Origin of the sequence: Pseudoalteromonas sp. SG41-5 (assembly GCF_014164495.1) — a bacterium.
In the GTDB taxonomy this organism is placed as follows: domain Bacteria; phylum Pseudomonadota; class Gammaproteobacteria; order Enterobacterales; family Alteromonadaceae; genus Pseudoalteromonas; species Pseudoalteromonas rhizosphaerae.
Genome location: NZ_JACJFH010000029.1, coordinates 1 through 49,724, shown reverse-complemented (window position 1 = coordinate 49,724; position 49,724 = coordinate 1). Strand labels below are relative to the sequence as shown.

Annotated in this window: 48 protein-coding genes and 1 pseudogene; 37 read left to right on the top strand and 12 right to left on the bottom strand. The window is 40.4% G+C overall.

Annotation, left to right across the window (positions count from 1 at the left end; all coding sequences use genetic code 11):
* The 3 genes and pseudogenes from H5232_RS09815 to H5232_RS09805 form a co-directional block, all read left to right on the top strand.
* Positions 1–573, top strand: a pseudogene (locus H5232_RS09815) (hypothetical protein); the annotation flags it as partial.
* Positions 570–1,415, top strand: coding sequence for a hypothetical protein (locus tag H5232_RS24210; protein WP_259400124.1), 846 nt, complete (start codon positions 570–572; stop codon positions 1,413–1,415). The pseudogene H5232_RS09815 and the gene H5232_RS24210, both read left to right, overlap by 4 nt.
* 155 nt (positions 1,416–1,570) lie before the next feature.
* Positions 1,571–2,014 (top strand): hypothetical protein, encoded by a 444-nt coding sequence (locus H5232_RS09805; RefSeq protein ID WP_182718528.1) that lies wholly within the window; start codon positions 1,571–1,573, stop codon positions 2,012–2,014.
* A 72-nt stretch (positions 2,015–2,086) separates the two neighbouring features.
* Here the strand turns inward: H5232_RS09805 and H5232_RS09800 are convergent, their stop codons facing one another.
* On the bottom strand, positions 2,087–3,442 hold the full coding sequence (locus H5232_RS09800; RefSeq protein ID WP_182718529.1) for a tetratricopeptide repeat protein: 1,356 nt from the start codon (positions 3,440–3,442) through the stop codon (positions 2,087–2,089).
* On the bottom strand, positions 3,439–6,129 hold the full coding sequence (locus H5232_RS09795) for a hypothetical protein (RefSeq protein WP_182718530.1): 2,691 nt from the start codon (positions 6,127–6,129) through the stop codon (positions 3,439–3,441). Before H5232_RS09795 ends, H5232_RS09800 begins: the two co-directional genes overlap by 4 nt.
* Positions 6,130–6,271: 142 nt before the next feature.
* Between H5232_RS09795 and H5232_RS09790 the strand changes: the two genes are divergently transcribed.
* The 7 genes from H5232_RS09790 (at position 6,272) to H5232_RS09760 (ending at position 14,542) form a co-directional block, all read left to right on the top strand.
* Positions 6,272–7,486: an ankyrin repeat domain-containing protein gene (locus H5232_RS09790; protein WP_182718531.1), complete on the top strand. Its 1,215-nt coding sequence runs from the start codon at positions 6,272–6,274 to the stop codon at positions 7,484–7,486.
* A 551-nt stretch (positions 7,487–8,037) separates the two neighbouring features.
* Complete coding sequence (gene leuA, locus H5232_RS09785; RefSeq protein WP_145242424.1) at positions 8,038–9,591, top strand: 2-isopropylmalate synthase; 1,554 nt, start codon at positions 8,038–8,040, stop codon at positions 9,589–9,591.
* A complete protein-coding gene (leuB, locus tag H5232_RS09780; protein WP_149980410.1) occupies positions 9,588–10,664 on the top strand; it encodes a 3-isopropylmalate dehydrogenase in 1,077 nt (358 codons plus the stop codon). The genes leuA and leuB overlap by 4 nt, the downstream gene beginning before the upstream one ends.
* Before the next feature lie 75 nt (positions 10,665–10,739).
* On the top strand, positions 10,740–12,140 hold the full coding sequence (leuC, locus tag H5232_RS09775) for a 3-isopropylmalate dehydratase large subunit (RefSeq protein WP_145242429.1): 1,401 nt from the start codon (positions 10,740–10,742) through the stop codon (positions 12,138–12,140).
* A complete protein-coding gene (gene leuD / locus H5232_RS09770) occupies positions 12,140–12,739 on the top strand; it encodes a 3-isopropylmalate dehydratase small subunit (protein WP_182718532.1) in 600 nt (199 codons plus the stop codon). Before leuC ends, leuD begins: the two co-directional genes overlap by 1 nt.
* Positions 12,740–12,857: 118 nt before the next feature.
* Positions 12,858–13,823: a hypothetical protein gene (locus H5232_RS09765; RefSeq protein ID WP_182830829.1), complete on the top strand. Its 966-nt coding sequence runs from the start codon at positions 12,858–12,860 to the stop codon at positions 13,821–13,823.
* Positions 13,824–13,948: 125 nt separating this feature from the next.
* A complete protein-coding gene (locus tag H5232_RS09760; protein ID WP_182761243.1) occupies positions 13,949–14,542 on the top strand; it encodes a hypothetical protein in 594 nt (197 codons plus the stop codon).
* 3 nt (positions 14,543–14,545) lie between these two features.
* Here H5232_RS09760 and H5232_RS09755 read toward each other — a convergent pair whose 3' ends face one another.
* Positions 14,546–14,917 (bottom strand): hypothetical protein, encoded by a 372-nt coding sequence (locus tag H5232_RS09755; protein WP_182718534.1) that lies wholly within the window; start codon positions 14,915–14,917, stop codon positions 14,546–14,548.
* Between the two features lie 96 nt (positions 14,918–15,013).
* Between H5232_RS09755 and H5232_RS09750 the strand changes: the two genes are divergently transcribed.
* On the top strand, positions 15,014–15,460 hold the full coding sequence (locus H5232_RS09750; protein ID WP_145242439.1) for a TerB family tellurite resistance protein: 447 nt from the start codon (positions 15,014–15,016) through the stop codon (positions 15,458–15,460).
* Positions 15,461–15,465: 5 nt separating this feature from the next.
* Here H5232_RS09750 and H5232_RS09745 read toward each other — a convergent pair whose 3' ends face one another.
* The gene (locus tag H5232_RS09745) at positions 15,466–16,035 is read right to left on the bottom strand and encodes an NADPH-dependent FMN reductase (RefSeq protein WP_145242441.1); all 570 of its coding nucleotides are present in this window, start codon (positions 16,033–16,035) and stop codon (positions 15,466–15,468) included.
* A gap of 126 nt (positions 16,036–16,161) precedes the next feature.
* On the opposite strand from H5232_RS09745, the gene H5232_RS09740 reads away from it, so the two are divergent.
* Positions 16,162–17,058: a LysR family transcriptional regulator gene (locus H5232_RS09740; RefSeq protein ID WP_145242443.1), complete on the top strand. Its 897-nt coding sequence runs from the start codon at positions 16,162–16,164 to the stop codon at positions 17,056–17,058.
* A gap of 84 nt (positions 17,059–17,142) precedes the next feature.
* Here H5232_RS09740 and rsgA read toward each other — a convergent pair whose 3' ends face one another.
* Together rsgA and norR are read right to left on the bottom strand one after the other, a co-directional pair.
* Positions 17,143–18,192, bottom strand: coding sequence for a ribosome small subunit-dependent GTPase A (rsgA, locus tag H5232_RS09735; protein WP_145242444.1), 1,050 nt, complete (start codon positions 18,190–18,192; stop codon positions 17,143–17,145).
* Between the two features lie 234 nt (positions 18,193–18,426).
* A complete protein-coding gene (gene norR / locus H5232_RS09730; RefSeq protein ID WP_182739930.1) occupies positions 18,427–19,995 on the bottom strand; it encodes a nitric oxide reductase transcriptional regulator NorR in 1,569 nt (522 codons plus the stop codon).
* 166 nt (positions 19,996–20,161) lie between these two features.
* On the opposite strand from norR, the gene H5232_RS09725 reads away from it, so the two are divergent.
* Together H5232_RS09725 and hmpA are read left to right on the top strand one after the other, a co-directional pair.
* On the top strand, positions 20,162–21,394 hold the full coding sequence (locus H5232_RS09725; RefSeq protein ID WP_182830828.1) for an NnrS family protein: 1,233 nt from the start codon (positions 20,162–20,164) through the stop codon (positions 21,392–21,394).
* 10 nt (positions 21,395–21,404) lie between these two features.
* A complete protein-coding gene (gene hmpA, locus H5232_RS09720; protein ID WP_182718539.1) occupies positions 21,405–22,586 on the top strand; it encodes an NO-inducible flavohemoprotein in 1,182 nt (393 codons plus the stop codon).
* A 67-nt stretch (positions 22,587–22,653) separates the two neighbouring features.
* Here hmpA and H5232_RS09715 read toward each other — a convergent pair whose 3' ends face one another.
* The gene (locus tag H5232_RS09715) at positions 22,654–23,307 is read right to left on the bottom strand and encodes an endonuclease (RefSeq protein ID WP_145242452.1); all 654 of its coding nucleotides are present in this window, start codon (positions 23,305–23,307) and stop codon (positions 22,654–22,656) included.
* A 112-nt stretch (positions 23,308–23,419) separates the two neighbouring features.
* On the bottom strand, positions 23,420–24,136 hold the full coding sequence (locus tag H5232_RS09710; RefSeq protein WP_182718540.1) for a hypothetical protein: 717 nt from the start codon (positions 24,134–24,136) through the stop codon (positions 23,420–23,422).
* A 167-nt stretch (positions 24,137–24,303) separates the two neighbouring features.
* On the opposite strand from H5232_RS09710, the gene H5232_RS09705 reads away from it, so the two are divergent.
* Positions 24,304–24,684 (top strand): hypothetical protein, encoded by a 381-nt coding sequence (locus tag H5232_RS09705; RefSeq protein ID WP_145242456.1) that lies wholly within the window; start codon positions 24,304–24,306, stop codon positions 24,682–24,684.
* On the opposite strand, the gene H5232_RS09700 is transcribed toward H5232_RS09705, so the two are convergent.
* A complete protein-coding gene (locus H5232_RS09700) occupies positions 24,681–25,124 on the bottom strand; it encodes a PaaI family thioesterase (protein WP_182718541.1) in 444 nt (147 codons plus the stop codon). The two genes, H5232_RS09705 and H5232_RS09700, sit on opposite strands and share 4 nt — an antisense overlap.
* A 121-nt stretch (positions 25,125–25,245) precedes the next feature.
* Here H5232_RS09700 and H5232_RS09695 point away from each other — a divergent pair, with 121 nt between their 5' ends.
* The 6 genes from H5232_RS09695 (at position 25,246) to H5232_RS09670 (ending at position 31,332) form a co-directional block, all read left to right on the top strand.
* A complete protein-coding gene (locus H5232_RS09695; RefSeq protein ID WP_182739926.1) occupies positions 25,246–26,040 on the top strand; it encodes a hypothetical protein in 795 nt (264 codons plus the stop codon).
* Between the two features lie 74 nt (positions 26,041–26,114).
* The gene (gene lexA, locus H5232_RS09690; RefSeq protein ID WP_145237778.1) at positions 26,115–26,732 is read left to right on the top strand and encodes a transcriptional repressor LexA; all 618 of its coding nucleotides are present in this window, start codon (positions 26,115–26,117) and stop codon (positions 26,730–26,732) included.
* A gap of 421 nt (positions 26,733–27,153) precedes the next feature.
* Positions 27,154–28,296, top strand: a complete 1,143-nt coding sequence (gene coxB / locus H5232_RS09685) for a cytochrome c oxidase subunit II (protein WP_145237781.1) — start codon at positions 27,154–27,156, stop codon at positions 28,294–28,296.
* On the top strand, positions 28,296–29,894 hold the full coding sequence (ctaD, locus tag H5232_RS09680; RefSeq protein ID WP_145237784.1) for a cytochrome c oxidase subunit I: 1,599 nt from the start codon (positions 28,296–28,298) through the stop codon (positions 29,892–29,894). Before coxB ends, ctaD begins: the two co-directional genes overlap by 1 nt.
* A complete protein-coding gene (locus tag H5232_RS09675) occupies positions 29,894–30,421 on the top strand; it encodes a cytochrome c oxidase assembly protein (protein ID WP_182830827.1) in 528 nt (175 codons plus the stop codon). The genes ctaD and H5232_RS09675 overlap by 1 nt, the downstream gene beginning before the upstream one ends.
* Before the next feature lie 35 nt (positions 30,422–30,456).
* Entirely contained in the window at positions 30,457–31,332 is an 876-nt protein-coding gene (locus H5232_RS09670; RefSeq protein ID WP_182830826.1) for a cytochrome c oxidase subunit 3, read from the top strand.
* Here H5232_RS09670 and H5232_RS24620 read toward each other — a convergent pair.
* Positions 31,232–31,546 (bottom strand): DUF2909 domain-containing protein, encoded by a 315-nt coding sequence (locus H5232_RS24620; RefSeq protein WP_149980424.1) that lies wholly within the window; start codon positions 31,544–31,546, stop codon positions 31,232–31,234. The genes H5232_RS09670 and H5232_RS24620 overlap by 101 nt on opposite strands.
* A 12-nt stretch (positions 31,547–31,558) precedes the next feature.
* Between H5232_RS24620 and H5232_RS09660 the strand changes: the two genes are divergently transcribed.
* From H5232_RS09660 to H5232_RS09600, 13 genes are all read left to right on the top strand, one after another.
* Entirely contained in the window at positions 31,559–32,299 is a 741-nt protein-coding gene (locus tag H5232_RS09660; protein WP_145237798.1) for an SURF1 family protein, read from the top strand.
* On the top strand, positions 32,296–32,790 hold the full coding sequence (locus H5232_RS09655) for a transmembrane cytochrome oxidase associated protein (protein ID WP_182718545.1): 495 nt from the start codon (positions 32,296–32,298) through the stop codon (positions 32,788–32,790). The genes H5232_RS09660 and H5232_RS09655 overlap by 4 nt, the downstream gene beginning before the upstream one ends.
* A 17-nt stretch (positions 32,791–32,807) precedes the next feature.
* Positions 32,808–33,797 (top strand): heme A synthase, encoded by a 990-nt coding sequence (locus H5232_RS09650; protein ID WP_145237805.1) that lies wholly within the window; start codon positions 32,808–32,810, stop codon positions 33,795–33,797.
* Between the two features lie 8 nt (positions 33,798–33,805).
* Positions 33,806–34,714, top strand: coding sequence for a heme o synthase (gene cyoE, locus H5232_RS09645; RefSeq protein ID WP_182830825.1), 909 nt, complete (start codon positions 33,806–33,808; stop codon positions 34,712–34,714).
* Entirely contained in the window at positions 34,711–35,334 is a 624-nt protein-coding gene (locus tag H5232_RS09640) for an SCO family protein (protein ID WP_182830824.1), read from the top strand. The genes cyoE and H5232_RS09640 overlap by 4 nt, the downstream gene beginning before the upstream one ends.
* A 168-nt stretch (positions 35,335–35,502) precedes the next feature.
* Positions 35,503–35,775: a lipid asymmetry maintenance protein MlaB gene (locus tag H5232_RS09635; protein WP_149980677.1), complete on the top strand. Its 273-nt coding sequence runs from the start codon at positions 35,503–35,505 to the stop codon at positions 35,773–35,775.
* A 9-nt stretch (positions 35,776–35,784) separates the two neighbouring features.
* On the top strand, positions 35,785–36,147 hold the full coding sequence (locus tag H5232_RS09630; RefSeq protein ID WP_145237813.1) for a response regulator: 363 nt from the start codon (positions 35,785–35,787) through the stop codon (positions 36,145–36,147).
* 15 nt (positions 36,148–36,162) lie between these two features.
* Positions 36,163–38,250 carry a chemotaxis protein CheA gene (locus tag H5232_RS09625; protein WP_182718549.1) on the top strand — a complete coding sequence of 696 codons (2,088 nt, stop codon included), beginning with the start codon at positions 36,163–36,165 and terminating at the stop codon, positions 38,248–38,250.
* Entirely contained in the window at positions 38,247–38,732 is a 486-nt protein-coding gene (locus H5232_RS09620) for a chemotaxis protein CheW (protein ID WP_182830823.1), read from the top strand. Before H5232_RS09625 ends, H5232_RS09620 begins: the two co-directional genes overlap by 4 nt.
* A gap of 47 nt (positions 38,733–38,779) precedes the next feature.
* A complete protein-coding gene (locus tag H5232_RS09615) occupies positions 38,780–41,467 on the top strand; it encodes a methyl-accepting chemotaxis protein (protein ID WP_182718550.1) in 2,688 nt (895 codons plus the stop codon).
* Between the two features lie 121 nt (positions 41,468–41,588).
* Positions 41,589–42,410 (top strand): protein-glutamate O-methyltransferase CheR, encoded by an 822-nt coding sequence (locus H5232_RS09610; RefSeq protein WP_182718551.1) that lies wholly within the window; start codon positions 41,589–41,591, stop codon positions 42,408–42,410.
* Complete coding sequence (gene cheD, locus H5232_RS09605; protein ID WP_182718552.1) at positions 42,403–43,020, top strand: chemoreceptor glutamine deamidase CheD; 618 nt, start codon at positions 42,403–42,405, stop codon at positions 43,018–43,020. Before H5232_RS09610 ends, cheD begins: the two co-directional genes overlap by 8 nt.
* Before the next feature lie 10 nt (positions 43,021–43,030).
* Positions 43,031–44,062, top strand: coding sequence for a chemotaxis response regulator protein-glutamate methylesterase (locus tag H5232_RS09600; RefSeq protein WP_149980432.1), 1,032 nt, complete (start codon positions 43,031–43,033; stop codon positions 44,060–44,062).
* A 64-nt stretch (positions 44,063–44,126) separates the two neighbouring features.
* On the opposite strand, the gene H5232_RS09595 is transcribed toward H5232_RS09600, so the two are convergent.
* Positions 44,127–45,158: a polysaccharide deacetylase family protein gene (locus H5232_RS09595; RefSeq protein ID WP_182739921.1), complete on the bottom strand. Its 1,032-nt coding sequence runs from the start codon at positions 45,156–45,158 to the stop codon at positions 44,127–44,129.
* Between H5232_RS09595 and dinF the strand changes: the two genes are divergently transcribed.
* The 3 genes from dinF (at position 45,135) to H5232_RS09580 (ending at position 48,748) form a co-directional block, all read left to right on the top strand.
* A complete protein-coding gene (gene dinF / locus H5232_RS09590) occupies positions 45,135–46,469 on the top strand; it encodes an MATE family efflux transporter DinF (protein WP_182830822.1) in 1,335 nt (444 codons plus the stop codon). The genes H5232_RS09595 and dinF overlap by 24 nt on opposite strands.
* 116 nt (positions 46,470–46,585) lie before the next feature.
* Positions 46,586–47,200, top strand: a complete 615-nt coding sequence (locus tag H5232_RS09585) for a trimeric intracellular cation channel family protein (RefSeq protein WP_145237840.1) — start codon at positions 46,586–46,588, stop codon at positions 47,198–47,200.
* A gap of 33 nt (positions 47,201–47,233) precedes the next feature.
* Positions 47,234–48,748: a YifB family Mg chelatase-like AAA ATPase gene (locus tag H5232_RS09580; RefSeq protein WP_182718556.1), complete on the top strand. Its 1,515-nt coding sequence runs from the start codon at positions 47,234–47,236 to the stop codon at positions 48,746–48,748.
* A 13-nt stretch (positions 48,749–48,761) separates the two neighbouring features.
* Here H5232_RS09580 and H5232_RS09575 read toward each other — a convergent pair whose 3' ends face one another.
* Positions 48,762–49,469, bottom strand: a complete 708-nt coding sequence (locus tag H5232_RS09575) for a response regulator transcription factor (protein ID WP_149980436.1) — start codon at positions 49,467–49,469, stop codon at positions 48,762–48,764.
* Positions 49,470–49,724 lie beyond the last annotated feature (255 nt).

The window sequence follows — 49,724 nt, the reverse complement described above, 5'->3', positions numbered from 1 at the left end:
GACAGTGAAAATGTGATTTTTTACGCCAGTGGTAAACATTATAACTACCATGTACCGACTAAAACACTCACTGAGCGACCAATTATTTACTCTAATGGCTTGTTTTTATTGCCAGATGGTAAAACGTTTTTAGCCGATAAAAAAAATAAATACTGGTTATATGATTTTAATGGCGACGTGATAGAGAAGGTGGATTTAGGTTTTAATAACCATTTTACTATGCAGTATTTAAAAGTATCCCCTTTCGGCGATTATATTTCTTTTTTATCAGAGGGACTTGGATACCCTAAAAATTACTGGATTAATTTATCAGATCCTAGTAAGCGTATTATATTGGACTATGATAGATATACATATTTTTTCTCAGATAAAAAAAATAAAGTATTATATATTGAAACGATAAGGTCAACGGAGGAGGTGAAGCCGAATGGTCGATTCTATTTCGATGACTATATTGTAGAAACGGATTTACTTACTCAAAAAAAGAGAAAAATACCCTTAAAGGAATGTGGTATTTGGGGGATGGGGTCAATATATATTTATGGCGTGTTTAATATCAAGGATGAACAATGACTGAGCAATTTAATACAGGGCAATCTAGTTTTCCTAAAGCGTATTTACTTACCGGTTATGTTAATAAGGGGGAGCCAATTAGTAAGCTCACCCCGTTGTTTAATCGTGTAGTGGCGGCTGATAGCGATGGAGCCGCACCAATACTATTAAGCAGTGATGAAGGTGCGGTGTTAGAGGCTGTTGATGACAAGCAGTTAACAACACGAAACCCGTTTCATGCCCATAAAACCCGACCTATTATTGTGCCGCCGGTTGATGCGATAAGCTTGTTAGCGGCAAGCCAAGGTGATAAGTGGTTTGATACGTTTAAAACTCAACTAGAAAGCTATAAGGGTAAAACCAATACTCTTAGCTACAAAAAAATTGCAGTTGCAGATTTAAAGCGCCCTGATATTAATAGTAAAGATAAAACCTACAGCGATTGGTATAACGACCACATTATTAAGAGCAAGGTAACCCATATTTATGGTTATGTTATACCCAAAACACGGGCGCTGTTGCTCAGTGTAAACCGCTCTATTCCGTTAGCAGCTGACGATGGTAATGTTGAAATAGTAAAAGGCACTGAAACGCCAATTAAAGGTTTTTTTAATATAGCAGAGGCCAAACGAGAAGAAAGTAAAGTTTACACCGCTGTAATTAATAATAATGATCAAAAGCTGAGAACGCAAAAGTGGGACATGCAAAATAAATCAGTAATATCTGAGCTGAATAATCTATTAACGTTGAGCGATAGCGAATATCAAGCCAGATTAATGCAACAATGCTATGACGATGATAAAAAGCTTTACTATTGTCTTGACAGCCATTGTGCAAAAATAAATCGGAAAAACGATTGCTAGAACAGTTGAGAAGAGTGTGCGACTATCATTAATGGGTAAACCTAGTAGGAACAACAATGGTTTAATGTTATGCCGTAGTATAGTGGCTGGTTGTTGCTCTACTACAAAGTTTAAGTGAAAGTATAAACATATCTTAATTTACCAAGGAGGGAAAAATGCTTTTTTTGAAAAGATACACAACAGTCATTGTTGCCTTAAGTGCGCTACTATCGCAAAATTCGCTCGGGGCGGCTAGTATTAAAGCTTCGCCGCTGGTGCCAATCCAAGTTAACCAATTGAATAAAGTAATAATTACCAGCAGTGATTATGAATACGTTTACAAAGTTAATGCCAGTAACCCTAATTATGGCCAAGCGCAATTGATTTTTAGAAACAAACAACATGACTGGCAGCAGATTAGGTCAATATCTAGTGTTTTCGATGGTAATGCTTATGTAAATATAAAATTTACCGACATACCTAAAAGTGGTGATTTTGATTTATTACAAGATCTTAGAAATGGGGAAGATCCTACTTACATTTTAAAAGGTGTAGCCTATAAAGATCTTTACAATCCGTATTCGGATGTGCCCGTAATGCCGTCCATAATACTGGAGTGATGTTTTTAATTATCCTATTTAAGCGCTTATTATGAACGTTGACCCATGATAATGGACCAACGTTTTATTGTGTTATAAATTACCAGATCTAAAATTATTAATAGTTACATCATTAATAAGAGTTCGTTGGTATAAGCTACTTTTTGTTCCTTTACTTACAGAGTAATGCCCTAAAGTTGGTATATTAACAAATAATAGGATCACTGAGTTATCTTCTAAAACGGGAAGTTTACTTATATCAATTGAGTGGCTATAAATTCCTAAACGTTCATGGAGCGTATAAAAGTTTTGAGTTGATAAATCCAAATCTGCTATATCTATTTTTATATAATCAATATTTGGTTCTATATTTAGCTGACTTTGTTTTTTTTCAGTCGCGAGGTTTATATGCTGATAACCGTTATAATATTGCTCGGCCAGCTCTTTATTTTTGCTCACCCCAATACCATTCGCATACATATTAGCCAAATTAATTCTTGCGGAATTATGCCCTGTATAAGCTGCTTTTTCATACAGTTGGGCTGCAGTTTTTAAATCTTTATCTACCCCTTTCCCTAAGTGATATAAAACGGCTAAATTAAACTGAGATACTTGATCTTCTAAATAAGCAGATTTTTCATACCAGTGAGCGGCTGCTTTATTATCGTTATAGTGAGAGTGATATATCCACCCTAAACTGCGATATGCACGAATATCAGCTAACTCGGCTGCTTTTTTATACCAGTAAATCGCTTTGGTAATATCTTTATCCAACAATGAGCCAAATTGGTGCAACCAACCTAAAAAATAAGCCGCGTCTACAGACCCCGATTCAGCGAGTTTTTTGGCTAGGGCAATCGCGCTAGGGATGTTCTTTTCTCTATTTGAATTAATTGTATCTAACTGTAGCTCTACCAGTTTAAATGTAGGTTTTTTGGCTTCGTGGCTAATTAGTTTTCTTAGCCATTTTTCGGCTTCAATAAGGTTTTTTTTAACTTTTTGACCCCTACGATAGTATTCCATTGTTTTTTCTTGTGCGCTAATATCGCCGTGTTCAGCTGCATACTTTGTCCACATAAATATATCTTTAGGGTCGTTACTTTGTGCTAGTTTTTGTTGAGAAAATTTAAGAATGGCATTTTCTTCATCTATACCGCCATGTTCAACTGCTTGCTGATACCAAAATAAGGCGCGTTTTTGTTGGTTATCATTTTCATACATATTTGCTAATGCGATTTGGGCCGAAGGGTCATCTGCTATTGCTTTTAGAATAAGCGCTTCCTCTAGTTTAGCTTTTTCAGTTGTCAACTTTGGCTTGGCAAACAAGTCAAGTAATGGTTGTTTGATTTGCTGTGCTTCCATTTTAGGTGGGACTTGAGCTCGAGCTTCATGTTCGCACTCGCCTAAGCTAAAACAAATGACTAATATCGATACTATAATACGTTTCATTTGCTATCCTTTTGTAAATGGTTTTTACTCAAAGCATTAGTGTTGTGTTCTTTTTCTTGTTCTACACGTACACATTTCCCTTGTGGGGTGACCTTAACAAAAGTCATGTCACTTGTTGAATAGGTAATTTTTGTATTAATAGATAACGATAACCTCCCAGTATAAACACAGTTATTAGTGTAAATAGCTTTATCTTCTATATAATCAACATCTTGGTATATAATAGTTCCCTCACTGATTTCTCCATCTTGCCAGTTACCTTTAATAATACGCCTCGTGCTGTTAATACCTATATGTAACTTACCTACTCCATGAGCCACGCCATCTTTCCAGTGCCCTTCAAATATATTCGTTTTTCCGTAGCCATTAGGTTTGCCTTTGATCCACATACCATCATAGATAATGCCATGATGTGAAGTTAGTAATATCCCCTGACCATTGAATAGACCGTGGTCAAAGTGACCAATATAAAAACGTTGATATTTATTTATAAATGACCCTTGTCCATGGGGGATATTGTTTTCAAGCTCCCCAATATAGTCGCCCAACACCTCACCGTAGCCATCGTCTATGATAACTCTAGATTTTGTATAACCATCACGTATATTATGTAATTTATAACCACGAAAGTATTGGCATGGGTATTCCTCTGAATTCTCTTGACAGACTCCTTCGCCATGCTTTGTATCGTTGTCCCAATCGCCATCATAAAAGTCACCATTTGCTAAGGTTAACTTGCCTTTACCCCACCTCATGTGGGATAGCCATTGGCCACTGTATTGATCACCATTTGCGTAGTTCATTACTCCATATCCATTGTAACGGGAGTATTCAAATTCTCCGTTATAGCTGTCTCCATTTTTGTTTTTATATGTGCCTTGACCAAATAGCCAGCCAGCACTGAATAGTCCACTGTAGATATTACCATTTTCATTTAATGTTCCTTGACCATTATAATAATCGACTCGCCACATGCCTTCGTAGCGAATGTTGCCTTTAGTTTGTGTACCTTTACCATGGCGCTTATCGGCTTTCCATTGTCCTTCATAATGAGTTTCGCCATTGGTTTGTGTGCCTTGACCGTGGCGCAGGCCCAATTGCCATTGCCCTTTATAAACGTCGTTACTATAATAGGTCTTGGTTAGCACGCCTTGACCGTGAAATAAATCATTTTTGAAGTTACCTTTATAGATGTTTTTTTTAATGTAAGGTACCCAACTAAAAGTACCCGTACCGTTACGTATGCCGTTGTCGTCTAGCTCTCCCTCATAAGTAACTATTGCATTGTAGTAGTATTCACATGGAGTTGGTTTACGGTAGGTAAGGCAGAGGCCACGGCCATGTTTTTGTCCTTTGTTCCAGCTTCCATCAAAGCCGTTTCCGTCTTTATCAGTAAAACGTCCTTGACCGTGATGAAGGTAAGAAGAAAACTCTCCTTTATAGCGACTACCGTTTGTATAAATAACCTCGCCATTACCCTCAAATACACCCGCTTTCCAATTTCCTTTATAGTGAAGCGGTATCAGAGTATTGTTTTTTTCTTGATATTGCCAAAGGTGAGTGTAACGTTGATACATTTCCCCATAACCTTTTGCTTTTCCATCAACTTTTTCTCCAAAATAATAATTTTCATCGACTTTGCGGTCTCCGTAAATGTACCCTTTTGGTAAGTTTGAGAGTTTAGGTAAAAGGGAGGGCTTTTCTTGATTGTAGGCACTTGCTTTAAGTGGGCTTATTATTCTTAATTTGGTGGCGGAGGTTAAAATGTTTGTTGTTGTTTTTGTCGTTATATTATAAAAGGTTAACTGTTTATGCTCTTTGTCAGTGCCTATTAGTTGGCTATTAGCATGGTTAATATGCCACGGTGTAAAAAAGTTATTATCGAAGGTGCTGAGTATTTTTCCAGTTGTTATATTAAAGTAAAAAGACCTTTCTTTAGTGTGCAGTAGCCCATGTGTTTGTTCATTATTAAGATATAGTTCATTAAGTTTATCGTATCCATTTAGATATGGTTTGTTAAGTTTATCATACCCATCTAGATCAATTTTAAAGAGCCTTTTATCGTCCTTGTATTTACTCATATGAAACTTGTGAAAAGAGAGAGTTGAACCATCTTTTAAATAGACCGTATCACTATTTTCTTTTTTCTCTGTTACTGTTAGGTTGTTCAAGTCGACATATAAGTTTCGCGAGTGGTCGCCAAATTTAGACATGTAAACATTGAAGGTATTATCTTTCCAAATTATCAGTTGTGGTTGGCCTCTTACTGCTTCACCGATGATAAGGTGATCTCGAGTTAACAGATCATAAACAATGACTTCTTGGTACATAATTAGCGCTAAATAGCGGTTATTTGGTGAGCGAGAAAGGTATGTTATGTGCCCACCATTACCGCCAGGAGGGGTGTTGAATGAAAGTTCTTTCTCATCAAGCACCTGGCGAAGATCTGTTCCATCTATTTTGATGCTCCATATCGTTCTTTTTTCTTGCTGAGGTCCCTGCCACAAAAACTGGATACGCTCTTGATCAAATTGCGCAGCGTCGGTGATATCTTCTTTTAAAGCTATGGGTTGGGTTGCTTTAGATTCGTTTTTTTGTGTGTCAGGGTCAGGGTCAGTCTTTTCACAACCAAGCAAAGTGACAAAAATGAGGTATGTAATGATCTTAAAAGCAGTATGCTTTGGCATAAATAATCCTTTATAAAATGTTTCCGTGTCTTACATGACTATTGAAAATGCAAAAGTAATATCGTATTTTCGGTAAATATAATACACTATTCGGTTGTGTAAAAAAAAGGAACTTCTAATAAATTACGTTAAGGAATAACAGATGAAAAAAATATTTTTAAGTTTTGTATTACTGAGCCTTATCGCTTGGGCGAGCTATTTGTATTATAAAAAAAACAACAGTGGTTATTATGAGCGAGTTTTAGATGTAGAGATTATTCGAGGTGGTAAAAAAGTTACTCCTCGATTACAAGATTTTATGGATGATGAAAAAATAGCTAAAAGCTGCAGAACGCTTAGCCAAGGCATTGAACATAGTTATTTTTCTTTGATTAAATATGCGCTTGAAGGTGGGGTTGACCCTAATTGCAAAGAGAGTCGTGACAGCTTGCCTGTCTGTATGGAAACTCTTTTAAAAGATACCACTGACCTTACTTTAATGAACTACATGGCTAGTAATGGTTGTAACTACTCATATGAAAATGAAGTGGGTGAAAATGCTTTTCATATAATGTCTAGTTCTTTGAATTACAGAACATTGGCGTTATATATTGATAAGTTAGTAAGACTAGGCGTTGATATTAATCATCAGAATGTATTTGGCGACACACCCTTGATGTACTCTATCAATAATAGCGGGAACGCAAAACATACTGAGATATTTATAAAGTATGGTGCTGATTTAAATTATAAAAACATGGACCGCAGTACAGCATTAGGCATTGCTATTACAAATGATAATTCAAAAGTCATCGATCTTTTAAAATCTAAAGGCGCGCAGAGCTATATTAATGGTGAAGTTGTCAATAATGCCTTGCAATTAAAGATACAAAATAAGCGCGAGCAAGAGTTTTTAGAAAGGCAGAAAAAAAGGCAGGCTTCTTGGTCTAAATATATGGATTATTGGACAAATTTTATAAATGCTCACAACCTCGATTTAAGTTGTTCTTTTCGTTTAATGGGTGGGCCAAGGAATGGTCCTCAGGGGATAACGCTCAATGAACAAATGAATAATACGCTGAGTATGTCTACAGGAATGGATGCATTTGTTTTTGGAGGTTGCCCGGATTGGAAGTATTACCATTACCTCATTACTGGCAAGTCTGGGAGGATTTACTCTCAAGATAGTAATCTTATTTGGTATGAGCCAAATTCACCGATTGGTTCAGAAACATCTTCTTTTATAGTGTTACCATTTGATGATGAATTCCAAGGCTCCATCCAATGGTATGGCTCGCATAAAAAAGTAAATAACTTAAAAGTAGAAAAAGCGAGTTTAGAGCTTTTAAAAGAATATTCTCTTTATGTATATAAATAACACTTATTGAATGAGTGACAATTAGAGAGGCTGCTTTATGTCGGCTAGCCTTTTATTTCTAACATGACACTTCAAGTATCTGTGAGTAAAGCTGCAATTGATGCAATAAGTAAGTTGGCGTTGTTAATTGAGCATATCGGGATTGTATTATCGGCGAGTAGGTTGACATTAAAATAGAAAACTTATCTAAGCAGGATCGGCCATAAAGTAAAGTATATTATGGTTGCTTTAGGTTTGGTTTGAATTATATAACCTTAAAGTTGGTTTTATACGAAATTTATTTTCTTTTATTGTGGTTTTTCATTCCATTTAAAGGTGAGATTATGCTTGCATGCGCAGTTTTGAAGTGTTAAAAATAGGGCTCACTGAACACACACATTTAGTAAAGACGATGCAAAACACTCATTTAATTACATTAAAACTGAACCTCTTACTGCAAGCGCACGTGAGCGGGGATTAGTGTATTTGCATTAAGTAAACACAAAAAACCCCGCATATCGCGGGGTTTTTTTTATCTCGCATCCAGGGCAGCAGAGAATTAAGGGTAGATTATGCAAGAACAAGATAAAGTATGGATTTTCGACACCACTTTACGTGATGGTGAGCAAGCGCTTAAAGCGAGCCTGACTGAAGAAGATAAAATCCAGCTGGCGCATACTATTAGCCGCCTAAATGTGGATGTGATGGAAGTAGGTTTTCCGGTTTCGAGCCCTGCCGATTTTCGTTCAGTGCAACGTATAGCTACAGAAGTGAAAGGCCCTATTATTTGTGGTTTAGCACGCGCTGTTGCTAAAGATATTGAAGCCTGTGGCGAAGCACTTCGCACAGCACAACAAAGTCGAATTCATACTTTTATTGCTACCAGCCCTTTGCATTTAGAACACAAGCTACGTATGAGCTTAGATGATGCGACAGCCATGGCGGTTAAATCAATTAAGCTTGCCCGTAATTATACTGATGATGTGGAATTTTCATGCGAAGACGCAGGCCGTACACCGCATTGGGATTTATGCAAAATTGTTGAGCAGGCGATTAATGCTGGTGCATCAACCATCAACTTACCAGATACAGTTGGTTTTGTTACGCCAGACGAATACGCGGCGATGATCCGCCATTTAATGAATAACGTGCCAAATATTGATAAAGCGCGGTTAAGTGTACATTGTCATAATGATTTAGGTTTGGCTGTTGCCAATTCTGTTGCAGCGGTGCAAGCCGGTGCACGGCAAATCGAATGTACTATTAATGGTATTGGTGAGCGTGCGGGTAACTGTTCACTTGAAGAAGTGGCGATGATCATGAAGATGCGCCAAGACCACTTAAAAGTGTATACCGATATTCGCAGTGAAGAGATTTATCGCGCATCACGCCAAGTGGCGAAAATTTGTAATATGCCAGTGCAACCTAACAAAGCGATTGTTGGCGAGAATGCTTTTGCCCACAGTTCAGGTATTCATCAAGACGGTGTATTAAAAGCGCAAAATACCTATGAAATTATGTCACCAGAAAGCGTCGGCGTACCAAATAATCAATTAAATATGACCTCACGTTCGGGTCGTCATGTTATTGAGCACCGCCTTGAAGAATTAGGCTATCAAAAATCTGATTACGATATGGATAGCCTATATGAAAGCTTCTTAACCCTTGCCGATCAAAAAGGTACAGTGTACGACTACGATCTAGAAGCGATGATTTATTTTAACCAAATCAGTGATAAAGACGACAAATACCAATTAGAGTTTGTTAACTCAACGTCTAACTCGCAATCAGTAGCAAGCTCAACGATTGGGATGACGATTAATGGTGAGTCTAAACAAGAAGCGGCTACCGGCAATGGCCCTGTAGAGGCGTCATTCTTAGCGATTGAACGTTTAACGGGTATGGCTGTTGAAATGATTGAATTTAATCTAGAGGCGACCGGTGAAGGCGCCAGTTCATTAGGTGAAGTAAATATAATAGCTAAATACGATGGCCGCCCTTATCACGGCGCGGGCATTGCCGCGGATGTGGTTGAGGCGTCAGTACGCGCCATGATCCGCGTTTATAACTTAATTTATCGTGCACAAAAAGTGTCTGATTTAAAACAACAAAGGAAAGCAGGATGAGTCAATCAAATTATAGCGTTGCAGTATTAGCAGGCGACGGTATCGGCCCAGAAGTAATGGCAGCAGCAGAGCAGGTATTGGATGCTGTGAGCAGTAAATTTGGTTTTACTTTAACTCGTCATCATCATGCCATTGGCGGCGCTGCGATTGATCAATTTGGTAAAGCGTTACCCGATCAAACCCTTGCAGCGTGTGAAAGTGCCGATGCAATTTTGTTTGGTTCAGTGGGCGGTCCAAAGTGGGAGCATCTTCCTGCCAATGAGCAACCAGAGCGCGCATCACTTTTGCCACTACGTAAACACTTTGGTTTGTTTTGTAACTTACGCCCAGCGCAACTATTACCAGCACTGAGCGCTGCATCGCCATTACGTGCCGATATAAGCGAAAAAGGCTTTGATATCTTATGCGTGCGCGAGCTAACGGGCGGTATTTACTTTGGCGAAAAAGGCCGCAGTGGCGAAGGGGCTGAAGAAACCGCATTTGATACACAAACTTATTCACGCAAAGAAATTGAACGCATTGCACGTTTTGCCTTTGAAGCAGCAAAATTACGTAATAACCATGTAACGTCGGTTGATAAAGCCAACGTATTAGCATCAAGTGTATTATGGCGCGAAGTAGTAACCGAAGTAAGCAAAGACTTCCCAGAAGTAAGCCTTGATTATATTTACGTTGATAACGCGGCAATGCAACTGGTTAAACAACCTAGCCAGTTTGATGTGTTACTGTGTGATAACTTATTTGGTGACATATTGTCAGATGAATGCGCGATGATCACCGGATCTATGGGCTTATTGCCATCGGCAAGTTTAAATCAGTCAGGCTTTGGTATGTATGAACCTGCTGGTGGTTCGGCACCTGATATTGCTGGCAAAGGGGTTGCAAACCCAATCGCACAAATTTTAAGTGCCGCGTTAATGCTACGTTATTCACTAGGCCAAGATGAAGCGGCGCGCAGCATTGAAAAAGCAGTAGCCGAAGCGGTCGAAGCAGGCGTAGGTACACCGGATATTTACCCAAATGCAGGTTATACAACGCAAGACGTTGCCGCAGCAATTGTCGCTCGTATATAAAACAGCACGTATTTAAACAATTATTCACTCGCTGCACCGTCACGCGGCGAGTCAAACAAATTAGGGGATCAGCAAGTGGCCCAAACGTTATACGATAAAATCTGGCAAGCACATGTAGTTGCTAGTATTAATGAGCAAACCGATTTACTTTATATTGACCGTCATTTAGTACATGAAGTGACATCGCCGCAAGCTTTTGCTGGCCTGCGAGAGAAAAACCGTAAAGTGCGTTGTCCTGAAAAAACCATCGCAACGATGGATCATAATGTATCGACCAAAAGCCGCTCATTAGATGCCGCCAGTGAAGTATCAAAAAACCAATTGATGGCGCTTGATGCCAACTGCAAAGAGTTTGGTATTGTACTTTACGATTTAAACTCAATTAACCAAGGCATAGTGCATGTAATGGGGCCTGAGCAAGGTATTACTTTACCTGGCACTACCATTGTTTGTGGTGATAGCCATACCTCTACTCACGGTGCATTTGGTGCGCTGGCCCATGGTATTGGTACGTCTGAGGTTGAGCACGTACTCGCGACGCAAACACTACAACAGAAAAAAGCCAAGTCATTAAAAATTCAAATTAATGGTGTACTACGTCCAACGGTTACAGCCAAAGATTTGATCATGGCGGTGATTGGTAAGCTAGGTACCGCTGGTGGTACAGGTTATGTGGCAGAGTTTTGTGGTGAAGGTATTGCAGCACTGTCAATGGAAGCGCGTATGACATTGTGTAACATGAGTATTGAAATGGGCGCTAAAGCGGGTTTAATCGCTTCAGACCAAATCACTTATGATTACTTAAAAGGCCGCCCATTTGCTCCACAAGGCGATGATTTTGAAGCTGCAGTTGCCTACTGGGAAACCTTAAAAACTGACGAAGGTGCGCAGTTTGATTTAGAAGTTGAACTAGAAGCGAGTAGCATTCAGCCGCAAATTACTTGGGGCACTAGCCCTGAGCAAGTTATTGGTGTTGATGAATGCATTCCAGATCCAGATCAAGAGCCTGATTTAATTAAAGCTGATGCGATTCGCAGCGCGCTTAAATACATGGGTTTAACAGCCGGTGATAAGTTATCGTCAGCGAGCGTAGATACGGTATTTATTGGTTCATGTACCAATAGCCGAATTGAAGATTTACGCGCCGCCGCACAGATTGTTGAAGGTAAAAAAGTGGCTGCTGGTGTTGAGGCGTTAATTGTACCTGGCTCTGGCTTGGTGAAAAAACAGGCTGAAGATGAAGGCCTAGCTGATATTTTCAAAGCTGCTGGTTTTGAGTGGCGTGAACCGGGTTGCTCAATGTGCTTAGCCATGAACGATGACCGCTTAGGTGCAGGCAAGCGCTGTGCATCCACCTCAAACCGTAACTTTGAAGGTCGCCAAGGCCGTGGTGGTCGTACACACTTAGTAAGCCCTGCAATGGCCGCTGCGGCAGCTATTCATGGTCGCTTTGTTGATATTAGAGGAGAAGCCTAATGAGCATTTTTTTTAGTGGCTTAATGGCCCCACTTGATAAAAACAACGTCGATACCGACCAAATCATTCCAAAGCAGTTTTTAACCTCAACCAGCCGTGATGGTTTTGATGCGGCATTGTTTTATGATTGGCGCTATTTAGATAACGACGAGCCAAACCCTGAGTTTATTTTAAATCGGCCATGTTACCAAGGCGCGCAAATATTACTAACTCGCGATAACTTTGGCTGCGGCTCATCACGTGAACATGCACCATGGGCGCTTAAGCAATATGGTTTTGAAGTGATTTTAGCGGAAAGCTTTGCTGATATTTTCTTTAATAACTGTGGCAATAACCAGATGCTAGCTATTGCACTACCAGCGCAAACATTGGAAGACTTGTTTGTACTGAGCGAGCAACACGACGATATTCATATCGACATCGATCTTGAAAATCAGGTACTTATCAGTAACAAGTTTGCACCAATTTGCTTTGATATTCGCAAAGACGTAAAAGAGCGTTTATTAAGTGGCTTAGATTTTATCGGCGTCACCGAAACCCTCAACCCACAAATTGACGCCTTTGAGGCAAAGCTTAACGCTGAGCGCCCTTGGCAGTAAAGGTTTAAAAGTTATTAAACAATGAAACGCGGCTCAGGCCGCGTTTTTTATTGCTGCGGTTAGAAATAGTTGTTAACTTCGGAACATTATTGGCAATTAAACATTGAAAGAACTATTTATGCGAACGCTTTCTCCAAAATATATAGGCATTATTTTAGGTGTGCTTTACGGCATATCTATACGGGTATTTCTAGAGTTTAGTGATGCGTTTAACTTCGGCAGTTTAGTCACTATTTCTTTTATGTTTTTAGTCCCCATTGCGATTGGCTATATTCGTATTTATTTTGAATGCAAACTCAATAAATCAATGTCTTATAAGCAAATGGCAGTTAAGGCTTGGCAGCCTATTTTTGTATTTTTACTGGTCAGTATAGTCACTCTTTTAGAGGGGAGTATCTGTGTCGCTATGGCGCTACCTGCATTTATGTTATTTGCAAGTATAGGAGGAGTCTTAGCTGGATTTGTACATCGTAAATTAGAAAAAGAAAGTAAAAAAGTCGTCATGTCAGTGGCATTAATACCTTTGATTTTATCACCGCTAGAGGTGAATTTTTTAAAGCTATCGCAAACATACGAAGTTAAAAATTCAGTTGTTATCAATGCACCAATAGATGTTGTTTGGCGGCAATTGGCGAATGTAAGTTACATTGCAGAGGGGGAGTTCCCAATGTCATTTTCGCAATTGATTGGTATTCCTCGCCCTTTGCAGGCGGATATGGATGCACAAGGTATAGGTGCAGTGAGAACTAGTAAATGGCAAAATGGCGTTGTATTTAAAGAAGTTATAACAGATTGGCAGCCAAATAAACAAATGCTCTACCAGTTTGATATCGACCCTGATTTGATTCCAGACAACGCACTAGATAAACATGTAAAGCTAGGTGGAGAATATTTTTCTCCTCTTTATGGAGGCTATTATTTAGCAGAAACCGCTAATGGACAAACCGTTTTAACGTTAAAAACCACTGTTGAAGATAATACCAACTTTACTATTTACTCTCGATTATGGGGTGAGGTTATTTTTCAAGACTTTCATAATTCACTATTAAAGTTGATGAAAAGCCGAGCTGAAAAAGCCGTTTAAGCTATTTTATGGTTGGCTTGCAAACTTTTTTAGCTTACTCACCGCTGGACCACCATTCACCGCGATTACTTCCTTTGTATTTATTAACAGGCTAAGCTGCAACTTTATACTTTTAGGAACATGCTATGAAATTATTAACTGCGGCAACTTTATTGCTGGCATCTACGGCGGCGTTTGCTCGCCCTGCGCCTTTAGTATCTATCCCAACACATGATGATTTTTTTGATAATATTGCCGCCTATTGTGGTAAAGCTTTTGAGGGTAAAGTAACGGTTGATAATGCCACTGGTCCTAGCTCGTTTGCAGGCAAAAAACTAGTCATGCATGTTCGTAAATGTACTGATAGTGAGTTACAAATTCCGTTTCATGTAGGTGATGATGCATCACGTACGTGGATCATTACCAAAACCGGTAGTGGTTTGAGTTTAAAACACGATCATCGCCATCAAGATGGGACTGATGATGTATCGACTATGTACGGTGGTCATACGGTTGATGCTGGGTTTGCTAACGTGCAGTCGTTCCCTGCGGATCAGTATTCAAAAGAATTGTTTGTTAGCCAAGGTATTCCACAATCTATCGGTAATACATGGCAGATGTATATTTACCCTGAAAAGTTTACTTATCGTTTAATTCGCCAAGGCCGCGAGTTTCGCGTTGATTTTGATTTAATAAAACCAGTTACACCACCGCCAGCGCCTTGGGGTTATAAAGACTAAAGATTAGTCTTTGCTGGGCTTTGTCTCACATTGTAGTAATACCGTTAAAGGTGGCTGATAGGCGCGGGGTTTGGTTGGGAAACGATCATACTCTTGTACACCATCAGTCACTTTTAGCATAAACGGATTACCACGGCATAAACGGTCAGCATGGCGCAATAAAAATACACTTTGATTTTTAAAGTGCTGATAGTCGTCAGATTGAATTTCTAGATGATAGTTATTTGCGTCTAATTTTGTTTGGTAATAATGGACTTTTTCATCAAAGTCATAGAGTTTTTCGGTTTCACCTTTATCTGCTAATACCGCATTACTGCCTATTAATAGTGCCAGTGCACTGATAATTACTAGCCTATTTGCTGTTTTTCCTTTCATAAACCTTTAACTCCATTATTGTATTGAGCGCACTATTTAATTACAGTGATGCAACGAGTTATGCTGTAAGTCTAACACCCAAAAAGGGAAAATGTGATGTTCAAACAAATAAAACAACTATTTTCAGCTTTTGATGAGCAACCAGCTCAGCTGCAAGAGCATGATTTGAAAACGGCTGTAGCGGCATTATTGATTGAAGTCATGCGTGCTGATCGCGAGCAGCAAGACGATGAATTGAAAACGTTATCTCTGACTTTAAAAAAGTATTTTAATTTGAGTGATGAAGACGTTAGTGAGCTAATGCAAAGCGCAGGAAAAAGTTTGGATGACGCGATTGATTACTTTCAGTTTTCTAAACAAATTAATGATCAATGCAGCGCAGAGCAACGCATTGAAATTATAGAGCTGCTATGGCGCTTAGCGTATGCCGATGGTGAGTTAGATCCGCAAGAAGAGTATGTAATTCGCCGTGTTTCTAACTTGTTGTATGTCGCGCATGAGGATTTTATCGCTGCCAAGTTAGCAGCGACAAAGCTTTCTTAAGCGGTTTATTTATTTAATTTGCTGGCAACGCTGACGAGCTGCTGAGCAAGGCCTGCAATTCGTTCTGCTGTCACAGGGTCACTAATGCGGCCATTTTCATCAAGCAAAGTGTGAATTGCAGGTACGGCAAGTTGATCTGCCAATACCAAGCTGCCGATACCCGATAAAATATCGCGAACGTGATTTAGACCACGCAAGCCACCTAAGCCTCCCGGTGATGAGGCGTATAAAGCCGTTACCTTGTTACGAAATGCTGGAACTGCGCCTTGCTCAGTACGTGATGCCCAATCAATGGCATTTTTTAGTACCGCCGTAATTGAACCGTTATATTCAGGGCTCGCAAGTAAGATGCCATCTGCAGCGCGTAGTTTGTCTTTTAATAACTGAGCGCCTACTGGTGTGCCTTGCGCTTCAACGTCTTCGTCAAACATGGGTAAGTTTAGATCTGCCAGTTTAATTACTTCAACTTCTGCACCGCTTTCTAATGCAAAGCGGGCTGCTTCATTGATCAATTTTTGGTTAAAGCTGTCTTTACGTAAGCTGCCTGCTAAGGCAATAATTTTTGGTGCTGTCATGGTGGTCGCCTTCAATAACGTAGTTGGGTTTGCCTGTTAACTACTTTAGCAAATATTTACTTGCAGAAAAGCCAAATAAACGCAAAACTTATGTGCATATACGCACACTTAAGGTTAAGGGCAGGTATGGCGATTCAATTTGATGACTGGCAAGATGTAAAAGTAGCCTATGAAGTTGCGCGGTTAGGAACGTTAACAGCGGCGGCTGAAAAGCTCAACGTCCATCACAGTACGGTACTTAGGCGCATTAATAACCTAGAGCAAAGTTTAAATGCACGTTTATTTCATCGTCATGCCCGGGGTTATAAAGTAACTGAGATTGGCGCTAAACTCTTTACAGCAGCGCAGTCTATTAATAGTGAACTTGAACGCTTACACAATGATATTATTGCCGCAGATAGTACTTTGCGTGGTAGTTTATTGCTTACAACGGTCAGTGGTTTTATTGATGTACTGAGTGATGTGTGTGAACAATTTCAAAGTTTACATCCGCAAGTGCAGCTGGAAGTGATACTTGATCAAAACCGGTTACGTCTTGATCACGGCCAAGCACATATAGCGGTACGCGCAGGTCCTCGTCCTGATGAAGGTGATTATATCGCCCAGCATTTGGCGCATTTGTCGTCAGGATTTTATGCATCAAAGCGTTATATTGATAAGCATGGCGTGCCAAAAAGTATTAAGCAATTGCCGTTGCATAATTTTGTTTCGGGGGTGGCCGGCTATAATGGCAAAGTGCCTTATTTTGTTTGGGTTGATGAAAATATACCAACTTCACAAGTGAAATTACGCGTGTCTGAAACCTCAGAGGCAACCCGTGCAATTGTTAAAGGCTTGGGAATTGGCGGGATGCAGCATGACGTGGCGGCGCAGTATGCTGATTTAGTACCAATACTAGCGGATGAACTGAGTTGGCCAACGGATTTATGGCTAGTAACCCATCACTTAGTGCACCGAACAGCTAAGGTACAGGCGTTCAGTCAGCTTTTAAAAGCGTATTTTAAGGAGCATAAGCTCGCGTAATTTAGCTGCGTTAATCTTTCTATCAGCAAAAACGTGGCTAAACAGTATTTAGCCACGTTTTGTTTAACGACTGAGAAAAATTAATTAACGTCCTTTTAAATTACGCATGTCTGCTTGTACGTTACGATAAAACCGACCTAAGCTTCTATCTTGGCTACGTAATTGCGCAAGGCTCTGAGTATTGCGTTGCTGCTCTTTTAACAGTTTTTGATAATTAGTGATACGCCGCTGCGTTAATAAGCCTTTTTGTAACGCAGCTAGCACCTGACAACCGGGTTCTAGCTGATGACTACAATCGGCAAATCGACACTGCTGCGCCAGTTCACTTATATCGTTAAAAGTAAGCTCTACACCTTGTTGACAGTCACTTAGTTGCAGCTCGCGTATGCCGGGAGTATCGAGTAACAGCGCTCCTACGTTAAGAACATGCAATGCTCGATGAGTCGTGGTGTGGCGACCTTTGCTGTCGTCCTCGCGAATTGCACCAGTGTCACTTAGCTGCTGTTCACATAAGCTATTAACTAAGCTGGATTTACCTACACCCGAAGACCCAACAAAAGCTAATGTTTGACCTTTGCCGCACCATGGCATTAATTGCTCAACACTGCCACGCTCTAATGCATTAACAGACAGCACGGTTAAGTGATTATCAAGCGCTGTTAGTTGTGCTATATGTTGCTCTGGTGCTGCACATTGATCGCGTTTGGTCAGTACAACAACGGGTAAACACTCACTTTGATATGCTAACGCTAAGTAGCGTTCAAAGCGGCTTAGATTGAAATCTTGATTATGCGAGCTGACAATAAACAAAGTATCAATATTAGCGCCAATAAGCTGTTCACTTAATTTACTTCCCGCACTTTTGCGACTGAGCAATGTTAAGCGCTCAAGCAATCGGGTAAACAGCCAGTGTTCGTTGTGTTGCGTAAGTAATATCCAGTCACCCACAGTTAAGGGGGGATGATCTGAATTTACCAATACCTTGTGGCAACCCTGCTCACTCTGTACAACAAAGTGGTCGCGATGGTAGGTAATGATCCGTGCAATCAGTGTGTGCTCTAAATCATTGAGCGTAAGTTGTTGTTGGAAAAATGCGCGCCAACCCAGTTGGCTTAAACTTAAATTAGTATTCATATAACCCCATTACTGCAAAGAGTAAAAATAACAAAGGGGTTTGCTGTTAAATTTTAGCTATCAACAGCGCCCCGGCTAATGGCCGGGCAAAACTTAATATTAAAAAATAAAATTAAGCACTTACTTGCCCAGCAAGGGGGTTTAATACAATCATCAAATATCTCCTGTTTAGATGTTTATTGTGGTTTTACACCAGTTGGCACTATAGCCAAGTTTGGGTGAATAAAATACACATTAAATAGATTTTTTTACTGTAATACCAAGACGTTTGGCTAATCGCACTAAGTTAGCGCGATCAACTTTTAATGTTCGTGCTGCACTGGCCCAGTTGTAATTATGTTGTTCTAGCTGTTGGCTGATTAAATGCTGAGTAAATGTATCCGTTGCTTGTTTGAGCGAGAAATTTTGTTTATTTATGTTATTGTTATCGGCAGTTGTTAATGCGACAGGCGTTGGGTTATTTGTACTTAGGTTAAGTTCACAATGAGCAGGTTCAATAGTAATTATTGCTTGCTGCCACTGGCTTTGTTTGGCTTTTAATGCTGCACGGCTGATCACATGCTCAAGTTCTCGCACATTTCCCGGCCAGTCATATTGAGTGAGTAGTAGTTGCGTTTCGACGCTGAGTTTGAGTTGTTTGATAGCTAGCTTACGGGCTGTTCTTTCAACAAAGTAACCTGCAAGTAAAATTACATCGTTTTCGCGTTGTTTAAGTGGCGCAACGTTGAGCGGGTAAACACTTAACCGATGATATAAATCGGCTCGAAAACGCCCTTGAGCGACTTCGTTTTTTAAATGCCTGTTTGTAGCCGCAATAACCCTTACATCGACGTATTTTACTTCATCTTCGCCAACCGTTTGGATTTCACCACTTTGTAAGACGCGCAATAGTTTACTTTGCATGGCAAGTGGTAGTTCACCAATTTCATCTAAAAATAAGGTGCCACCATCAGCCAGCTGAAACTTGCCTTGACGTGCATTATGGGCGCCGGTAAATGCGCCTTTGGCGTGGCCAAAAAATTCACTTTCGGCGAGATTCTCTGGTAATGATGCACAATTTAAGTGAATTAACGGCATTTCGCTACGCTTTGAATGAAGATGGATATTGCGTGCTACTAGCTCTTTACCTACCCCGGTATCACCTTGGATCAAGACACTAAACTCAGAAGCCGCCACTAGTTTTATATCGCTTCGAAGGGCTTGCATGGCGGTGCTTTGGCCGATGATCTCTGCACCATCGCGGGTAAGCGCTTCGCGGTTTAGCTCTTGCACTAAAGCGCTACTATGTTGCGCGTGGTTTTGATATTGCTGCAGTTTTAATACAGTTTGCAAATGCGCGGTGCAAAGCGTACCTAGTTGAGTAAATAGCTCAAGGTCAAAACTGTCGAATGCATTTGCATCGAGACTGTCGAGGGTGATCACCCCTAGTAAGTTATCGTCGCTATCAAGTAGAGGGATGCCTAAGCAAGCATGAACAGGAATATCGCCAGCTTTGCTCGATAGTAAACCGTCGTACGGATCAGGAATTGGGCAATCATGGGCAAACTGTAATGGTTGCTTAGCGTTGCAAATGGCATGTAAACGTGGATGCTCGTTTATTACAAAGCGTCGTCCTAGGGTGTCAGGCGTCAGTCCATGAATAGCTTGTGGTTTTAACACATCGCCTTGTAAGGTAAGCAGTGCAATAGCGTCACTGGGTATTACTTGTTTGATACACTGAATTAACTGCTGAAAAGGCTGCTTTTGGTCGCTCACTTTAGCAAGCACAAGGGCGACATTAAGTAAGCTTTGTTTATCTACCATGTCAAAATGACTCAAATGTGTTTTTATCTTATTTAAAGGTGAGTCATAAAGACTTTTTTGTCAATAGCAAAATAGTTAACATGTTGAATAATAAGCAGTTTAAATCTTGGCTCGGCTTGTGCAATAGCGTGTTATAAATACCTAGATAGATGAGTCTAATACGCTGATGCGAGCAATCAATTTAACCGAACCAATGCCCAAAAAAATGCGTTTTTATCAAGTCAGTCAATGGCCGTTATGGATGTTAGCATTTCGGCCCTACTTTTTAGGAGCTGGCTTATTGGCCGTTTTGTCGATTAGTTATTGGTTACTCATTTTAACAGGCCATGCCAGATGGCAATTGACTATGCCAGCAACACTTTGGCATGCCCATGAAATGATGTTTGGCTTTGCAGGCGCTGTAGCTGTGGGGTTTTTATTAACCGCAGCACAAACTTGGAGCGGGGTTGCGAGTATTAATGGTCGTAAATTGATGTTGCTAACCCTAGTGTGGCTAGCAGCTCGTGTTGCGTTTTTTATTACCAGTGCAGGTATTGAAAACTTTAGTTTATATGCGGTGTTATTGTTCCAATTGCTTTGGTGGTTAGGTGCAGTTATGGCGCTGGCTAATATGCTCCTTAAAGCTGGCAATAAAAATAACTACCAATTTTTACTGATGCTAAGCGCATTGTGTGTGCTCAATATTATTTATTTATGCTTAGCAATACAACAAAACATGCTACTTGCATTGGCAGTCGCCGATACCGCAGTACTAGTAATGACCTTACTTGTCGGTGTGGTGGCTGGGCGGGTATTACCTTTTTTTACTGCTCGTGGTCTTGGTTTAGCGGAGCAAGTGCGTACTCCTCGTTTAGATAAAGTGCTGCTTTACAGCTCATTGTTTGCTGTCGCGCTTTATTTTATCAGCCAATTATTTATAGCAAGCGTTAATCCTGGTTGGGCATTGGCTGTTGTTGCTGTAGTGCATTTAAGTCGCTCATTGTTGTGGTGGAATAATCAAATGCTCAAAGTACCACTGTTATGGTCGTTGCACTTCTCTTATCTAGCTCTTGGGCTTGGTTTAGTATTGCTTGCGCTGAGTTTTTACAGCTCGGTTATTTTGTTTAAAGACGCGCTGCATATGATCACTATAGGTACGATTGGCATGATGATCTTAGCGATGATGACGCGGGTATCTCATGGTCATACTGGCCGCCCTTTAACTATTCCTCACTTTATGGCTGTGGCGTTTGCTTTAGTGTTTATTGCAGCAATTATTCGTTCGTTATTACCTGTTGTTATTGGGCCACACATCGCATGGCAGCTGAGTGCTGTACTGTGGATCGTGGCATTTTTATTGTTCTTATTCCACTGTATTCCTATTTTAACGCGGCGTCGTGTTGATGGGCGTCGTGGTTAAAGGAAGTTGTATGTTATCTGATAAAACCATTGAAATAGTAAAAAGCACAGCGCCTTTATTGGCGCAGGCGGGCACCGTTGTCACGGAGCATTTTTATAACCGGCTGTTTAGTCATAACCCTGAGCTGCAGGATATTTTTAATATGGCCAATCAACGTAGTGGCCGTCAGCAATTTGCATTATTTAATGCCTTGGCTGCGTATGCTCAAAATATTGATAATTTAGCCGTATTAAAAGAGGCGCTGGCACGCATTAATCATAAGCATACCAGCATGCATATTTTACCTGAGCATTATCCAATAGTTGGCGGACACCTGATTGGCACTTTAAAAGAATTGCTCCCTGAGCAATTTACAGCTGAAGTTGAATATGCATGGCGTGAGGCTTACGCACTACTTGCTGATATTTGTATTACCGAAGAAGCGGCGCTATACGAGCACAGTAAAAATAACCACGGTGGCTGGTCGGGTACTAGAGCATTTGTTATTGCTAAAAAACAGCCTGAATCAGAGTTAGTAACCAGTTTTACTTTAGTGCCAGTCGATGGTAAAGCGGTAATGACTCATAAACCAGGGCAGTATTTAGGTATCAAAGTAAAACCAGCTTATACACAGTATAGTGAGATACGCCAATACTCTATTTCTCAGCAAAGTAATGGTGAAAATTACCGTATTAGCGTGAAAAAAGAGTTATTGCCAGCAGCGGGGATTGTATCTAATTATTTGCACTCACTTGATGTGGGCAGCGTTGTGGAGCTTTATCCACCGGCTGGAGACTTCTTTTTACGCGCAAATAAAAAACCTGTGGTATTAATTTCTGCGGGCGTTGGTCAAACACCGATGCTGGCAATGTTACAAACATTATTATGTGATACATCGAATCAAGCGGTCACCTATTTACACGCCTGTGAAAATATCCTGCAGCATTCATTTAGTCAGTTTTTGGCGGAGCAAGCCGCGGCGCATACTCGATTAAATTACTACACTTGGTTTAATCAAGGTGGCGAGGGAGCTGAGTTTACTGGATTGATGAATGTCAGTGCTGTTGCTGAACAGCTTCCGCTTGAAGAAGGTGACTTCTACATCTGTGGCCCTACGGGGTTTATGGCTGCAATTAAACAGCAATTACTCGTATTAGGAGTCGCTGCTGAGCGTATTCACTACGAGGTGTTTGGCCCACATCAAGATATTTAATGACGAAACTAAATGTAGGTTTTAAGTGAAAAGGCGCGAAATGCGCCTTTTTTATGGTTTTGGCTACTTAAAGTACAGCATTGCTATTTTTCGCTGCTAAAGCTTGGTTTTGCCATGCGGTAAATAATTTTTGTTGCTTGTCGGAAATTTTTAAACCATAGGTTTTTTGCATATAAAAATAAGCATCGGCAATGCGTTTTCGTGCATAAAAGGGCGGCTCTACCACACGCTGTTTAAAATCTACCTTTACCTGGCAGCGACCATATTGGCTTGCATTACCTGCAATCATGCCAAAGCTGTAATTAGATCGGTCTGCGTTTATTTCACCAATTGCCGGAGCGAGATTATTTATATCAGCTTCCATTTTCCGAAATTGCGCACTGACTTTAATGCAATTTTTTCGGCCGCCATCTTGCCAGCATTGTAGCTGGTGACCAAATTCCCATGCAGACACAATATGTTCCCACTCAATCCGAGTTGCGCGCGCATTTGGTTTGCCTGAACGAGTAACCGCATTGCGAGGCACATAACCACATGCATTTGGGTCGGGCACCAGTTTTTTACCTTGGCGTTTAATATTACAGCCACAATAGAGGCTGGTGGCGTTATCAGGAAGGGTTTTGATGAGGTGTTTTTTTGCGCTGTAAAAACTGGTGAATTGTTCTGCATAAAGGTTAAAACTCACACAACACAATACCAGCGCAATAATTAAATGCGGCATATCCAATCACTTTAGTGAACTACAGGAAGCGCTAGTTTAGAGCGATTATTCAAAAAGTAAATCGCTTAACTGTGTGATGTAGTGGGAATTTTAACTCATCTCTAAGGTAAGGTTAGCTACTTGGGCGACGGGAAGTACGTTTTCTAAAACGGATATTCTGTAGTAATAAAATAAAGCCAGTTAAACAAAACAATACGCTACTGGCTGCAAAACTTATTAATAATGGGTTATTAAAATCTTCACGTTGCTCATAGTCCATTATGTGTAACATCCAGAAAAAATCGAAAATTCGCCAAATTGTGCTGCGAACAGTAATAACTTGGCCGCTATCAGCGGATAAATATAGTGTGGTGTTAAACGTATCGTCAAAATTTACTTGCCAAATATTTTCTTTAAAGCCAACTTCGCTAGTACCTTTAGCTAGTTTGATCACGTCTGTTACTTGCGCATTGATTAATAGATGAGCTTGGGCATTGGCAATAATTTGCGCTTTACTCGGTGCTACCAAAGGACGGCCAGTAACTCCGTTAAAGCTGTACTCACCGTTACTGTTGCTCACAATAATGGTAGGGATTGTTAAAAAGTGACTATAACTAATTTGTCTTGGTTGAGTAATTTTTGCAACGATATTATCAACTGAGGCTAGATAATCAGCTTGTTTGAATGGGTTATTTAATTGCCGCGCAGCTAAATGTTTACCGTGAACTTTTTCAAGCGGTATAGCACTCATAATTAAACCACCGAGTAACCATGCAAAAATTTGTAGCGCTAATAAGTAACCTAACCATTTGTGAAACTTACGCGCATGTTTAAAAATGCGTTTATCCATAGTGACTACCTGTTTGTTATTAGTGCGGTATTCTATAAATTATATTGAGTTTGCCAATGTGGCAAATTGTCGCATCAACAAAATAAAACTAGCTACTCTAGATTTGGTATATACGCAAAATTAGGTTAAAGTTTGCGTTGTTATTAACGCAGGGTAAAAATGAAACAATGTCGGAAATTCAATTTTTAAATGTAGATCTAGAGCTTGAATCAAAGCAAGATATTAGTTTGTTAGTTGCAGACTTAAAAAAAAGTGCTGTGGTTTTGCATTACGATAAAGATGAGTACCGTCAACTAGCACGTATTGAGTCTAATGAAGACGTTATCTCACCAGATAAAGCGATTAACCACTTATGTGAGTTAATTGAATCTTGCTCACGCAATGCATTAAAGCAGTGGTTATCATGCTCAAAGCGCACCTTTGATATTGGCTTTGAATCAGGCACTTCGCCAAAATGCTTTAATCAAGCGCTCAGTGCCGATACTTTATTGCGTATTTCTGCTATTGGCGCAGGTATTGAAATTACAATTTATCCACTTTCAAGTTAGCCTTTTCGCTCTACAATTGCTGCGGTCATTCTTGATACGCAGCACAGTTCTCCACGACTATTGGTGATTTTTATTTCCCATACGGATGTACGCTTGCCTAAGTGTAGTGGTGCTGCTATCGCGGTTAATATACCATTACGTGATGCTTTTAGATGATTGGCATTGATCTCCTGGCCAACACAATAAAACTTTGTAAAATCAACAGCAAAGTTTGCAGCATAACTCGCCACCGTTTCTGCAAGTACAACATTTGCGCCGCCATGCACCATACCCATAGGGTTATGATGAGCTGGGATCGCGGGCATCGTTGCTACTAAATAATCATCGCCTATTTCACTTATTTCAATGCCCATGGTTTTCATCAATGTGCCTTGACCACTTATGCCGTCATCAAGTTGCTTACATTGTGCTAGGGTGATCGGTTGATACCAAATACTCATCTGTCTACCTCACTAAGTTATTTACTAAATCAGTCTACACTTTTAAACATTTTCCTACAGTTAAGATCATAAAAATAGATAAAATGTACCTATATTATCTAACTGTTAATGGATCTTAAGGATGAAAGTAAAGGTATTTGGATGTGGTGCAATATTATTAATGAGCCTTGTTGCTCAGCCGCAGGCTGTTGCTAGTACCCAACATCAACTCGATATTGGTTTTACCGATTTAGCTGGTTTAGATGAATCTTTTTTAGGCGCACGGTATCGATATTTTGCGCAAGATCTTGAATCGTTGACTGGTCCATACGAGCTAAAAGCGTATTTAAATCAAGTCAATAATTATGCTATTGGTGGGTTTGCTAATGATGATTTTAGCTATTTAAATGCCGATGCTGCCATCTATGGTCCCGCAGGATTAGTTATTAGTGCCAGCGCGCAGCGCCTCTGTGAGGATAATAGCTATTGGCAAAATACTGATTATTTAGTGAGTGCCGCTGTTGGTAAGCAAATGAATGAGCAGTTACAACTAGGGTTCAATATATATTACAGTCGCTTAGAGCGCCATGATATGTGGTTTGGCAAAGATAATGAAAGAGTCGCGGTTGAATGGACTTATGCTCCTTATGTTCGTTGGACAAATATAGTTAGCAATCAAGGTTGGGATTTAGAGCTAAAGCAATTGGCAGGGCGTTATCGTTATGTGCAGGGGCAGGCGGTTTATTATGTAAATCAAGCATGGTCAGTGGGAGTCGTTGCTAATATTCGTAATCAGAAAAATCTAAAAGACAACTATGAACTGCAAACGCAATATTGGTTTAATCAACATGTAGCATTAAAGTTTGGTCTTGGATCTGCGCTTGATTCTGGAAGTGGTTTAAATAGTATGAGCTTGTTATTAACGGCGCGATTTTAAGCCAATTTATATTTGCGATTTTCAGATAACTGTATATACTCACAGTTAAATGTACTGTATGGAAAACCAGTTGTATGCGCCCATTAACGAATCGCCAAGCTCAAATTCTCGAACTTATTAAAGTTTTTATTAAAGATACCGGTATGCCGCCAACCCGTGCTGAGATTGCGCAAACGTTAGGTTTTAAAAGTGCTAATGCAGCGGAAGAACATTTAAAGGCATTAGCGAAAAAGGGCGTTATTAAAATGAAGCCCGGTGCCAGTCGAGGTATTCAGTTAGTTGAAGAGGATGAGCCGGAACAACTTGGTTTACCTCTAATAGGCAGAGTTGCCGCTGGTGAGCCTATTTTGGCAGAGCAGCATGTTGAAAGTCATTGCAAAATAGATCCACTCTTGTTTAAACCGGCTGCTGATTTTTTACTGCGTGTGCAAGGCATGAGTATGAAAGACATTGGTATTATGGATGGCGATTTATTGGCTGTACACAGCACTCAAGTTGCTGAAAATGGCCAGGTGGTGGTTGCCCGTGTTGATGACGATGTAACAGTAAAACGCCTTGAAAAAGCAGGTAAAAAAGTTTTTTTACATGCTGAAAATGATGAATTTTCACCGATTGAAGTGGATCTTGAACATGAATCTTTCAATATTGAAGGGTTGGCTGTTGGGGTGATCCGCAACGCTGATTGGATGTAAATTTTTTGATCTATATTTTGCACCAAATTGGTGAAGTTTGGTGCATTTAATTTTTTACCGCTATAATGGCTAGATTTTATACTTAGCTATAGCGTCCTAAGCCCTATCAAATCTACTTACCAGCTACTTTTAGCCCTCTAATATTATCCCTAATTACAAAATAACGCGCTGATTTTTAGCTGTTATTTATGCACCAAAAAAGAATTTAATTGCTCTTAAAACTTGCTAATTGTTCATTTTTTAACTAATTGGTTAATACACTGTGTTAACAGCTACTTTAAAAGTCTAACAATTTTGCTCAATAGCATAATTTAGGGTTGCGTTAATATTCAGTAACAATAAAAAATAACGAATTGGCGCGAATAAAGCTGTGCCGCCTTTTCGCTTTGCGTTTTGCAATAGCATTTAAAGGAGCCGTCACATGGGTAAATTGAGCTCTACCTTGTGGCTTATATTGTTTGTTCTACCGCAGCAAGTATTGGCTAATAGCCAGTTTAATATGCGTAAGGGCGTAACAGATATAAGTAATGATGTTTATCAGCTGCACATGACAATATTTATTATATGTTGTGTGATTGGGGTCATCGTGTTCGCCGTGATGTTTTGGGCACTGATCCACCACCGTAAATCTAAAGGGGCAAAACCAGCCCAATTTCATGAAAGTACTAAAGTTGAAATCCTTTGGACGGCAATCCCGTTTGTGATTTTAATTGGTATGGCAATTCCTGCGACAAAAACTTTGATTGCAATGGAAGATGCTAGTAAAGCTGATCTCACCATTAAAATTACTGGTTCTCAATGGAAATGGCATTATGAGTACATGGGTGAAGATGTTGAGTTTTATTCAATGCTTGCTACACCTCAAGATGAAATAACTAATCTTGCAAATAAAAACCCTAATTACCTGCTTGAAGTTGATAAACCTTTGGTGTTGCCAATTAATCAAAAAGTACGATTTTTAATGACCTCAGACGACGTTATTCATTCTTGGTGGGTGCCTGATTTTGCAGTGAAAAAAGATGCTAACCCTGGGTTTATCAATGAAACTTGGACCAGAATTAATGAAGAGGGCATTTATCGAGGGCAATGTGCAGAACTATGCGGAAAGGATCATGGCTTTATGCCTGTGGTGGTTGAAGCTAAATCTGAGCAAGCATTTGCAAACTGGCTGAGCGAAGCTAAGCAGGCAAAAGCAAACGCTGCAATTGCTGATGCTGCCTTATTAGATCAAACATTACCAAAAGAAGAATTAATGACACTCGGCGAGCAAGTCTATATGGCCAGTTGCGCTGCGTGTCACCAACCAACAGGTATGGGCTTACCGGGGGTTTTCCCTGCGCTCAAAGGCAGTCCGGTAGTATTAGGAGATATTAAAGATCATATTGATGTCGTGCTTCATGGTCGCCCAGGTACCGCTATGCAAGCATTTGACAAGCAGTTATCAATCAAGCAGCTAGCAGCTGTGATCACCTATAAGCGTAATGCATGGGGCAATGACACTGGGGATGTAATTCAACCGAGTCAGATACAAGCCGCGATTGATGCAACTTCGGAGGCTAAATAATGAGTAGCGTAACAGAGCAACAACATGATCAAGCTGCACACCATGATGGACATCATCATCCTGCGAAAGGTTTTAAACGCTGGCTTTATACTACTAACCATAAAGATATCGGAAGTTTATATTTAATTTTTTCGTTGACGATGTTTTTAATTGGTGGCGCCATGGCGATGGTGATCCGCGCAGAGTTATTTCAACCTGGCTTACAGTTAGTAGAGCCTCACTTTTTTAATCAAATGACCACAGTACATGGCTTGATCATGGTCTTTGGTGCCGTTATGCCGGCCTTTACAGGATTGGCTAACTGGATGGTACCACTCATGATTGGCGCACCAGATATGGCATTACCACGGATGAATAATTGGAGCTTTTGGATTTTACCTTTTGCTTTTATTATTTTACTGGCATCCCTATTTATGCCAGGTGGTGGCCCGGCATTTGGCTGGACTTTTTATGCACCACTGTCAACAACTTACAGTAACGATAATACCGCATTATTTGTTTTTGCTATTCACATCATGGGTATTAGTTCAATTATGGGCGCAATCAATGTGATTGTAACTATCGTTAATTTACGTGCGCCAGGTATGACTTGGATGAAGCTGCCGCTGTTTGTGTGGACATGGCTTATCACCGCTTTTTTATTGATTGCTGTGATGCCGGTATTGGCCGGTGCTGTGACTATGGTATTGACTGATAAGTATTTTGCAACCAGCTTTTTTGATGCTGCTGGGGGCGGTGATCCGGTGATGTTCCAGCACATATTTTGGTTTTTTGGTCACCCTGAAGTGTACATTATGATACTGCCAGCCTTTGGCATTATCTCGACTATAGTGCCGACCTTTTCACGTAAAAAATTATTTGGTTATGCCTCTATGGTATATGCCACATCTTCGATTGCTTTACTGAGCTTTATAGTTTGGGCGCATCATATGTTTACCACAGGTATGCCTGTCGCTGGCGAATTATTTTTTATGTATGCCACTATGCTGATATCGGTGCCAACTGGGGTCAAAGTATTTAACTGGGTAGCCACCATGTGGCGTGGTTCGATTAGTTTTGAAGTGCCTATGTTATTTAGTATTGCGTTTATTGTGTTATTCACTTTAGGTGGTTTCTCTGGGTTGATGCTGGCGATTACTCCTGCTGATTTTCAATACCATGATACTTATTTTGTGGTGGCGCATTTTCATTATGTGTTAGTGACTGGGGCGATATTTTCAATTATGGCCGGGGCGTATTATTGGCTGCCAAAATGGACGGGAAATATGTTCAATATCACCTTGGCTAAATGGCATTTTTGGTTGTCGTTAGTGAGCGTGAATGTATTGTTTTTCCCTATGCACTTTGTTGGTTTGGCCGGTATGCCGCGCCGGATTCCTGACTACGCACTGCAATTTGCAGACTTTAACGCGATTATTAGTATTGGTGGCTTTGCTTTTGGTTTATCACAATTGTTATTTGTGGTTGTAGTATTTAAGTGTGCACGAGGCGGCGATAAAGTGCCCGCCAAAGTGTGGGATGGTGCTGAGGGTTTGGAATGGGAGGTGGCATCTCCTGCGCCTTATCATACTTTTGAAACGCCACCGGAGATTAAGTAATGAGTCATGCACCACTGCTTAAGCGCTTAGTTTTAATATGTCTTGGCATGTTCGCTTTTGCGTTTGCTTTGGTGCCGTTGTACGACGTTTTTTGTGATGTAACAGGCCTTAATGGTAAGCCTTCGTTAGAGCAAGCAAAGCAAAGTACGAGTGTTAATGAGGCACGAGAAATCGACGTAAGCTTCACAACTCATGCGCAAAGTGGAGCGCCATTTGAGGTGCAATCACATGAGTATAGTGTGCTAGTAAAGCCCGGAGCTATGCGCGAAGTGCTGTTTAGAGCAAAAAATACCAGTAATGAAGATAAAGTTATGCAAGCGGTACCGTCGGTGTCTCCAGGCAAAGCAGCTAAGTATTTGCATAAAATGGCTTGCTTTTGTTTCGATCAACAACCTTTAAAAGCAGGTGAAGAAGTGGAATTTAAACTGCTTTTTTATGTTGATACGCAATTACCTGAAGATGTTGAAGAGTTAACTTTGTCTTATACCGTGTTTGATATTAGCGGGCAGATAGTGGCTAGTAATTAGGTTGCCAAGCTAATAGCTAATTAGGAGCAAACAAAATGGATAAAAATTACGAAAAATATTATGTTCCCGCGCAAAGTCCGTGGCCAATAGTTGGCGCATTTGCGATGTTTTTTATTGCTGTTGGTGCAGGTCTTACCGTAATGCAAGCAAGCAGCGGCGGTGGTGCTGGCCATTATGTGCTTTACGCAGGAATTGGTGTGTTGCTGTTTATGCTATTTCGCTGGTTTAAAAATGTCATTGAAGAGTCTGATCAAGGCTTATATTCAGCGCAAATGGATCGCTCGTTTCGTCAAGGTATGAGCTGGTTTATTTTCTCTGAAGTAATGTTTTTTATGGCTTTTTTCGGTGCCCTTTTTTATGCCCGGATGATCTCTGTGCCTTGGCTTGGCGGCGCCGGAAATAATGCCATGACCAATGAGGTACTGTGGCCTACTTTTGAAGCAATCTGGCCATTAGTTATTACACCCGGTGGTGGTACGACACAGGCTATGGGTTGGCAGGGATTGCCGCTGATCAACACATTAATATTACTAACCTCGTCGGTTACCTTACATTTTGCTCATGTAGGCATGGAGAACAATAAGCGTGGGCCATTAAAAGTATTTATGGCACTGACAATCTTATTAGGGGTCTGTTTTTTAGGGCTGCAAGTCGTAGAGTATATGCATGCTTATCAGGATTTAGGACTGACCTTAGATGCTGGCGTATATGGCAATACTTTCTTTTTACTAACCGGCTTTCATGGCATGCATGTGACCTTAGGAACTATTTTATTATTAGTCATGCTGATCCGTATTTTAAAGGGCCACTTTAGCCCAGATAAACATTTTGCGTTTCAAGCCGCAGCTTGGTATTGGCATTTTGTTGATGTGGTGTGGTTGTGTTTATTTGTGTTTGTATATGTGCTGTAACTTTATCAATTGGTGATGAGTTACTGTGGATGAAACCTAGTTTAAGGGCTGCAATAACAATTACTAAGACGATAACAGAAAACAGCACACGACGGCCTAAATAGTGAGACATAGGCCGTCCATCTGTTTTACCCGATACCATAATAAATAAGGCACGGAACAAGTTAAAAAGTATAAATAGTAGCAACAGTACGATAATAATTTTAATAATCACTGGGTCACCTTTATGCAGTTAATTTTATGGCGTAAACAAAAGCTTAGCTCAATTATTACCATTTGCGTGGTAACCATTGTGGTATTGGTATGTTTACGCCTAGGGTATTGGCAATTACAGCGAGCTGAAAGTAAAACTGAGCAATTAACACAAATAGCAGCCCTGCAAAGTCAGGGAGTAATGAGCTGGCAGCAAATGCAGCAACTGCCTAGTGATTGGAATAAAACGGGCTTGCAGATAAGTATCTCTGGAGTGCTAGATACGCAGCAATATTGGTTGTTAGATAATCAAGTTTACCAAGGTCAGGTTGGCTACGATGTACTTACCTTGCTGCGTTTACAGCAAAGTAAGCAAACTCTGTTGGTGAATTTGGGTTGGGTTAAAGCACCACTTACTCGCCAGCAACTCCCTAGTATAAACCTACCATCGACTCCTTTGGCAATGACCGTGCAATTAAAGCAAGGAAAGCTCAGTGGCTTTACTTTGCAAGATGCACAACACAAGACGGATACAGCATGGCCCAAGCGCGTACAAATTATCGATTTAGCATTGTTTTCACAGCAAACAGGTCGCGACATGATTGACTTTATTGGTTATCGGCAAGGTATCGCGGATGAGATTGCTGCGCCGCATTACCAAGCTGTGGTGATGAGCCCCGAAAAACATCAAGCCTACGCAGTGCAATGGTTATTGATTGCGATTGCCTGCCTTGTTATTGCTGTATTTGCTTTTAAAAAGAAGGAATTACAATGAAAAACAATCCGTTATTAATATTTATTGGCTGTTGTTTAGTGCCTTTAATACTGGCGTATTTGGCGTTAAAGCTTGAGTGGATACCTAGTGCATCGAGTAATAAAGGGGAATTTTTAAAACAGGAAATAAAACTACAAGATTGGAAAAAAACGGAGCATAAACAATGGACTATTGCTTTAAATCACCCAGCACAATGCCAACAAGCTTGTGCACAGCAGTTACAAGCACTAGAGAACCTCTACATCGCTCTTGGTAAAAATCAAGGTAAAGTCGATGTCGCCATCCTTGGCCAGACACAGCAAAAAGAGCTGCCATGGCGTCAGTTACCTGAGGTTGATGTACTGCAACCAGCTAGTTTATATCTAATTGATCATATGGGCTTAGTGGTCTTGCAGTATCCTTACCATAGTGAGCCACAGCAAAACCGTTTGACTCAAAAAGGACTGTTAAAAGATTTAAAAAAATTACTTAACTATTCGCGTTCTAGCTAATTTAAGGAGTGCCAATTATGTATAAAAACTATAAACATTTGGTATTAGCCACTTTTATGTTATCGATCTTAGTTGTTGGCTTAGGGGCTTATACGCGCTTGAGTGATGCCGGATTGGGTTGTCCGGATTGGCCCGGTTGCTATGGCTTTTTGACGGTACCCAAGCATGAGGCTGATTTAGCCCATGTAGAGCAAACCTACCCAGATATGATGTTCGAAACCGCTAAAGCGTGGAAAGAAATGATCCATCGCTATTTTGCCGGCACGTTAGGTTTACTTATTTTAGCGTTATTTATATTGGCTTTATTAAAACGTCAATATCCAACCACGCCAATTAAATTACCCTTACTATTACTAATACTGGTGGTGTTTCAAGCGGCTTTAGGGATGTGGACCGTCACCATGAATTTACAGCCGCTGATTGTATTGGGGCACTTATTAGGTGGATTTAGTATTTTATCATTGGTTACATTATTGTATTTACGGCTAACGGCAAAACCAATTTTTGGCGGCGACGCCCCAGCTCGGCGTTACTTTAAACTTAGTCTAGTCGCATTAGTGGTGTTGGTATTGCAAATAGCGCTAGGCGGTTGGCTTGCTGCTAATTATGCGGCGCCGCACTGCAATGGCTTGCCATTGTGTAGTTACGGACAGCCGTTTTCATTGAGTAGTGTATTTCAGTTGCCATTAGAGCAAAGTACTTATGAATATGGTGTACTTTCACAGCAGGCTAGAATGTCGATCCATTTATTACATCGAATGTGGGCGTTAGTTACCTGTGTAGTATTAGCGCTGATCATGTGGCGCATTTATAGCCGTGCTGTGTCGAGAAAAATAAAGCATTGTACAGTCTCCGTATTGGTCGCGTTGCTGTGTCAAATTTGTTTGGGCTTGGCGGTTGTGCACTGGCATTTCCCGCTCGGCGTTGCGCTGGCACATAATTTAATGGCTGCCATACTATTGTTAACAGTCGTTCGTTTATGTTTTTACTTAAAAGCACGTACATAGGGGCAGTTATGACACCGTTAATAGCAATAACAAAGTTAGCACCTAGCCAAATTAGCGGCTTAATAAATGATTATTTAGCGATCAGTAAATTTAAAGTAGTCGCGATGTTGGTATTAACAGCATGGGTTGGTTTAGCGCTGGCACCCGATGTTGGTCGTGGTATTGGCGTACAGTTTATTAGTTTACTGGGGATTGGCTTGTTATCCGCAGCAGCTGCGGTGATCAATCATGTGGTTGATAGCGAAATAGATAGCAAAATGGCACGTACACGCCATCGGCCAGTGGCGAAGGGGCGGTTATCTAAACTGCATGCTTTAAGTTTTGCCGCTGTTATTGGGGTGAGTGGTTTCATTATGTTGATGATCTGGGCTAATACTTTAACCGCTGTATTAACCTTATTTGCGTTAGTTGGTTATGCGTTTATTTATACCTCCTTTTTAAAGCGTGCAACGCCACAAAATATTGTTATAGGAGGGCTGGCCGGTGCCATGCCGCCGTTGTTAGGGTGGGTATCAGAAACCGGGCATATGGCAGCTGCTCCTTGGTTATTAGTGATGATCATATTTACTTGGACTCCGCCGCACTTTTGGGCGCTGGCAATTGCTCGCAAAAGTGATTACGAACGCGCTAAGATCCCCATGTTGCCAGTCACTCATGGTATTGATTTTTGTAAAACCTGTGTAGTTGCATACTCTATTTTATTGGCCTTGGTATGTGTATTGCCTTATTTAATTGGTATGTCGGGGCTCATTTATTTAATTGCTGCGACACTACTTAATGGGATTTTCATCTATAAAGCGGTAAAACTAAAAATAGCGGAGAATGACGATACGGCAATGGATTTATTCCGTTTTTCAATTATTCATTTAATGATACTCTTTGTCGCCTTATTTATAGATAAATGGTTCGTTATATGAATAGCTTAGCAGTTAAGCGTGGGGCAAGAGTGTGGTTGGTGTTAAGTTTATTGCTGTTAACAGCTTGTAGTGACAGCGCTATGCCTGACGTTGAAGCTTTGGTATATGAACAAGCCAAACCTTTGAGTGATTTTACTTTACAAGATCAAAATGCTCAGCCAGTAACTAAGCAAACATTGCAAGGTCAATGGAATTTAGTGTTTTTAGGTTATACCAGTTGGCCAAATATTTGCCCTCTGACATTAGCTAAACTCAATGGCGTTTATAAAGCGTTGAAAGATGAATACCCATTGGAAATTTGGTTTTTAGCGGTCGATCCAAAACGCGATACAGTCGCTAAACGCAAAGCCTACATTGATTATTTTAATCCTGATTTTTTAGCGGTCTCAGGGGAACATAAAGATCTATTTCCACTAGTTAGAGAGTTAGGTTTGATTTACGCAATTAGTAATAGTGATGAGCAAGAATATGCCGTTGACCATAGTGCTTCAATTGCGATGGTTGACCCTCAAGGAGCGGTAAGAGCCATATTTAAACCTGAATTTAAACAAGGCAGTGTGCCATTAATTAATGCTAAATTATTAATAACTGAGTTTAAACAGATTGCGGATCATTATTAATAGAATAAGTATATTTTAATTATTTTCGAGGAGCGTTTAGCTCCTTTTTTGTTTTTCTTTTATCCCCTGTAAATAATTTCACTCTTTTTTCAACGCATTTATGGCATTTTTACTAACTCAGTCTAAGCTTTTGTTATGAATTGGTTAAACATGGAAAGTGCGAACAATATGATGAAGCTTCCCGCTGAACTAGCAATCACCCAAGTTGAAAACTTACACCAAGATTTATTACAAGAATTACACCGCAATGATGATGTTTGTTTAGACATTAGTGAAGTTGTGCGCGTAGATACTGCCTCTATTCAACTATTGTGTGCTCTGCAAAAGCACTTGCTGTGCGTACATCACAAAATTATTTGGGTTGGGCAAAGTGAGCCTTTAAAAAATGCCATTAGTCGCTTAGGCCTAAGTGAATATCTGATACTTGAAAATGTAGATTAAGGGGTTCATATGAAAAGAATTTTAGCCGTGGATGATTCGGCATCAATGCGTCAAATGGTGAGTTTTACACTGAAAAAGGCGGGTTTTGATGTCACTGAGGCAAAGGACGGAAGTGAAGCACTTAGCATCGCAAAACAACAAGGTTTTGATGCTGTGATTTCCGATGTCAACATGCCAGTGATGGATGGTATTACTTTGATCAGGGAGTTACGCACCTTACCAAACTATAAATTTACGCCATTGCTAATGCTAACAACAGAATCAGGAATGGACAAAAAAGTAGAAGGGAAAGCTGCTGGTGCAACAGGCTGGATAGTTAAACCTTTTAATCCTGAACAGTTATTAGCGGTTTTAAAAAAAGTAATTCGCTAATCTAGGGGACGGGGTATGAGTATAGATTTAAGTCAATTTTTTGAAGTCTTCTTTGAGGAAAGTTTTGAAGGCTTAGATGCGATGGAAGCTGAGTTATTAAACTTAGTACCTGGCGAAGAAGATTTAGAAACAATCAATACCATTTTTCGTGCTGCGCACTCTATCAAAGGCGGCAGTGGTACATTTGGTTTTAACTCTGTGTCTGACTTTACTCATGTGCTAGAAACCCTATTAGATCAAATTCGTGAGGGGAAACGAGAGCTTACCGCAGAGCATGTTAACCTATTACTTAAATCTGTTGATTGCTTGCGGGAGTTACTTCGTGGCTTACAAGCAGAGCAAGAACCTAATTTAGAAGAAGCAATTGCACTGAGAATTAAGTTTGAACAGATTTTAGGAGTAAACCAAGCCGAACAAAATAAACTGGAAGTCACTGCTAGCCCCGCTCAACTTGCGCTAAACACCTATCAGATTGATTTTAAACCACATCATCATTTATTTAAAACAGGCAATGAGCCACTTTATATGATCAGTGAGTTGGCTGAATTGGGCGATTTAGAGACTCAAGCTTTCAATAATGAGATCCCTGACATTGCTGATTTAAGTCCCGACGATTGTTTTTTATCTTGGCGATTCTTTTTAAACACAGCAAAAGATGAGAGTGCGATTCGAGAAATATTTGAGTGGGTTGAAGATGATGCTGATATTACCATCGCGTTGTGTGGCGGCTTATTTGCTGATGATGATGCGCAAATTACAACACCTGATGTAATTGAGGAAAACTCTAATTCAACTTCAGCCCCAGCAGTTGTCAATGTTGCTGCGGTTAAGCCAATAAAAAAAGGTACTGCGGTCAAAGCAAGCACTCCAGCTGCAGAATCTACTTCAATCAGAGTAGGCATAGATAAAGTTGACTCATTGATCAATATGGTTGGAGAGCTGGTTATCACTCAAGCGATGTTGAGCCAAATTGGTCAACAAGAGATCACCGAAGCGACGATCGCCTCTTTGCAGGAAGGTTTAGCGCAATTGGCTCATAATACTCGTGATTTACAAGAAAATGTAATGCGTATCCGAATGCTGCCAATCAGCTTTGTATTTAGTCGTTTTCCGCGTTTGGTGCGAGATATTTCGCAAAAACTGAATAAGCAAGTTGAGCTAAAACTGTTAGGTGAACAGACCGAGCTTGATAAAACCGTAATGGAAAAAATATCAGATCCTATGGTGCACTTAGTACGAAATTCGCTGGATCATGGGCTAGAAACGGTTGAACAGCGCCTTGCTGCAGGTAAAGACCCAGTCGGTACAGTCACACTTAATGCATTTCACCAAGGTGGCAATATTGTTATAGAGATCATGGATGACGGACAAGGCCTTAATACTGTAAAGATTAAACAAAAAGCGGTTGCTAATGGGCTCGTAAGCGAAGCTGATGAGTTAGATGATGATGAAATTAATGAGCTCATTTTTATGCCCGGTTTTTCAACCGCAGATGAGGTAAGTGACATATCCGGACGTGGTGTTGGTATGGATGTGGTCAGGCGTAATATCCAATCACTTAATGGCTCGGTTGAAGTGTCATCTGCTGCAGGTGTTGGGTCTACCTTTACTATTCGCTTGCCACTTACTCTGGCTATTTTAGATGGTCAGTTAGTGAGGGTTGCAAAGCACACCTATATTATTCCATTAATATCTATTGTTGAATCATTACAAATTGATATCAATAAAGTCAGTCGAGTGGGTAAAGACTTAGACGTACTTAGACTGCGTGATGAATACATTCCTATCTTGCGTTTATACAGTATTTTCAATCATCAAGGTGCGATAGAAGCGCTTGATAAAACCTTGTTAGTGGTAGTTGAAAGCGATAATCAAAAAATTGGTTTGTTAGTTGATGATTTATTGTCACAGCAACAAGTAGTGATTAAAAGTTTAGAAGCTAATTACCAAAAAGTAGATGGCGTGTCAGGTGCCACTATATTAGGGGATGGTCGGGTTTCGTTGATTGTCGATATCAGCGGCTTAATTAAATTATCAGGATTAAGAAAACCCGGTAGCCAAGAATTGATTATTGAATCGCAAGCTAACTTGGAGGCTTCATGATCTCTGCGCACAGCGAATTAAATAACAAAATAATGCTTGAACAGGGCCAAGGAGTTAAGCAGTTTTTAACCTTTATTATGGCTGATGAAGAATACGGTGTTGATATTTTAACTGTTCAAGAAATTCGTAGTTGGGAGGAGATCACCGAGATCCCGAATGCCCCAGATTATGTAAAAGGGGTGATTAATCTACGTGGCACCATAGTACCTATTTTAGATCTTAGATTACGGTTTGGCTTAGCGACGATTGACTATGGACCGTTAACAGTGGTGATCGTAGTGAAAGTAATTTTTGAGCAAAATAGCAAGATTATGGGAATGGTAGTCGATGCCGTATCTGATGTTTACAGTATTGTAGAGCAAGATGCGAAGGCGGTGCCTAACTTTAGCGGCTCAGAGAATGCTGAATTTATCGCAGGGTTAGTGAATGTCGGTGAGAAGATGGTCGCGTTATTGGACCTGCAAAAAACAATGGATATTTAGCCAAATACTAAATATAGCAAATGGTGATCAACAAGAAGGTGATGGGCATGGGGTGGTTTAGTAATTCTAAAAAATCAAATAATGATTTAATCGTTACGGCATTAAATAAGTCACTTGCGGTGATTGAGTTTGAGCCTAGCGGCATAATTATTACGGCGAATAATAACTTTTTAGATGTAATGGGTTACCCCTTAGAAGAAATTCAGGGCCAGCATCATTCAATATTTGTATCTAAAAAAGAAGCTCAGAGCAGTGAATATAAAAGCTTTTGGCAAAGCTTGAAAGGCGGAGAGTTTATTGCTGATGAGTTTAAGCGGATCAGTAAAAGTGGCAAAGAAGTGTGGATCCAAGCAACTTATAACCCCGTTAAGGATGAGCATGGAAATGTTATAAAAGTTGTGAAATTTGCCAGTGATATTTCGGCGCAAAAGATGGTCGCTGTTGAAGCTGCGGAGCAAATTGCTGCTATTAGTAAATCTCAAGCGGTGATTGAGTTTGATTTAGATGGCAGCGTGTTGACCGCGAATGACAACTTTTTGCAGACATTTGGTTATCAGTTAGAGGAAATAGTCGGACGGCATCATCGTATATTTATTGAGCCTGAGGTTGCTAAAAGTGAGCAATACCAACTGTTTTGGCAAAAATTAGGCCGTGGTGAATTTGACTCCGGTGAGTATTTACGTATTGCTAAAGATGGCAGTGAAGTATGGATCCAAGCATCTTATAATCCAATATTTGATCTCAGTGGCAAACCTTATAAGGTGGTTAAATATGCGACAGACATCACAGCTCAAAAAGAATTAGAAAAAGAATCAAAAAGGGATGCTGATCTATCGAGCGCATTAACGATCTGCCAGGCGAGTGTGATGATGGCAGACAATGATTTACAGATAGTGTTTGCTAATAATCAACTAAAACAAATGCTCCAAGCCAGACAAGGTGAGCTGCAGAGTGTACTAGGTGATTTTTCCGTCAATAGTATAGTGGGCTCAAGTATTACGGCATTTTTTGAAAATACAGCACAGCAGGCTCAGTTGTATACAAACTTGACCGACTCTATTGAATCAAAACTAGAAATTGCATCGTTAATTTTTAATATTATTGCGACCCCTTGGTTTAATAAAGAAGGTAAACGATTAGGAACTATAATTGAGTGGCAAGATTTAACCGAAAGTATTAAAAAAGCGACTGCTGAAAAACGTGCTGCTGAAGAAAATCTTAGGGTGCGTCAAGCCCTGGATCGAGTTGCAACAAATACCATGATTGCAAATACTAAAAACGATATTATTTATATGAATGAAGCAGTGCAAAATATGATGCGCAACGCTGAGCAAGATTTACGTCGCGATTTACCTAATTTTGATAGTAGCCAGTTATTAGGGCAAAACATTGATGTATTTCATAAAAATCCAGCGCATCAACGCAATCTGTTAAGCAAGCTAACCGATACTTACAGTGCAGAGATACTGGTTGGCGGGCGCACTTTTGGTTTAGTTGCTAACCCTATTTTTAACTCAGAAAATGAACGAATCGGCACTGTGGTGGAGTGGGAAGATCGAACAGCCGAAGTCGCAATAGAAAAAGAAATTGCTGACTTAGTCAGCTCTGCACGCAAAGGTAATCTAGACGCTCGTGTTACAGAGCAAGGTAAGGGCGGTTTCTTTTTACGTTTAGCTAAAGGTCTAAATGGTTTAATTGGTATTGTTGATGATGCTGTCACCGGTACTGCTAATATGCTTGATGCGATGGCCAATGGTGATTTATCAAAACGGATAGAGCAAGAGTATCAGGGGTCGTTTGAAAAACTCAAGCGTGATGCCAATACCACGGCTGATAAATTAACGGAAGTCATTAATCGTATTAATACCTCGGCAACCTTAGTGGCAAGTGGGGCAGAGGAAATATCTCAAGGCAACGCTGATCTAAGCCAGCGTACAGAAGAGCAGGCCTCATCGCTTGAAGAAACAGCATCTAGCATGGAGGAAATGACCAGTACAGTACGTCAAAATGCTGATAATGCAAAAGTGGTTAATGAATTAGCAGAAGAAACGCGCGACAAAGCGCAGCAAGGGGGCGAAGTTGTTAATCGCGCGGTGATCAGCATGTCGGCAATTAATGAGTCGAGTAAAAAAATTGCCGATATTATTAGCGTGATTGACGAGATTGCCTTTCAAACTAATTTATTAGCTCTTAATGCCGCTGTTGAAGCTGCTAGAGCTGGTGAACAAGGGCGTGGCTTTGCTGTCGTTGCCGGCGAAGTGCGTAATCTAGCGCAGCGTTCCGCGGGGGCTGCAAAAGAAATTAAAGAGTTGATCAGAGATAGCGTTGGTAAAGTTGAAGATGGCACTTTATTAGTTAATGAATCAGGAGCCACTTTAAAAGAAATTGTTATTGCAGTACAAAAAGTAACTGAAATGATATCTGATATTGCAGCAGCATCCGAAGAGCAAAGTTCAGGTATTGAGCAAGTCAACAAAGCTATTTCGCAAATGGATGAAATGACCCAGCAAAATGCGGCCTTAGTTGAGCAAGCATCCGCGGCCAGCGAGTCAATGTCAGAGCAAGCGAATGATATGACCCGGTTACTGAACTTTTTTACTATAAGTCAGCAAGACGCTGTAATTAATACTGCATCAGTAACTCCTACTACCGCGCCACCACGTAGTAATAATATCCGTAGTAAAGCGCGAGGTAATAACTTTGCTAATTCAGCTGATGAATGGGAGGAATTTTAACGTTTTTTGCAATCGCATTACTAGTTAAGCCTCTGTACTTTGAAAAATCCAGAGTCTTAACTTTTAGCAATTTTGTTAATATTCAATCGCAGCTCAGTCACGCCTATTGCGAGTAATTGTAATGAAAGAGTTTTTACTAACCGACCATGATTTCAAGCAAATAGCTGCAATAGTTTATGACGCGTGTGGCATTGTATTAGGTGATCATAAACGAGAAATGGTCTATTCACGTCTTGCTCGTCGGCTCAGAACATTGCAGCTGACAAATTTTAAACAGTATTTAGCTTATTTAGAGGCACATAAAGAGCAAGAATTTAGTGATTTTATCAATGCAATAACAACTAATCTGACTTCTTTTTTTCGTGAATCACATCATTTTGATTATTTGCAATCCCATGTAATACCAAAGTTATTAGTGACAAATAAAAGTACTCGGCGAGTTCGGATATGGTCTGCAGGTTGTTCAACTGGGGAAGAGCCCTATTCTTTAGCTATGACCTTACATGGGTTATTTCCAGCCGATTGGGATGTGAAAATTTTAGCCACTGATTTGGATTCAAACGTATTAGCTAAAGCACAATCAGGTACCTACACTGCGGCTAATGTGAATGGACTTGAACAACATCAATTACAGCGCTGGTTTTTAAAAACTAAAGATGGTGAGTTATTCAAAGTTAAACCTGAATTACAGCAAAAAATTCATTTTAAGCGGTTGAATTTATTACAAGACTGGCCAATGAAAGGGCCTTTTGATGTGATCTTTTGTCGTAATGTGGTGATTTATTTTGATAAAGAAACAAAAGATCAGCTATTCCACCGTTATTGTCATATTTTAGCTGATCATGGATACCTATTATTAGGTCATTCTGAAACCATGGGAAAGGAGCATAGTGAGTTTAAAAACTTAGGTAAAACTATGTATCAGAAGGTGATTTATGGATAGTCATTTTAAGCCAGTATTACATGGCTTTGAGCATATTAAGCGGTTTTGGGACTCAGGTCAGCGGCAAGTTATTGCTAAAGTATTGCCCGGTGAATTTTACGTGTCAAAAAACGATGAGATGATTTCCACTGTGCTAGGTTCATGTATTGCAGCTTGCATTTATGATGACAAGCTTGGTGTGGGTGGCATGAATCACTTTATGTTACCGATTGAAAAAGGCGCAGAGCCAACTAGTGCGCATAACTTAAATTGTCGTTATGGTAACTGGGCGATGGAGTTTTTAATTAATGAAGTACTTAAAAATGGCGCCTCTAGGCAAAATCTAAAAATAAAACTGTTTGGCGGCGGTAAAATTATTCGCTCGATGACAGATATTGGCCTTGGTAATATTCGCTTTGCTTACTCTTATGTGCAAGAAGAAGGGCTAGAATTAGTGTCTCATGATGTGGGGGGGCCTTGGCCGCGTAAGGTCAATTTTAACCCTCAAACAGGCAAAGCACAGGTTAAAAAATTGCGCGACATGCACACTGATGTGATTGAAAAACGCGAAGTCCGTTATTTACACGATATTGAAGAACAAGATTCTAAAACCGATATTGAGTTATTTTAAGGGGTAAAAAATGGTCAAGGTGTTAGTGATTGATGACTCGCCATTGATTCGACGAGTATTGACGGAGGTACTACACCAGGCTGATGATATTCAGGTCGTAGGGTGTGCAGAAGACCCTTATCAAGCACGAGAAATGATTAAACAGCTTAATCCCGATGTGCTGACTTTAGATATTGAAATGCCGAAAATGGATGGTATTAGTTTTTTGAAAAACCTAATGCGTCTACGGCCTATGCCTGTGGTAATGATATCAACGCTCACCCAAAAAGGTTCACCGATAACTTTGGAGGCGCTGGAATTAGGGGCAGTTGATTTTATAGCTAAGCCGACAGTCAATGTATCTGAGCAATTAAGCCAGTATGCTAAATTAGTGCAACAAAAGGTCCGTACGGCAGCGGCGGCACGAGTACGGCCTTTTAAATTAAGCCAAGTACAACCTATCGAAACGTTAAGTAATGCACAGTTTAGTATCAATAAGGTTTTGGCGATTGGAGCTTCAACAGGAGGAACAGAGGCGATTAAAGAGGTGCTAATAAGAATGCCAGAAAACTGCCCTCCGATCGTTATCACGCAGCATATTCCACCTGTGTTTAGCAGTTCATTTGCTTTGCGCATGGATAGAACATGCACTATCAATGTCAAAGAGGCGCAGCAAGGCGATAAGTTAAAAGCTGGCTGGGCGTTTATCGCCCCGGGTGGTCAACACTTAAGCGTTATACAGCAAGGAGGCAGCTTATATTGTCAGCTTGATGAGAGCGAGCCGGTTAACCGTCATCGTCCTGCGGTTGATGTATTGTTTAACTCGCTGGTTAAAGTGTGCCCTAAAAATACCATAGCAGCTTTATTAACGGGTATGGGGAGCGATGGTGCGCAAGGTTTACTGGCGCTAAAACAGCATGGTGCTTATACCGTAGCGCAAGATGAACTATCGTCAGTGGTATGGGGCATGCCTAAAGCCGCTGTAGAGATCGGAGCAGCTTTAGCGGTGGTCTCGCTTGATAAAGTGACGCAGCATCTACTAAACCAAGCAATGAAAAAGTAGTCACCTTATAAACTTGAGCTGATTATCCCGGGCTCAGGTTGATAATTATCAAGGGATTATATTTTTACTGCACAATTACCCACGGTTGTGAAAACCAATAATAGCTATTCTTATGAGCAATTGATGGCGCTGTGCAGTTAAATCGTGATCGCCCTTGAGCTAAATTTTTCGGTGAATTTATGGTCACAGTATCAGCTGCTGACCAGTCTAGTTTTGCCTGACCGATGCCCGATACATAACAAGCTAGCTGACTTTTATGAAAGTCTCCCATATTAAATTTAATGCTGATCTGAGGTGGATTTTGGCTGGTCACGCTATCAATATAAGTAAGCTCTTGGATTGAAAATGCGCGAGAGTTTAGTTTGGTCACTAGCGTATCAAGCTTGCTATAAAACCCAGAAGCCGGAAAGCGTGGTAAACGGCTAAAATCAGAGTCTTTGTTGATGGCACCAGAGTGTTGGCCAATACCAATAAAGCCCAACTCTTTCACTAAACTTTGTAATTGGTTATTAAACTCGCCATATGGATATGCTAAGTATTTATAGTCATGGCCAATTTCTTCTTTGATCCGTTGTTGTGATGACAAAATATCTTGCTTAATACGCGCCTGCCATTGTTGGGGTGTTTCATCGGCTAATTTACGATGTAGGTAATCATGTTGTGCGCTGTGATTGCTGATCAGAGCACCTTTTTTGGCAAGTTCTCTGAGTTTATTCCAGCCCATTACATAGCCTTTACCTTCATCAATCAATTTTGGATTAACGAAAATCGTATAGGGGTAAGCAAACTTTTCTAATATCGGCGCTGCTTGTTCATAATTATTGTTGTAACCATCATCAAAGGTAATAGCGACGGTTTTATCTGGTAAACTTTGGCCTTGTTGTAAAGCAGATAGTAATTCATTCAGTGGCACTACGTTAAAGTCATGCTGTTTTAGATAGTTTAAATGCTCAGTGAAGGTTTCTGCACTGACACTGGTGACTGCTGGCAGGGTCTCACTGACATGGTGATACTGTAAAATAACTGCGCTGTGAGCAGGTAAAGATAGACAAAAGAGGATCGATAGCAGACTGTGAAAAAATTTCTTAATCGTCATAAAGCACACCATAAAAGCTTGCTGTTGTTAGCTGGTCCAATGATATTATCAAATATAACCGTGCCACTGTTAGGAATAGTTGATACTGCAGTAATAGGGCATCTTGGTAGTGCTCATTTTCTTGCCGGAATTGCCTTGGGCGCCACGGTAATTTCATTGCTATTTTGGTTGGCGGGCTTTTTACGCATGAGTACCACAGGGCTGGTTGCGCAAGCTTATGGCAAGAAAGATTATCCTCAATTAGCCGGATTATTAAAGCGCAGTTTAGTATTAGCGCTTATCGTGGCATTTTCTTTAATTGCTTTATCGCCACTTATTAAAAATGCCATAGCTTACCTTTCTGGTTCCAGTGCGCAGGTGCTCGCACAAGCTTATAGTTATTTTGAAATTCGTATTTATAGTGCACCTGCGGCATTATGTAACTTGGTATTATTAGCTTGGATGTTAGGGATTCATTACGGTAAAGGGCCTTTTTATTTATTACTAGTTACTAATATCACCAACATTGTTTTAGATATTTATTTTGTTGTGTACTTAGATTGGCAAGTCGCCGGAGCTGCTTGGGCATCGTTGATTGCCGATTATACCGCGCTATTATTTGCATTATTCTTGGTTTTTAGGTTAGCGAAAAAAATGACTGTGCCGCTATTTTTAGGTGGGTGGTTTAGCCGAGATAAAATGTGGGCGTTATTAAGTATTAACCGTGATATTTTTATTCGCTCCTTAATTTTACAACTGTGTTTTAGCTTTATGACCTTCTATGGTGCACGCATTGGCGAGGTAACGCTTGCGGTAAATGCTGTATTACTGAACTTTTTAATGCTAGTGAGCTTTGCTCTTGATGGTATTGCCTATGCAAGTGAAGCAAAAGTTGGCCAAGCAAAAGGTCAACATAGCGTACGGCGTATAAACTTATGGGTAAAAATAAGCGTATTTTGGGGAATGCTATTTGCTTTTTGTTATAGCGTGTTTTTTGCATTGTTTGGTTCGCAAATTATTACCTTATTAACAGATATTCCTGAAGTGATCAAAGCCGCCAATGAATACTTACCATGGTTGATTTTTATGCCATTAGCGGCAATGAGTTGCTTTTTGTTTGATGGTATTTTTGTTGGCCTAACCAGAGCTCAAGATATGCGAAATACCATGCTAATTTCAGCATTAGTTGGATTCTTTGGCGTGTTTTGGGTGTTTAATGCTTGGCAAAATCATGCGCTTTGGTTAGCAATGACCTGCTTTATGCTACTGCGTGGCATTACATTGGTCGTACGTTATAAGCAGTTGCAAACAGCGCAGCAGTTACTGAATTAATAGAAATAGCAATAAATCTAAAGTTCACTTATAACTTTGGATTTATTGTGCTAAAACGGCGTCGTTAAGCACTGTTTATTTTAACTTCGATTCGCATCTTGGGATGGCTTGGATATATGACTGAACTTTATCATTGGTTTGATTTAATTGGCATCGCCGTATTTGCCATGTCAGGCACTTTAATTGCCTATGATAAAAAAATGGATGGCTTTGGAGTCGTGGTACTGGCGACGGTCACCGCGATAGGTGGTGGCACAATTCGAGATTTGATTTTAGATGTTCCGGTATTTTGGTTACACGACCAAAGTTATTTTATCGCGATATTTGCGTCTGTCTTTGTTACCACGCGATTGATCAATAAGCAAAAATCAATTCCTTTATATCATTTACAAGTTGCAGATGCGTTTGGTTTAGCGTTCTTTGCTGTAATGGGGGCGCAAAAAGCATTGCTCGCGGGGATGCCAGCTACAACCGCAATTATTATGGGAGTGATCACCGGTTGCTTTGGCGGAGTAACGCGAGATGTGTTGGCAGGCAATATTCCTATGCTATTAAAAGGTGAGCTATATGCAATTACTTGTATTGCTGGTGGTATTGTTTATACCCAAGCAATTGTATTGAACATTGAGACAGAGATAGCGATGGTGTTAGCGATGTTAACCACCTTGCTGTTACGCCTTGCAGCAATGAAATGGCAACTAACACTACATATTTTTAAATATCCTGACTAGACTGTAAAGAACAGAACGTTACAGGGACAAAGGATGTCATTAGCTCGAATTTATTCTCGTGCCCAAGTGGGTATTCAAGCACCTGAAGTGATCGTTGAGGTGCATCTAGGTAATGGTTTACCAGCATTTCATATTGTAGGTTTGCCCGAAGCCTCAGTAAAAGAAGCCAAAGATCGTGTACGCAGCGCATTAGAAAACTCTAAATTTGGTTTTCCAGACCAACGCATTACAGTCAATTTAGCACCTGCTGATTTACCCAAAGAGGGGGGGCGTTTTGATTTAGCGATTGCGGTTGGTATTCTCATCGCTTCAGAGCAAATTGTTTGCACTGATATTGAACGCTATGAATTTTATGGTGAGCTGGCACTGAATGGCGAAGTGCGTGGCGTGAATGCAATACTCCCATCAGTTTTAGCAGCTAAAGCACAAGGGCGTTGTTGTTTTTTACCTTTAGTAAATGACAGTTTAGCGAGTTTAGTAAATGGCGTTGAGCGCAAAGCGGTCTCTTCTATCCAAGAAGTATGGAGTGATTTACTCAATCAGCAGCCTTTACCTCTTAATATTAGCTACCCAGAACAGCAACATAGCGGTGTTGAATTCTTAATTGATTTAAGTGATGTAAAAGGCCAGCCGGGCGCGAAAAGGGTGTTAGAAATCGCTGCGGCGGGTGGCCATAATTTACTTTTTTTGGGGCCACCTGGTACGGGGAAGTCAATGCTCGCGCAACGTATGCCGACTATTATGCCGGGCATGTCTGATGATGAGGCACTTTCCACCGCAGCGTTGTATTCAATTATTGGCCAAAGTGTCGATCTAACTAACTGGCGCAAGCGACCATTTCGTAATCCTCATCACACATGCTCCGCTGTGGCGCTAGTCGGAGGCTCTTCAAACCCAAAACCAGGGGAGATTTCACTGGCACATAATGGCGTATTATTTCTTGACGAACTACCTGAGTTTGAACGTAAGGTGCTTGACTCATTACGCGAGCCAATGGAGACAGGCACTGTAACGATTTCAAGAGCGGCAAGGCAAATGGAGTTTCCTGCACAGTTTCAATTAATTGCGGCTCTTAATCCAAGTCCTACGGGTTGCCATAATGATAAGCGCGCGACTCCGGATCAAGTTATGCGTTATTTATCGCGAGTGTCAGGACCATTTATTGACCGTATTGATTTACAAATAGAGCTACCACGTTTAAACAGTGCGCAATTGCAAAGCACTCAAGAAGAACAAAGTAGTGCGACTGTGCGCACGCGGGTGGAGGCGGCATATAATCTGCAATTGCGTCGCCAAGGTAAAGTCAATGCGCGACTTAATAATAAAGAAATGAGTGTGTATTGCGCGCTTGCAGCGCCAGAGTTACAGTTTTTAGCTAAAGCCAGTGAAAAGCTATCATTATCGCCACGCTCTTATCATCGAGTGATCAAAGTAGCGCGAACTATTAGTGATCTAAAAGGGCAAGATAATATTAGTTTAGATGAACTAAAAGAGGCACTCAATTATCGTGCATTTGAACGTTTGTTATCACAATTAACCCAGTATTAGTGGTTAGATTGCATTAAATTGACAGCATGTAGCCTTTACCGCGTACCGTAACGATGCGTTTTTGGTCTTTTTCATCGCTCAGTTTTTTACGTAAGCGACCAATTAAAACATCAACAGTTCTGTCATTTGGACTCCAATCTGGCTGGCCAATTTCTTCTGATATTTTTTCACGAGACGTGGCTTTTCCTGCGTTTGAGATCAAACAAATTAACACTTTATGTTCCGCTTCAGTGAGCCTAGATTCAATGCCATTAGCAGTGATTAAAGTGCGGTTGTCTGGATGCAGTTTGAAGTCAGCATATTCAATAAATTCTTCGCTTTCATCGCTACTGTTATTATTGCTTTTTAAGCGCTTATAAAGTGCTCTTATACGCAGTTCAAGCTCTAATAAATCAACAGGTTTACAAATATAGTCATCAGCGCCTTGAGCAAGTCCGGCAATACGATCGGCTTGAGAATCTCGGCTTGAAAGCATGATCACACCAATGTCTGTGAGGGTGTTGAGTTCTTTTGCTAAATGTAAGCCATCACGTTTAGGTAATACTATGTCAATAATTGCTAATGATATGGCATCATAATTATTAGCGCGAGATTGCACTATAGCTAAGGCATCAGCGCCAGTTGCATCATTCTCAATGCAAAATTCAGTCTCTGCAAAATGATTGATTATGCGTTTAACTAATAGTTCGTCATCTTCAACCAATAAAACATGAATAGTCATAGTATCTTAATTACCTTTAATGATGCCTCTATGTTATCACTCATTCGTAAAAGGTGAGAAGGGCGATTTTTAGTATTTATGCACTATTTAGGTGATTATTTAATTATTATCAACAGGTAAACATACTAGGCTAAGGGATCCCCAAAAATAATTATTAAGTTTCAATTACATCACTCACATCCATATTTTTCCAATCGATTTGCACTACTACCTGTACGAAATAGGCTAGTCCTTCCAAATAATCTCGCCGTCGCA

Bases quoted from the DNA above. Each gene is read 5' to 3' on its own strand.
- H5232_RS09750 (WP_145242439.1), top strand. From the start codon at position 15,014: ATGTTCAAACAAATAAAACAACTATTTTCAGCTTTTGATGAGCAACCA.
- H5232_RS09580 (WP_182718556.1), top strand. From the start codon at position 47,234: ATGTCATTAGCTCGAATTTATTCTCGTGCCCAAGTGGGTATTCAAGCA.
- leuB (WP_149980410.1), top strand. From the start codon at position 9,588: ATGAGTCAATCAAATTATAGCGTTGCAGTATTAGCAGGCGACGGTATC.
- H5232_RS09710 (WP_182718540.1), bottom strand. From the start codon at position 24,136: ATGGATAAACGCATTTTTAAACATGCGCGTAAGTTTCACAAATGGTTA.
- H5232_RS24210 (WP_259400124.1), top strand. From the start codon at position 570: ATGACTGAGCAATTTAATACAGGGCAATCTAGTTTTCCTAAAGCGTAT.
- rsgA (WP_145242444.1), bottom strand. From the start codon at position 18,192: ATGAATACTAATTTAAGTTTAAGCCAACTGGGTTGGCGCGCATTTTTC.
- H5232_RS09585 (WP_145237840.1), top strand. From the start codon at position 46,586: ATGACTGAACTTTATCATTGGTTTGATTTAATTGGCATCGCCGTATTT.
- coxB (WP_145237781.1), top strand. From the start codon at position 27,154: ATGGGTAAATTGAGCTCTACCTTGTGGCTTATATTGTTTGTTCTACCG.
- H5232_RS09760 (WP_182761243.1), top strand. From the start codon at position 13,949: ATGAAATTATTAACTGCGGCAACTTTATTGCTGGCATCTACGGCGGCG.
- H5232_RS09765 (WP_182830829.1), top strand. From the start codon at position 12,858: ATGCGAACGCTTTCTCCAAAATATATAGGCATTATTTTAGGTGTGCTT.
- H5232_RS09630 (WP_145237813.1), top strand. From the start codon at position 35,785: ATGAAAAGAATTTTAGCCGTGGATGATTCGGCATCAATGCGTCAAATG.
- cyoE (WP_182830825.1), top strand. From the start codon at position 33,806: ATGACACCGTTAATAGCAATAACAAAGTTAGCACCTAGCCAAATTAGC.
- H5232_RS09640 (WP_182830824.1), top strand. From the start codon at position 34,711: ATGAATAGCTTAGCAGTTAAGCGTGGGGCAAGAGTGTGGTTGGTGTTA.
- H5232_RS09650 (WP_145237805.1), top strand. From the start codon at position 32,808: ATGTATAAAAACTATAAACATTTGGTATTAGCCACTTTTATGTTATCG.
- H5232_RS09620 (WP_182830823.1), top strand. From the start codon at position 38,247: ATGATCTCTGCGCACAGCGAATTAAATAACAAAATAATGCTTGAACAG.
- leuD (WP_182718532.1), top strand. From the start codon at position 12,140: ATGAGCATTTTTTTTAGTGGCTTAATGGCCCCACTTGATAAAAACAAC.
- H5232_RS09740 (WP_145242443.1), top strand. From the start codon at position 16,162: ATGGCGATTCAATTTGATGACTGGCAAGATGTAAAAGTAGCCTATGAA.
- H5232_RS09725 (WP_182830828.1), top strand. From the start codon at position 20,162: ATGCGAGCAATCAATTTAACCGAACCAATGCCCAAAAAAATGCGTTTT.
- H5232_RS09670 (WP_182830826.1), top strand. From the start codon at position 30,457: ATGGATAAAAATTACGAAAAATATTATGTTCCCGCGCAAAGTCCGTGG.
- H5232_RS09675 (WP_182830827.1), top strand. From the start codon at position 29,894: ATGAGTCATGCACCACTGCTTAAGCGCTTAGTTTTAATATGTCTTGGC.
- H5232_RS09625 (WP_182718549.1), top strand. From the start codon at position 36,163: ATGAGTATAGATTTAAGTCAATTTTTTGAAGTCTTCTTTGAGGAAAGT.
- norR (WP_182739930.1), bottom strand. From the start codon at position 19,995: ATGGTAGATAAACAAAGCTTACTTAATGTCGCCCTTGTGCTTGCTAAA.
- H5232_RS09655 (WP_182718545.1), top strand. From the start codon at position 32,296: ATGAAAAACAATCCGTTATTAATATTTATTGGCTGTTGTTTAGTGCCT.
- H5232_RS09805 (WP_182718528.1), top strand. From the start codon at position 1,571: ATGCTTTTTTTGAAAAGATACACAACAGTCATTGTTGCCTTAAGTGCG.
- H5232_RS09795 (WP_182718530.1), bottom strand. From the start codon at position 6,129: ATGCCAAAGCATACTGCTTTTAAGATCATTACATACCTCATTTTTGTC.
- H5232_RS09700 (WP_182718541.1), bottom strand. From the start codon at position 25,124: ATGAGTATTTGGTATCAACCGATCACCCTAGCACAATGTAAGCAACTT.
- leuA (WP_145242424.1), top strand. From the start codon at position 8,038: ATGCAAGAACAAGATAAAGTATGGATTTTCGACACCACTTTACGTGAT.
- lexA (WP_145237778.1), top strand. From the start codon at position 26,115: ATGCGCCCATTAACGAATCGCCAAGCTCAAATTCTCGAACTTATTAAA.
- H5232_RS09660 (WP_145237798.1), top strand. From the start codon at position 31,559: ATGCAGTTAATTTTATGGCGTAAACAAAAGCTTAGCTCAATTATTACC.
- H5232_RS09705 (WP_145242456.1), top strand. From the start codon at position 24,304: ATGTCGGAAATTCAATTTTTAAATGTAGATCTAGAGCTTGAATCAAAG.
- H5232_RS09715 (WP_145242452.1), bottom strand. From the start codon at position 23,307: ATGCCGCATTTAATTATTGCGCTGGTATTGTGTTGTGTGAGTTTTAAC.
- hmpA (WP_182718539.1), top strand. From the start codon at position 21,405: ATGTTATCTGATAAAACCATTGAAATAGTAAAAAGCACAGCGCCTTTA.
- H5232_RS09800 (WP_182718529.1), bottom strand. From the start codon at position 3,442: ATGAAACGTATTATAGTATCGATATTAGTCATTTGTTTTAGCTTAGGC.
- cheD (WP_182718552.1), top strand. From the start codon at position 42,403: ATGGATAGTCATTTTAAGCCAGTATTACATGGCTTTGAGCATATTAAG.
- H5232_RS09600 (WP_149980432.1), top strand. From the start codon at position 43,031: ATGGTCAAGGTGTTAGTGATTGATGACTCGCCATTGATTCGACGAGTA.
- H5232_RS09635 (WP_149980677.1), top strand. From the start codon at position 35,503: ATGATGAAGCTTCCCGCTGAACTAGCAATCACCCAAGTTGAAAACTTA.
- H5232_RS09755 (WP_182718534.1), bottom strand. From the start codon at position 14,917: ATGAAAGGAAAAACAGCAAATAGGCTAGTAATTATCAGTGCACTGGCA.
- H5232_RS09595 (WP_182739921.1), bottom strand. From the start codon at position 45,158: ATGACGATTAAGAAATTTTTTCACAGTCTGCTATCGATCCTCTTTTGT.
- H5232_RS09745 (WP_145242441.1), bottom strand. From the start codon at position 16,035: ATGACAGCACCAAAAATTATTGCCTTAGCAGGCAGCTTACGTAAAGAC.
- H5232_RS09790 (WP_182718531.1), top strand. From the start codon at position 6,272: ATGAAAAAAATATTTTTAAGTTTTGTATTACTGAGCCTTATCGCTTGG.
- H5232_RS09695 (WP_182739926.1), top strand. From the start codon at position 25,246: ATGAAAGTAAAGGTATTTGGATGTGGTGCAATATTATTAATGAGCCTT.
- H5232_RS09575 (WP_149980436.1), bottom strand. From the start codon at position 49,469: ATGACTATTCATGTTTTATTGGTTGAAGATGACGAACTATTAGTTAAA.
- H5232_RS09610 (WP_182718551.1), top strand. From the start codon at position 41,589: ATGAAAGAGTTTTTACTAACCGACCATGATTTCAAGCAAATAGCTGCA.
- H5232_RS09615 (WP_182718550.1), top strand. From the start codon at position 38,780: ATGGGGTGGTTTAGTAATTCTAAAAAATCAAATAATGATTTAATCGTT.
- ctaD (WP_145237784.1), top strand. From the start codon at position 28,296: ATGAGTAGCGTAACAGAGCAACAACATGATCAAGCTGCACACCATGAT.